This window comes from Shewanella sp. SM69 (assembly GCF_025653985.1).
Taxonomy (GTDB): Bacteria; Pseudomonadota; Gammaproteobacteria; order Enterobacterales; family Shewanellaceae; genus Shewanella; species Shewanella oncorhynchi.
The window spans coordinates 1-57,524 of sequence record NZ_JAKKRV010000008.1 but is presented as its reverse complement, the minus strand read 5'-3'; the positions used below and the strand labels follow the sequence as shown (position 1 = coordinate 57,524).

The window sequence follows — 57,524 nt, the reverse complement described above, 5'->3', positions numbered from 1 at the left end:
TTTGAGCGGTATTCACAGTCATCAATCATATAAAGAGGTTATAAATGATGAAGTGTTTTCAGGCAGTGCAATCTAAACCATCCCTGTTAGCCATAGTGGTATTGACGACCGCGCTAGTTGCATCGGGTTGTACAACAATCAATCCCTATTCAAACGAAGAACAAACCGCTAAAGCGACCAGTGGCGCATTGATTGGTGCCGTCGCGGGTGCCGCAATTGGGGTGGTATCTTCGAGCAAGAGCGACCGCGGTAAAGGTGCTTTAATTGGTGCTGCATCGGGCGCCGCAGTCGGTGGTGGTATTGGTTATTACATGGATGTGCAAGAGACCAAATTACGCCAACAATTAGCTTCAACGGGCGTGAGTGTGACCCGTAACGGCGATAACATCATTTTGAATATGCCTAATGAAGTGACCTTCGGCGTAGATCAAACCGAGTTAAGTGACGGGGCTAAACGTGTGCTGAATTCAGTGGCGGTTGTGGCCAAGGAATACAGCAAAACGCAGCTCAACATATTAGGTTATACCGACAGCAGTGGTTCAGATTCTTACAATTTACGTCTGTCACAGGTCCGGGCTAGCGAAGTGGGTAATTACTTGATGAATAAAGGCGTTGCCTCTGCCCGTGTAAAATCAAAAGGTATGGGTGAAGCGAGTCCTATTGCATCAAATGCCAATGCAAATGGCCGAGCACAAAACCGCCGCGTTGAGATCGTACTAATACCAACGGGTAAATAGTCTGGTCTAAGCACAAAGTTCTCGCTGAAAAAGTCGCCTGGGGCGACTTTTTTGTTTTCAGTGGTGGGCTAATTGAGTGATTAGCTTGCCGGGCTTCAATTAGACAATTTGTCCTTTATGAAGCGCACCTTGAGTGACCTGCACCACAAACATATCACTGCTAATTACCTTGGGATGAGTTCAGCTTGATCCCTTTATCGATTTCACGTTCTGTATGGGGATAAGTCACAAGAATGACTTTTAGTGCCTAAAGGAGAATATGACTATGATAAGCAAAAATGTGTTAGTAGCCTTGAGTTTAAGTCCTGTCATCATGGTGACTGCTGTACAAGGAGTGCCGATGAAAGCCGAATTGACCACAGGAGTCACGCCGATAGAACTGCGCGCCGCAGGCAGTTTAAAGGCTGCGATGAGTGATATTATTGCTGCTTATCAAGCACAGTCGCAAATGAGTGTTGTAGCGCAATATGCGCCCTCAGGTTTATTGTTAAAACGTATTCAAGAGGGCGAGAAAGTCGATATCTTTGCCTCGGCGAATATGAAACATCCACAGGCATTAGTGGATTCGGGTCAGGGCGAAGCGGTGCAAATGTTTGCCCGTAATCAACTCTGCGCTGTTGCTCAAGACACAGTTCAGGTGACGAGTTCGACGTTACTCGATACCTTGTTAGATCCTAAGATTAAAGTCGGCACCTCAACCCCGAAAGCCGACCCCGCGGGTGATTATGCCTGGGCCGTTTTTGCTAAGGCCGAAGCGGTAAAACCCAATGCGAAAGCCGCGTTAGAGACCAAGGCATTACAACTGACGGGCGGTCCAGAGAGCGTTAAACCGCCTAAAGATCGCAATCCCTATGGCTGGGTGATGGAAAACAAGCAAGCGGATATCTTTTTAACCTATTGCACTAATGCTGTGCTGGCTAAAAAAGAAGTGCCTAGTTTACAAATCATCGACTTACCGCAGGAACTCGCCGTGGGTGCCGACTATGGTTTACTGGTTTTACAAGGTGCTAATACTGCCGCTAAGCCATTAGCTGAGTTTATTCTATCGACAAAAGGCCAAGCGATTCTGAGCAGTTATGGTTTTCAACCTCCGGCAAAATAGCCTTTTTTAGCTTTCCAGCGGGATAAAAAACGGCACCTTTGGGGTGCCGTTCTGTGGTTAGCTCAAACTGTTAAAGCGCTAGTTCATCAGGTAGAGCGTCGCTAACCCGAGGAAGGCGAACAGGCCAACCACGTCAGTGACTGTGGTGAGCACCATACCGCCAGCGAGGGCAGGATCGATTTTAAGTCGTTTTAAAATCAATGGAATACTCGCCCCTGCAAGCCCAGCTACTGTCATATTGATCAGCATAGCGCTACCAATTAATCCCGCCAGTGCCATATCATCCTTCCATAGCCACACGGCGGCAAAGACTAAAATCGACCACATCAAACCATTGAGAAAACCAATCGATAGCTCTTTACCGATAAGCCAGCGGGCGTTGCTTTGGCCGATATGGCCTAAAGCAATACCGCGGATCACGAGCGCTAAGGTCTGATTACCGGCAACACCGCCCATGCTAGGGACAATCGTCATTAGGATGGCGATAGTGGCAAATTGCTCAATAGTGCCTTCAAACATATTGCTGACCGACGAGGCGAGCAGGGCGGCGAATAAGTTTATAGTGAGCCAGAGCGAGCGACGTAGGGTACTTTTTAGCACAGGACCAAAAGTATCTTCATCTCCGTCCATCCCCGCCATACCCATCATGGAATGTTCAGCATCTTCGCGGATAACATCGACTACGTCATCGATTGTGATACGCCCGAGCAGCTTACCATCACTGTCGACGACAGGTGCCGATACCCAGTCATTGCGTTCGAATTTCTGCGCGACTTCGCTGTCGGACATGCTCACAGGAATACTTTGAATATTGGGATCCATGATATTGCGAATTGTGGTGCTTGGCGCGCAAGTCAGCAGATCTGCCAGCCTAACACCGCCAAGGACTTTGTCCTGTTTGTCGACCACATATAAGGTATCTGTGGTGTCGGGTAGGTTGCCCCTTTGCCGAAGATAGCGCAGCACCACATCGATATTCACATCGGGTCTTAAGGTGACTGTATCCGTATTCATCAAGCTGCCGGCGGTCTCATCTGGATAAGATAGGGCTTGTTCTACCCTCAGGCGATTTTGCTCCGTCATCGACTGCAACACTTGTTTGTAAACGGCGTCGGGTAGACTACGCAGAATATAGGCGAGATCGTCGGTGTCCATGCTTGCTGTCGCTTTCGCGACTCGCTCAGGGCTCATGCTGCGGATCAGTGGGTCTTTGAGTTCTTCACTCAACTCATCGAGTATGTCGCCTATTTGTTCCTGATCGATGAGCTGCCACAATACTTGTCTGGCACTTGGCGGTGATGATTCTAAGATCAGCGCGATATCTGAGGCGGCCATTTTTTGCAGCATATTGCGCACGTGTACGAACATGCCGCTGCTAAGCGCTTGGTTTAACTGGTCAAGACTATGTCCGGTGTGATCGTTTTCTGCATTATCTACGGGCATTTGTCCTCCATTGTGCGGCAAATTGGTTTGAGATCTTAGTGTTGGGCTAGGATTTAGTGGTGACTAAGCGTCAGTCGATGACATAGATTAAGGCGGCTAAGGTAAGGCCCGCGCAATGACCGCTAGTGTAATCGCCTGTGGCTTGTATCGTCGAGCGACAAATGTTTTGCCATGTCTGAATGGCAAGTTTTTTAAACTAGACATGAAGTGAAACTAACGATGAAGTGCTTAGTGTGAAGTGAAACTAACAGGCTTCGTCAAACTTAGCGTCGATTAAGGCACAAATGGCATCGAGAGCCGGCTCTGCATCTGGGCCTTCGGCGATCAGCTTGATGGTTTTACCCATGCCAGTTTCAAGCATCAGTAAGCCAAGTACACTGGCGGCCGATGCTTGTTTATCGCCTTGGATTAAGGTGATGGTCGCATCAAACTCGGAAGCCAGTACCACCAACTTAGTGGCGGCACGGGCATGTAAACCGAGCTTATTACAGATGGTTATCTGACGTTCAAGTTTTGGCATTATTGAGCTCTCGATGACGGGCATAAACTTTATGTTTACCGTTACTAAAGCGTTTTGCCAATTGCTCTGCGACGTAAACCGATCTGTGCTGTCCACCTGTGCAGCCAATGGCCACAGTTAAATAACTGCGATTGTTACGCTCGAGGTGCGGCAGCCAAGTCTCCAGTAAATTTTCGATTTGCCAGATGAACTTATTAACCAGTGGTTGACGATTTAAGAACTCAGCTACGGGTTCATCTAAGCCAGTCAATGGCCGCAGCGCCAACTCCCAGTGGGGATTGGGCAGGAAGCGTACATCGAACATAAAGTCGGCTTCGGTGGGCATTCCGTGCTTAAAGCCAAAGGACTCGAAGTTGATCACGAGTTCTTTATCGACACTACCAAGGAGAATTTGTCTGACTTGGTCGCTTAAATCATAGATATTCAAATTCGACGTATCTATGTAGTGATCGACCAGTTTTGACATAGGCTCGAGCAGTTTTCCCTCCAGCTTTATTGCTTCTTGCAAAGAGACTCGGCTCTTCGACAAAGGATGCAAACGACGGGTTTCGCTGTAACGCTTGAGCAGAATTTTATCGCTGGAGTTAAGGAAGAAGCTCGTTAACTCAGTATCTGGAGGTAGGCTAGCGAGTTGTTTCACTAAGACCTTATCCTGCTCAGGCATGTTACGCACGTCGACACTGATGGCGACGAGATCGTTACTGCCTTTGAGTTGCTCAAGCAAACTGCCAATCAATGGCAAGGGAAGGTTATCGACACAATAATAGCCGAGATCTTCGAGTACCCTAAGGGCGACAGATTTGCCTGAGCCTGAGCGGCCCGACACTATGACCAGTTTCATCCAGTGATTACCTGATAGAGTTCCGTTTCATCATGCGTCTTGCGTAATTGCTTTAATATTTGCTTGTCGCTCAGCTTTTCGGCCATGCAAGACAAGGTACTTAAGTGCTGCTGACATTGGTCTGCAGGCACCAGTAGTGCAAATAAAATATCAACAGGTTGCTTATCGATAGCATCAAATGCTATCGGCTCTTCACACTTAATTAGTATGGCAATGGGCTGATCTATATCGGCTAGTCGACCATGTGGAATGGCGATGCCGTTACCTATACCTGTGCTCCCCATCTTTTCGCGCGCCACTAGGCTTTCGAATATCTCTTGAGATGAGAGGGTCGGGTACTGGGCAGCGACTAAGTCGCTGATGAGTTCCAGTACCTTTTTCTTGCTGCCCGGAGTGGCGCAGGTAGTGCACTCCGGCCGCAGTATGGTACAAAGTTCCATTATTAGTGTTTTGTTAACTTCTCTTTGTGTTTAATAACCTGACGGTCAAGCTTGTCAATCAGGGCGTCTATAGCGGCATACATGTCAGCATGCTCTGAAGTTGCAAAAACTTCACCACCTATGAGGTTTATTCTCGCTTCAGCAATCTGTTGCATTTTCTCAACATTGAGCACAACGTGCACATTATTGATCTGTTCGAAATGGCGTTCAAGTTTTGAAAACTTTTCTTCTACATATGCACGTAACGATTCGGTAATTTCGACATGGTGTCCACTTAGGTTTATTTGCATAGAAACGTCCTCCGATATCCACTGTAGGTTATAAACTTTTACGCTGATTAGAAGGTGGAATAAGCATAGCCTCTCGGTACTTCGCAATGGTTCTGCGGGCTACGTTGATCCCTTGTTCTGCCAGAAGTTGTGCCATCTTACTATCGCTTAATGGTTTTTTCTGGTTTTCCGCTGCCACCAGTTTTTTTATAAAGGCTCTGATTGCTGTGGATGAGCACTCACCACCATCGTCAGTACCGACGTGGCTAGAGAAGAAGTATTTTAGTTCAAAAAGTCCCTTAGGGGTATGCATGTATTTTTGAGTTGTGACCCGTGAGATGGTGGACTCATGCATTTCTACCGCTTCAGCAATATCGTTAAGCACCATAGGCTTCATGGCTTCTTCACCATACTCAAAGAAACCTTGCTGATATTGCACTATGCAATTAGCAACTTTAAGCAAAGTGTCGTTACGGCTTTCTAGACTCTTAATAAACCATTTAGCCTCTTGCAGATGGCCGCGAATAAATTGGCTATCGGCTTGGTTTTTTGTGCTGCGTGCCATAGAAGCATAATGTTGATTTACATTGATTTTGGGCATGCAGTCAGGATTAAGCTCAACGACCCAGCGGCCATTTTTCTTCGACACAGACACATCTGGGATAACGTATTCGTCATTATTGGGTGTGATCAACAAACCTGGGCGAGGATTGAGAGTTTGGATAAGTGCTATACCATCCCTTAATTCATCCTCTTTTAATTTAGTCTTACGCATCAATAACCTAAAGTCTCGGGCGGCGATCAGATCTAAATGATCTTTGATCAGCATACGGGCGTTTTCTAGGTTGGGAGTATCAGCGGCGAAATGCGACAGTTGGATCAACAGGCATTCACTTAAATCGCGGGCGGCAACGCCTATGGGATCAAAATGCTGAATACGCTTGAGTACGGCTTCGACTTCGTCAAGCTCAACTTCAGGATTGCCCATGGCTTCGAGAATTTCTTCAGTGCTTTGGGTGAGATAGCCCTGATCGTCGATGGCATCAATAATGGCGGTGGCAATGGCTAAATCGGTTTCAGAAAACGGCGTGAGGTTTTTTTGCCATTCTAAGTGTTCGTACAAACCTTCACTGGTCTCGCCTTGGAAGGGCATATCGTCTTCACGACTGCCGCCGGGGCCTGAGTTTGGGGAGGCGGTAAACACTTCATCCCATGTGGTGTCCATGGGGAGCTCATCGGGCATGGATTCTTTGGTTAGCGACTCTGCCGTGTCTATGGTGGAGCTGTCTTTTTCTGGTGGCAGAGTGCTAGATTCACTGAAATCCGTATCGGATAGCGTTTGGTTTACAGGGTTTTTAGTGGCGTCGAATTGCTCCTCTTCCAGCTCGAGAAGGGGATTAGAATCTAATGCTTGCTGGATCTCTTGCTGCAGTTCCAGTGACGACAGTTGCAACAGACGTATAGCCTGTTGTAGTTGTGGCGTCATGGTTAACTGTTGACCCAGTTTGAGCTGGAGTGACGCTTTCATGTTACCGCTGATCCCTACGTTATTATTGTTAGATGAGGTCGCTTATTATTATCTTGAGTGAAGCCCAATGGCGGTATAAATTGCCTCCATTGGCTTCGCTCGATTAACTATAGCCTGAATTGTTCACCTAAGTACACAGCCCTAACTTGCTGATTGTCTAAGATCTCTGCTGGAGTTCCTTCGGCAATCAGGTTTCCGTGACTCACAATATAAGCATGTTCACATACATCTAATGTCTCGCGGACATTATGGTCTGTGATCAGTACGCCAAGGCCGCGACTTTTGAGTTGTTCGATAATCTTCTTGATGTCGATAACCGAAATAGGATCGACGCCGGCAAACGGTTCATCGAGCAAAATGAACTTAGGATTAGCGGCTAAAGCCCGCGCAATTTCGACGCGACGACGTTCGCCACCCGACAATGACATGCCTTGGCTGTCACGGATGTGGGTGATATGAAACTCTTCGAGCAGATGTTCTAGTTCTTCTTCTCGTTCTTCGTTTTTAAGTTCTTTACGAGTTTGCAGTACGGCCATGATGTTGTCATGAACAGTTAGCTTACGAAAGATACTGGCTTCCTGCGGTAAGTAACCTATGCCTTTGCGGGCACGCAGATGCATAGGATCTGCGGTTAAATCATCATCGTCGATAAAGATATGCCCCTTATCGCTCTTCACTAGCCCGACAACCATGTAAAAGGTCGTGGTTTTACCGGCACCGTTTGGACCGAGTAGGCCAACGACTTGACCGGTTTTTACCGTCAGACTGACGTCTTTAACCACTTGGCGACTCTTGTAACTTTTTGCCAGATTTTGTGCTCTTAAGGTGATTTGGGTCATTTAGAGTCCTGCTTTTTTACAGGTTTATCCGCCGGAGCGTCTGATTTAGCATCATCTTGATAGTTTTCAGGCTGAATAATAGTGATCACGCGATCGTCACCACTGCCAGTACTCTCGGCCATCAATTTCTGTTGAATCATGTTATAGCGGATTAAATTGCCTGTAACTTGGCTACCTGCTTGATCTAATGACGCCATACCTTTCAGTGTTAAGGTGCGGCTTGCCATATCGTAACGAATTTCTTTCGCGCTTGCCGATGCTGGGCGACCATCGTCTAATATTTGGCTATACGTAGCAGGGTTGCCTGTGGCGACCAAAGTTTTGCTATTTTCACCTTCAGCGGAAAATGCACGCAGTTCATTTGCTTGGATTTTTATTGAGCCTTGGGTAACTTCAACTGGACCAAAGAAGATGATCTGGTTGTTTTTGATATCCGCAGTTTGGCTCACAGCTTTAATTTTGACTTCTTGCTTTAAGTCGCCCACTTTCGCGAAAGCACTCATGCTCATAATTAGCATTAGGCTGGCAAGTAATACGTTATTTTGCTTCATATGTTCCTACTACCTGACTGGTCAATTGCACTTCTTGCGCGTTGAGGTCGGCATAAAGGCCTTGGCCTTGAATATTAAAATCTTTCCCTGTGACGTAAATGGTACGGTCAGAGGTCATTATCATAGTGTTGAGATCGAGTTCCAGATAACTGGTGGACAAGGTCTGAATCGGTTCTTCTGGGCTAATGGCATCGATAATAACATTATTTTCTAATACAACCTTGCCAGTTTCCTTGTTTAGCTTGCCCTGATCAGCCCTGAGCTGCCATTGTGCTTTACCTTGGTCTGGATAAACAAGATAAACAGGTTGAGTAAAGAAAGTTTGATTCGTTGAATCATAATGTTCCATGTGTTTCGCCGTCACACGGCTATTCACTAGTCCTTGCTCATTGAACTCAACACTGCGCAGATCTTCAACGATGAAATCTGGGGTATTTTGATCTTTTACTCTGTTATCGGAATCACCGCTGTGTTTGTTCTGGACCTGCCAGTAAAGCGCTAGTGCGGTTCCAAAAAAAGCGATAATCGCGAGTGTCACACGACTCATATACTCATTCCATGGGCCGAAGTGAATTTATTTTGACTTAGGAGTAACAGATCTGTGAGTTCACGCAGTGCACCGTGGCCACCATTGAGCGTAGTCACAAAATGGGCGTGTTGGCGTACATAGGGGTGGCCGTCAGCAACACTGACCGCTAAACCGACGACATTCATCACGGGGAGATCGACAATATCATCACCGATATAAGCCACTTCTTCTGGGGTGACACCATAAAGTGCGAGCAATGCTTCATAGGGCTCGAACTTATTGTCTACGCCTTGGTAAATATGGGTAACACCAAGGGCTGTCATACGGTTTTCAACGATTTTGGATTGACGTCCTGTGATCACGGCGAGGTTGAAACCGCTGGTGAGTAGTGATCGCACGCCATAGCCGTCGCGGGTATGGAAAGCTTTGAGCTCTTCGCCGCTATTACTCAAGTAAATACGGCCGTCGGAAAACACCCCATCGACGTCACAGATTAACAGTTTAATCTTTTGCGCGCGTTGCCACACATCATCACTGATTGGGCCGTAAAATCCTTGCTGTGGCATTAAATGACTCCTGCTTTAACCATGTCTAGCATGTTAAGAGCGCCGATAGGATGGCGATCTTTATCGATAACAATTAATCCGTTGATATTTTTTGAGTCCATCACTTGCAGTGCTTGGGCGGCCAATACATTATCCGTGATCGTGACGCAGTTACGGGTCATCACATCGGCAATGGGCGTCGTGCGTAAATTCACTTCGGCATCAATAACGCGGCGTAAATCACCGTCGGTGAAGATACCAACCAGCTTGCGCTGATCATCGATAATCGCCGTCATGCCTAAGCCTTTCTTGGAGATTTCGTACAGAGCTTCTGTGATGCAAATATCGTGGTTAACGAGCGGTAAGTCATCACCGCTGTGCATGACATCGCAGACTTTTAACAATAACTTGCGTCCTAAAGCACCGCCAGGATGGGACATTGCAAAATCATCACGGGTAAAGCCTTTCGCTTGTAGTAGCGCAATGGCGATGGCATCGCCCATCACTAAGGTCGCGGTAGTGCTCGACGTTGGGGCAAGTCCAAGTGGGCAAGCCTCTTCTGGGACTTCAATACATAAATGCACTTTAGATAATCGCGCCATATTCGATTCGGGTTTACCCGTTACCGCAATAACAGGCACGCCCATACGTTGGATGACTGGCATTAAGGTGAGGATTTCACTCGACTCACCAGAATTTGAAATCGCTAAAATCACATCGTTATCGGCCAATACACCCAGATCGCCGTGGCTGGCTTCCCCCGGATGCACAAAAAATGCGGGCGTTCCTGTGCTGGCGAGGGTGGCAGAAATCTTATTGCCGATATGGCCCGATTTGCCCATTCCCATGACAATCACTTTGCCTGTGCAGTTGAGGATCAACTCGCAAGCCTCTGCAAATTCAGCCGAATCAACATATTGATAAAGATTGTCTAGGGCTGACTTTTCAATGTCGATAACTTTACAACCCCATTGGCGCAGTTGTGATTTGTCTACCATGTCTATCTCTCTTTTTGCATTGTCTTTGTCGCCCCATTGATGGGATTGGAATAGCACAATTTGGTACGCGATAAAGATGATATGTAATAGGCTTTCTGCCAAGTATTAGTTTGTTTTCAGACAATTTAGCTTATGTCTTGCTGTGGTTAATTACCGAAAACAGCAAAACAATTGCGGCAGGCTAGAGCGATTGATCCGACTCGTCAAGTTCAGCTGCGTTAGCTATTCACGCACAATAACGTGTTTAGCGGCAGAAGGTCTTGAGCAATATCATCGTCTTTGTCGTTTATTTCAATGGATTTATCCCATATCGCAGCGGGTATTACCCTATGGGATGCCTCTATTGCGCAATTGCGTATCGACTCTCCCCGATAAAAGTGGGCGAAGAGTGAGCTAAGTGCGAACGAATTAGCCAATACTGCCAATTCTGCAACTAGGTTGAAAACATTAAGTAACATTTTACCTGTGCAGAGTGAAAACTTAGGGCGCATTTTCGCTGTAAATGAGGCAAATTGAAAGTATCGCAGGGCGATAGTGTCGATTCGGTTGTAGGTTAAAGCGCAATTACGTACAATTTGCGGCTCTTCGATTGGTCAGTCTCGGAAGACTAGGATCACCTCATTTGCAAATGTCGGAATCAAGCATGACTCAAGAACAAACGCCGTTGGTTGAGATCCGTAATTTGGGGTTTAGCCGCGGTCAGCGTGTGATATATGAAGATATTAGCCTGTCCATTCCAAGGGGCAAGGTGACGGCGATCATGGGGCCGAGCGGCATAGGCAAAACGACCCTGTTGAAATTGATTGGCGGCCAATTAACGCCTGACCATGGACAAGTGTTATTCGACGGTCACGATATCCATGGCGTGAGTCGCAATGAATTATTTAGTCTGCGTAAGCGGATGAGCATGCTGTTTCAAAGTGGCGCGCTGTTTACCGACATTAATGTGTTCGATAACGTGGCGTTTGCGCTGCGTGAACATTCTGGACTGCCTGAAGACATTATTCGCACTATCGTGCTGATGAAGCTTGAAGCCGTAGGTTTACGTGGTGCCGCTCAGATGATGCCAAGCGAATTGTCCGGTGGTATGCAACGCCGCGCCGCATTAGCTAGAGCCATAGCGCTTGAACCTGAAATGGTGATGTACGATGAGCCTTTTGCAGGGCAAGACCCAATATCGATGGGCGTGTTAGTAAAGCTTATTCGTGAGTTATCCGATGCGCTGAATCTGACTTCCATTGTGGTGTCCCACGATGTGGATGAAGTGCTTGGCATTGCCGATTATGTATATGTGGTGGCTGACAAAAAAGTCATCGCCCACGGTACCCCTGAAGAATTAAAGTACGCTGATAATCCGCAGCTGAAACAGTTTATTCAAGGTGCTCCGGACGGCCCTGTGCCGTTCCATTATCCGGCAAATGATTACCAGCAAGAATTAATGGCAAAAGGAGTTGGCAAGTGAAGTTAATCGACAGTATTGCCGACTTAGGCCGCAGCGCGATTGAGCTAGTGCTCGGTTTTGGCCGTGCAGGCCTTATGCTGTGGGGCGCGATTTTTCGCTGGCCACGCGTGCGTAAAGGTTTTCCATTATTAGTGCGCCAGATTTATGTGGTCGGTGTGCAATCCATGGTGATTATTTTAGTCTCAGGACTCTTTATCGGCATGGTGCTCGCACTGCAAGGCTACAACATCTTAGTTGGTTTTGGCACCGAAGAAAGCTTAGGTCCTATGGTGGCGCTCAGTTTACTGCGTGAGTTAGGGCCAGTTGTTACCGCGTTATTGTTTGCGGGACGGGCGGGTTCAGCATTAACCGCTGAAATTGGTTTAATGAAAAGTACTGAGCAGCTTTCTAGTTTAGAAATGATGGCGATTGACCCATTAAGGCAGATTATTGCACCGCGCTTTTGGGCTGGAGTGATCAGTATGCCATTGCTGGCGTTGATGTTTACCGCTGTAGGTATTTATGGCGGGCACCTTGTTGGCGTGGAATGGAAAGGGATCGACAGTGGTGCGTTTTGGTCGATTCTGCAGGCGTCTGTCGAATGGCGTCAGGACATAGTTAACTGCTTGATCAAAAGTGGTGTGTTTGCCGTAGTGGTCACTTGGATTGCGTTATATCGCGGTTATCAAGTGATCCCAAATCCGGAAGGCATCAGCCGTGCAACGACCCAGACTGTCGTTCAGTCGAGCCTCGCTGTATTGGCATTGGATTTTTTACTGACAGCCCTGATGTTTGGCCGCTAACGGAACACTGCGGATTTCGACACAGGTTAGATGGATTAACAGAGTGGTAGCTGAACATGTTGACACGAAAAATTGAATTATTAGTGGGTGTGTTTCTTTTAACAGGATTGGCCGCTTTTTTGGTCTTAGTCTTTAACGTCGCCAATATTGAAGTGAAAAGCAGCGATAGCACTTATACCATACAAGCCAATTTTACCAACATTGGTGGTTTGAAGGTGCGTTCGCCAGTCAAGGTTGGCGGTGTTGTCGTTGGCCGAGTGAGCAGCATAGATTTAGACCCAGTTAAGTTAGTGGCTGTGGTCACATTAGTGATGGACAAGCGTTACGATAAATTCCCTGAAACCAGTAGTTTAGCCATTTTGACTTCGGGTTTGTTGGGCGAACAATTCTTAGGGTTAACACCGGGTTTTGTCGACGATGATGTCAGTATGCTGAAAGATGGCGATAAGATTGACGACACTCGCTCGGCATTAGTGTTGGAGGAGCTGATTGGTCAGTTCTTATATAGTATGGGTTCGAAGGATAAATAGGGGTTACCGCTATGTTTAAAAACTTATCTCGTTTTTTATTGCCGTTAGTGATGGTTTTAGGGGCAACGAGCGCAGTCGCCGCTGATGTGGTTGTCGATACGACAGATCCGTATGCCATGGTGAAAGCCGTTGCCAATAAAACCTTCGATCGTTTTCACAAAGATAAAGCATTAATCGACGCAAATTCAGACCATTTAAAGGTGATTGTTCGTGAAGAACTCATGCCTTATGTCGATTATAAATACGCTTCTTATAAGGTATTAGGCCAATATCTTAAGGATTCAACCGAAGAGCAACGCAATCGTTTCGTCAATGCTTTTGAAGGTTATTTAATCTCTACTTATGCTCAAGCCTTTACTGAATATACTAATCAAAAAGTGGAATTCTCACCTGGGATTGATTTCAGCAAAGAGAAAATGGTCGATGTAAACGTGCAGATCATCGAAGCTGGTCGCCCGCCGATTAAACTGTTGTTTAAGGCGCGCCGTTTAAAGGATGACTCATGGAAGGCATTTGATTTAGTTGCCGAAGGTGTGAGCTTACTGTCTTCTAAGCAGTCGGAAATCTCTAATCTAATTCGCCAACAGGGTATCGATCCCGTGATTAAGATGCTTGAAGATCGCACAAAAGAGAAAGTGGTCATGAAGGCTAAGTCTGGGAAGTCACAGTCGTGATTGAATTTGTGCAACAGGGGACAGTTTGTCATCTCAAAGGGCGCATAACCCAAGCCGATGTCATTACACTTTGGCCACAGCGGCAACAACTGCTGAATGAGTCAACCCAGATATTGTCTCTGTCTGGGCTCGAATACAGTGATAGCGCTGGCATGGCATTTTTGCTGGCGTTAGTGCGTGAACATCGCAGCCAACTTGTATTGAGTTCTGCTTCAGCACAACTTAAAAAACTAATTGATTTATATGATTTAGATGCCTTCTTTACCGAAGAAGCGCATTGAGAATAGGGTAATAGATTCCATGGAATGCAGCTTAATCGAACAGATTTTACGTGATGCGTTAGGGCTTGAAGAAGTTCACGCTAGCTCGGATGGTAGCCATTATAAAGTGATCGCCGTAGGTGAATGCTTCGATGGTATGAGCCGAGTCAAACAGCAACAAGCCATTTATGCACCGTTGACGGCACACATTGCCAGCGGTGAATTACATGCATTAACGATCAAAACTTTCACGCCGACTCAATGGAAACGCGAAAAAGTTTTCAACATGCCTAGCTAGTGAGGAAAAGTGGATAAACTAACAATTCAGGCAAGTCCCCCGCTTGCCGGTGATGTGATTATTTCGGGTGCTAAAAATGCAGCTTTGCCTATTCTGATGGCGGGTGTATTGGCTGAAACCGATTTTGTGGTTTCTAACGTACCCAATCTGCGTGATGTGAGTACGAGCTGTAAGTTATTACGCTGTCTCGGCGCTGAAGTGACTGAACTCGGTGACGGACAGATCCGCATTTCTACCACTAATCTGAATGAGTTTTGCGCTCCCTACGATCTAGTGAAAACCATGCGCGCTTCTATCTTGATCTTAGGGCCGTTATTGGCTCGTTATGGTACGGCTGACGTGTCATTGCCTGGTGGCTGTGCCATTGGCGCAAGACCGGTGAACTTGCACTTACATGGCCTCGAAATGATGGGCGCCAAGATTGAAGTGAAAGAAGGTTATATCAAGGCCCGTGTTGATGGTCGTCTTAAAGGCGCACATATCTTTATGGACATGGTGAGTGTTGGTGCCACCGAAAACTTACTGATGGCCGCAGCATTAGCCGATGGCGAAACCGTGATTGAAAACGCGGCACGCGAACCTGAAGTGATCGATCTCGCTAATTGCTTAATTGCCATGGGTGCAAAAATCACTGGTGTAGGCAGTGCGACACTGCGTATTCAAGGGGTTGAGCGTTTACAGGGCTGCAATTACCGAGTTATGCCAGATCGTATCGAAACCGGTTCCTTCCTCGTTGCTGCCGCGGTGACCCGTGGTCGTATTCGTTGTTTAAAAGCCGATCCTGCTTCACTGGAGTCGGTTATCGCAAAACTTGAAGATGCAGGCGCGACGATTACTACGGGCGAAGATTGGATTGAGCTTGATATGCAGGGTAAACGTCCGAAGGCGGTGAATATCAAGACTGCACCTTATCCTGGTTTCCCAACCGATATGCAGGCGCAGTTTTGTGTACTCAATGCCTTAGCGCAAGGCACGGCAACCATAACTGAGACTATCTTCGAAAATCGTTTTATGCATGTGCCCGAACTTATTCGTATGGGCGCTACTATGGAGCTTGAAGGTAATACCTGCATCATTCAAGGGATTGAATCTTTAAGTGGTGCTCAGGTAATGGCGACGGATTTACGTGCGTCAGCGAGTTTAGTGATTGCAGGCTTAGTGGCCGATGGTAAGACGATTGTCGATCGTATCTATCACTTAGATCGTGGCTATGAGCATATTGAGAATAAGTTTCAAGGTTTAGGCGCACAGGTTGTGCGTATTCAGTGATCTGTTACTGATTTAAGCTAATTTTGAATCATTAAAAAACCAGCTAAAAGCTGGTTTTTTTGTTTTCTGCATTTGAGCTCGTAATACTGAGTGACACTCTAGTTATCGATCACAACCTTCTCATCGATAATCACAGGTAACTCTTGTTGTTTACCTTGGCGTATCACAGTCATCATCACTTTCTTACCCGGTGTGGTTTCAGCGATGCGGTCCATTAGCATTTCAACGCCTGGCACATCTTCACCATCGTATTTAATAATCACATCCCTTGGCATTAGCAGTGCTCGGGCCGCAGGGCCATTAGGATCGACACCCGTAACGAGCACACCTTTTAGATCGGGTAGATTAAGGATTTGTGCCACGACAGGATTAATCGGCTCGCCAGAAATTCCTAAAGCGCCACGGATCACTCGACCATTTTTAATCAACTTACCCATAATGCTGTGGGCTAATTTAATCGGGATAGCGAAGTTAATCCCATGGCCGCCACCTTCTTCGCCCACTTGGAATGCTGCGGTATTAATACCGATAAGGCTGCCGTTAGTGTCAATGAGTGCGCCACCCGAGTTACCCGCATTAATCGCTGCATCGGTTTGTAGGAAGTCTAAGTAACCTGAACTTAAGCCGTTACGCCCCGTGGCACTGATGATACCTTGGGTAATGGTCTGGCCTAAATTGTAGGGATTACCAATAGCGAGTACGACATCACCGACTTGAGGCGGACTGTCGAGATTAACGGGGACAATCGGTAAGTTATCGCCTTCAATTTTGAGTACCGATAAATCAGTTTCAGGATCGAAACCAACCACTTCAGAGGTAAATTTGCGTCCATCTTGCAGGGCGACAACAATCTCATCGGCTTTCTTAATGACATGATAATTAGTGAGAATATAACCTTCTTTACTCATTATCACCCCAGAACCTAGACCTTGAAGTGAGCCTGAATTAAGTGGCCGATTCTGATCTATGCTGAGGCTATAAATATTCACAACGGCAGGAGCTGCACGGCGTACCGCCTTGGCAAAGGATAGCTCGACTGTGTTGTTGGCACGGGTTTGTAGCAGACTACTACCGAGGGATTGGTTATCGAAATAACGTGTCACCAATAAAAACATGGCCGCCATGATAAGGCCGAAAAGGGTGGCTTTACCGAGATATAACAGAGTGTCTTTTATAGTCATGGCAGGATGGATCTAGAAAAAGGTGAGTTAGATTAACATGTTTAATCGATGTAAGCATAGGGAACCTAAGCTCCCTATGCTTATCTATGGCAGAAAAAATGGCCTATTTTGTCGATTAACGTAGGACTAAATACAACATGCTCTTATCACGCATTATCTTCAGTGCAACGGCACCTTCTTGATCTTTAAGTTGTGCTTTCAGTGTCTTAAGATCTTTAATCGCAGTACGGTTAATACCGACAATCACATCTCCTTTTTGTAAGCCACTCATGGCCGCGGGTGAGCCTTGTGCGACATCGGTAATTTCAATGCCCTTAGATGAGTTTTCTAAGGACGCACCTTGCAGCATAGGATGCACGGCACCAGCCGCTGTTTCACTGGTTTGGCTCGCTTCACCTAAGGTCACTTTAACTGTTTTCTTATCACCGTCACGGATGAGTCCTAACTCAACGTTAGCACCTGCACCCATAGTGGCGACTTTAGCCCGCAGTTCTTGGAATGACTTAATACCACGGCCATCAACGCTGATGATAATATCACCTGCTTTTATACCGGCCTTCTCTGCGGCACTGCCCTTGGCTACTTCATTCACGAAGCCGCCGTGTTGAGTGTCTAAACCGAAACCTTGGGCGAGTTGGCTATCGAGATCACGTCCCGAAATACCTAATACACCGCGGCGTACTTCTCCGTGTTCGGCAATTTGTGCCACGAGGTTTTTTACCATATTAGCGGGGATGGCAAAGCCAATACCGACGTTACCGCCGCCCGGTGCTACGATTGCCGTGTTAATCCCAATTAACTCGCCGTTAAGATTGACGAGTGCGCCACCCGAGTTACCACTGTTAATCGCGGCATCGGTTTGAATAAAGTTTTCCAGCATTTCAATGCCTAAGCCGCTACGGCCTAAAGCACTAACAATGCCCGAGGTGACGGTTTGACCTAAACCGAAGGGGTTACCAATGGCAACGGCAAAGTCACCTACGCGTAAATCATCGGAATCAGAGGCTTTGATTGCGACGAGATTTTTCGCTTCAATTTGCAATAATGCGATATCTGACTCTGAGTCAGTACCAATCAGTTTTGCTTTTACTTCACGGCCATCGTGAAGACCAACTTGAATATCATCAGCACCGTCAATCACATGGTTGTTCGTGACGATATAGCCTTTTTCTGCGTCAATAATGACGCCTGAGCCTAAGCCTCTAAAAGGACGTTCTTGCACTTGCTCTTGTGGCGCATTAGGGCCGAAAAAGTAACGGAAAACATCAGGTACTCTTTGCTTAGAAACATGAGTCCCGGTTACCGCTACTGATACGACTGCGGGCGTCGTACGCTCAAGCATAGGCGCAAGACTTGGAATGGATTGTCCCTCAACCGTCTGTGGAATGGCGGCCTGTGAGACGACAGGCATTATAGTCAGGGTCGCGGCTAACATTGCGGCTGAAAGTACAGATAATTTTGTTTTCATCTATTCATAACTCCAAATAAGGGTTGAAAGATCTGGATGTAATGCATCAGCAATCGTGCGAGTGCCAGATCAAATCTGTATCGGTACCGGCTATTTGCCTAGGTAATCACTCTGACTCGCACCTTATTGAAAAAGTTCATTATATTAATAAATGTTAATTTTTTTAGCCTATTTTTTCGGCTGTTTCATACTTGTTTCTGAACAGAAATCTGTGGGCGAGATTAGGATTTTTCAAGCCCTAATATCAGCGGATTTTGCCGATTAGAATGACCTACAGCATAGATGCTTATTAGACGTTTGTATGCAGTTTAGCGTTAAGGTAAAAGTCGTATTCTGCATTAATATATCCTGCGTCATATTGGGCGTGCTAATATCGTCACAGTTTTAATAAAGGACATAAGAGAATTTAAACGTGCCTCAGTTAAGCCCTTGGCAGCATTATCAAAAAGATCTTACCCGCGACGGTTTTTCCCATGATCCGGCTCAAGAAATTGCCGTTAAGGCTTTACAACGCGTCTATGAAGACTTAACTACGGCAGAAGAGCCGAGTTCTATTGTTGGGAAATTGTTTAGCGCATTAGGCTTAAAATCGGCACTAGCATCACCTAAAGGTCTGTATCTTTGGGGCGGAGTTGGGCGCGGTAAAACCTACCTGATGGATACTTTTTTTGATGCCTTGCCTGGTGAACAAAAATTGCGGGCTCACTTCCATCGCTTTATGCATCAATTGCATTTAGATTTGGATGAGTTAAAAGGCGTTCGCGATCCTTTGTTGGTGATTGCGAAAAAGATGGCTGCGAAATATCGCGTTATCTGTTTCGATGAATTCTTTGTCTCTGATATTACCGATGCCATGTTATTAGGTACGCTGTTTCAAGCGTTATTTAAAGAAGGCGTTGTGCTGGTTGCAACCTCGAATATTATCCCCGACGACTTATATAAAAATGGCTTACAGCGCGCACGTTTCTTACCTGCGATAGCCCTAATTAATCAACATTGTGAAGTGCTCAATGTGGATTCTGGCATTGACTATCGATTGCGTACCCTTGAGCAAGCAGAGATTTATCATCATCCGTTAGATGCACAAGCTGATGCCAATCTGATACGTTATTTTAGTCAGTTAGCGCCTGAGTCTGAGGTGTTTACTGGTGACATCGAAATAGAAGGCCGCAGTATTAGTATTCGACAGCAGGCGCAGGGCGTATTGTTGGCCGATTTTAGAGCGCTCTGTGATGGTCCACGAAGCCAGCGTGATTACATGGAACTTGCGCGGATTTATCATACTGTCCTCGTGAGTGGCATAGAACAAATGGGCGCCTTTTTGACTGGCGATGACATCGCAAGACGTTTTTTAGCTATGGTCGACGAATTTTACGAGCGCAATGTGAAGCTGATTGTATCGGCTCAAGTGCCACTCGAAGATATTTATACCGATGGTTTGCTTAACTTCGAATTTAGGCGTTGCCGTTCACGCTTAATTGAGATGCAATCCCACGATTATTTAAAAACCGAACACCTGCCGTAACCCAGTAGCGTAAGAGTTTTGCATTAGCTGCGGCCTTAAATCACCAGAGGCTTGTTAATCCTTAGGATGACAAGTCCGATTGGTCGATATTTTATAATTTTTATCAAAATATCAGGTGATTTTTAACTCAGCTTTGTCTATACTCCGCCACCTGCCCACGTTACTCCGCCAATTGGGCGGAAGTTGTAAGCCGAAGTCGGTGCTCGAAGGGGTACTAAAAGGCAATTTTGTGTTGTTTGCAAATGCAGACAACATGTGAGACAGAAAATTAACTTTGGGTTTTTGTAATAATGAAGACTTTTACTGCTACACCAGAAACTGTAACTCGTGACTGGTTCGTCGTCGACGCAGACGGCAAAACTTTAGGTCGTATCGCTACTGAAATCGCTGTCCGTTTACGCGGTAAGCATAAGCCAGAATACACTCCACACGTTGATACCGGTGATTACATCATCGTTGTTAATGCTGAAAAAGTGACTGTTACTGGTAACAAAGCGAAAGGCAAAACGTACTACTCGCATTCAGGCTTCCCTGGTGGCATTAAGCAAATCAGCTTTGAAAAGCTGCAAGCGCAAAAGCCAGAAATGATCATCGAGAAAGCAGTTAAGGGTATGTTACCAAAAGGTCCTCTGGGCCGTGCCATGTTCCGTAAACTGAAAGTTTACGCTGGCGCAGAACATAACCACACTGCACAACAACCTCAAGTTCTTGATATCTAAACGGGATTAAGCAAATGGCTGCAACTCAGTACTACGGCACTGGCCGTCGCAAAACCTCTACAGCTCGCGTTTTCGCTAAAGCAGGTAGTGGCAACATCGTTGTAAATCAACGTCCTTTGGATCAGTATTTTGGTCGTGAAACTGCTCGTATGGTTGTTCGTCAACCTTTAGAGTTAGTTGAAATGACTGACAAGCTGGACATCTATGTAACTGTTAAAGGCGGTGGTATCACTGGCCAAGCAGGCGCAATCCGTCACGGTATTACCCGTGCTCTGATGCAATTAGATGAAGCACTGCGTCCATCTCTACGTTCTGCTGGTTTCGTTACCCGTGACGCTCGTAAAGTTGAGCGTAAGAAAGTGGGTCTACGTAAAGCACGTCGTAAGCCACAATTCTCTAAGCGTTAATTCGTTTTTGGAATATCAAAAAACCCAGCCTATGCTGGGTTTTTTATTGGCTAAAAATTGACGGTATAAGAAAACTCTTTGGTTGGAGTATGCTGATATACAATAAATTTATATTAAGCGAGTGAGTTTGAGGTAAGCATGACTTTTCAGATTTTTATGCTAGCAGTGGCACTTGTGTTGGTTTTGGAAGGCCTTGGGCCATTATTATTCCCAAATAAATGGCGTCGTTATTTAAATGAACTCTCCCATCAAAATCAGCAAGTTATCCAGCGACTTGGTGGGGCATTAGTCACGGCTGGAGTCGTTATTTGGGTTATTTTTGCGTAAAAAACAGCCTGCTTGCCCTTATTAACTAAGATCTGTTAAAATTCTTTTTTAACCGCAACCTTGCAGCAAATAATGGGCAAAAACGTAGTTGTTCTCGGCACCCAATGGGGTGACGAAGGAAAAGGTAAGATTGTCGACCTTCTAACAGAACAGGCAAAATATGTAGTTCGCTATCAAGGCGGCCACAATGCTGGTCATACCTTGGTTATCGACGGTGAAAAAACCGTTCTTCATCTGATCCCATCGGGTATCTTGCGCGATAATGTGAAATGCATTATTGGTAACGGTGTGGTGCTTGCACCTGACGCCCTGATGAAAGAGATCAACATGCTGAAAGATCGTGGAGTTCCTGTTGAGGAACGTCTGTTGATCTCTGAAGCGTGTCCGCTGATCCTTCCCTTCCATTGTGCCCTTGATATTGCCCGTGAAAAAGCGCGCGGTAATAAAGCTATTGGTACAACTGGCCGTGGTATTGGACCTGCGTATGAAGACAAGATCTCTCGTCGCGGTCTGCGAGTAGGCGACCTGTTCAATGCTGAACTGTTTGCTGAAAAGCTGAAAGAAGTTATGAAATACCATAACTTTATGCTGACAGAGTACTATCAAGTCGAAGCGGTTGATTACGAGCAAACGCTAGCAGATGCTTTGGCTATGGCCGATTATCTGAAGAGCATGTGTGTTGATGTGACTGAACTATTGGATACTGCGCGTAAAGCCGGTGAGCCAATTCTGTTCGAAGGCGCTCAAGGTACATTACTCGACATTGACCACGGAACATACCCATTTGTAACCTCTTCAAATACTACTGCTGGTGGTGTTGCGACGGGTTCTGGTTTTGGTCCGCGTCACTTAGACTATGTCTTAGGTATCATGAAGGCTTACACCACTCGCGTAGGTGCAGGTCCATTCCCAACTGAACTATTATGTGAAGTCGGTGATCATTTAGGTACTAAAGGTCATGAGTTCGGTGCGACAACGGGTCGTAAGCGTCGTCCAGGTTGGTTGGATGCTGTGGCAATGCGCCGCGCAGTTCAAATCAACAGTGTTAGCGGCTTCTGCTTGACTAAGTTAGATGTACTTGATGGTCTGAAAGAAGTGAAGATTTGTGTCGGTTATCAGAATCCTGATGGCACTATCTCTAAAGTCACTCCGCTGGCCGCTGAAGGTTATGAACTGGTTACGCCGGTTTATGAAACTATGCCGGGTTGGAGCGAGTCGACTTTTGGCGCGACATCAATTGAGCAACTGCCTCAAGCAGCGATCAATTATATCAAGCGTCTTGAAGAGTTATTAGAAACACCAATCGACATTATCTCTACGGGTCCTGATCGTAACGAAACCATGATTTTGGTTAATCCGTTCAATTAAGATCTGTTAAGGCCGTGTTTCACGGCCTTTTTCTCTGCTTCTTTATGCCTTTCTCTGTTTCATTCTGCGGTTAGAAATTCAGCTCAAGCTCAAGAAATAGGTTATACTGCCGATGCAAGTATTCATCCTACTGTCATTGAGAGTCGTTATGCTACGTACAGCACTCGTTGCGCTACTGCCTTTAGTATCTTCAATGTGCTTTGCTGAAACGCAGGCGGTAGATATTTATAGTCAAGATCAATTGCTTGATTTGATCCGTAGCAATCAATACTTAGCGAAAGTGAAACGTGATGATTGCCAGTTAGTCCAAGACATTGAGGCGCGAGCCCAAGTCTTAAAACAGCCTTTATATCAATTTCTTTGGGGCGAAATGCTCAATCATGGAACGTGTGTGAAGGCTAACCCTGTGAAAGGTATTGCTTTGTTACGTGACTCGGCCGAACAAGGTAGCTCAGAAGCGATGTTAAAGCTTGCCGAGTATTATCAGAGTGGGAAATTTGTCATCCGCAATAAAGACAGAGCAGTGCATTATTTACTGCCTGCGGCTGCAAGTGGCAGTTTATCCGCTCGTATGATGTTAGTTCGTTTATTCGGTGAAGGTTATGGTAGTCCTAGGGATTACGAGATGGCCTATCACTGGTTATATAACGATGTATTTGCGGACGAGGCGACTAAGAATAAAGCCTTGTCTTTACTGCAGGTGTTAGCAGCTAAAATGCCCCCCAGTGCAGTGGCGCGGGCCCAGCAAGAACAGTTGCGAACCCGTTAAGTGGTCTCTTAATCTAGAGACACATTATTTGGATATTGAATGATCAAAGACCCTCATTTTGAGCGTGAACAGGATAAGTACGAAAACCCTATCCCAAGCCGTGAGTATATTCTCGATTACTTACGTTCTCAAAAATCACCTATCACTCGTGACAGCATTGCCGCGGCGTTAAACATCCAAGAGGAAGAACAACTTGAGGCCTTGCGCCGTCGCCTACGTGCGATGGAACGCGATGGCGAACTCGTGTTCACCCGTGGGCAGAGCTATGGCTTGCCCGAGAAAATGGATCTTATCCCCGGCACTGTACTCGGACACAGAGAAGGCTTCGGCTTTTTCAAACCCGATGAAGGCGGTGATGACTTATTTATTTCGAACCGCGACATGCTGATGTATTTCCACGGTGATAAAGTGCTGGCACAAAAAGCGGGCACAGATCGTCGTGGCCGTCGCGAAGCGCGTTTGGTTCGTCTGATCCAGCCGCGAAGTGCCGCGATTGTTGGCCGTTATCATGTCGATAGCGGTATGGCATTTGTCATTGCCGATGATAAGCGTATTACCCAAGAAATTTTAGTCGCGAATGAAGATCGCAACGGCGCCCGTCAAGGTGATGTGGTTGTGGTTGAATTAACGCGTCGCCCAGGCCGTTTTGTTAAGGCTGCGGGTAAAGTGACTGAAGTGCTCGGTAAGCAAATGGCGCCGGGGATGGAAATCGAAATTGCCCTGCGTAATTATGATTTACCCCATACTTGGTCACCTGTGATTGAGAAGAAACTGCGCCGTATTCCCGATGAAGTAACCGACGCCGATAAAGTCGGTCGTGTGGATTTACGTCATCTGCCATTAGTGACTATCGACGGTGAAGACGCCCGCGATTTTGACGATGCCGTGTACGCGGAGAAAAAAGCCGGTGGCGGCTGGCGTTTATGGGTTGCGATTGCGGACGTTAGTTATTATGTCCGCACTGATTCTGCCTTAGATACCGAAGCACGTGCCCGTGGTAACTCTGTGTATTTCCCATCGCAAGTGATCCCTATGCTGCCGGAGAAAATCTCCAATGGCCTATGTTCGCTTAATCCTCACGTCGACCGTTTATGTATGGTCGCCGAGATGACCGTATCTGCTAAAGGTAAGTTGTCGGGTTATAAGTTTTATCCGGCTGTAATGTATTCCCATGCCCGTTTCACTTATACCCAAGTGGCAGCAATGTTAGAAGGCGGCCCAATTGCGCCTGAGCATGAAGTCTTGTTCCCGCATTTGCAGTGTTTACAGTCATTGTATTTAGCACTAGATGAGCAAAGAGCCGAGCGTGGTGCGATTGCGTTTGAAACCATGGAAACGCAGTTCATTTTCAATGAGCAGCGCAAGATTGATAAAATCGTGCCGCGTGGCCGTAATCAAGCCCATAAAATCATTGAAGAATGCATGATTTTAGCCAACGTTTCTGCGGCTAAGTTTGTGAAGAAACACAAAGGCGAAGTCTTGTATCGTGTGCATGAAGCGCCATCCGAGCAAAAATTGGCAAACTTTAAAGAGTTCCTTGCTGAGCGTGGTTTAAGCATGCCCGGCGGACTTGAGCCAACGCCGTCAGATTACCAGAATGTGATGTTGCAAATTGCCGACCGCCCTGATGCTGAACTTATCCAAGTGATGTTACTGCGCTCTATGCGTCAGGCAATTTACACTCCGGATAACGAAGGTCACTTCGGTTTAGCCTTAGAAGAATATGCGCATTTTACCTCGCCCATTCGCCGTTATCCGGATTTAGTGTTACATCGTGTGATCCGTTATTTACTGGCGAAGGAAAGGGGCGAAGCCACTGAGAAGTGGACGCAGGATGGTGGCTATCATTATCAGCTCGATGAGCTCGACCAATTGGGCGAAGAGTGTTCAACCACAGAACGTCGTGCCGATGAAGCGACTCGCGATGTTAGCGATTGGCTCAAGTGCGAGTTTATGCAAGATCACGTCGGTGATACCTTTGAAGCTGTGATTGCCTCAGTGACCAGTTTTGGTTTGTTTGTGCGCTTAAATGAACTGTTTATCGATGGCTTAGTGCATATCTCAAGCCTAGGTAGTGATTACTACCAATTCGACCCTATGCGTCAACGTCTTATCGGTGAGCACACAGGTCAAGTTTATCAAGTCGGCGATCCTGTGACGGTTAAGGTTGCTGCAGTCAACTTAGATGACAGACAGATTGATTTGGTTATGCTGGGTGATGACGGCAAAGGTGGTAAGCGTAAAGCATCTGCCAGCCGTGATAAGCCGATGACAGCCCGTGAGCGCGTTAATCGTGAAGGCGCTAAGCAAGGTAAAGCAGGCAAAACCGCGGCATCTAGCGCCAAGGCTGAAACAGGTAAAACCAAACCTAAGGCCAAAGCTGGCACTAAAGCTAAAAAAGCAGCAGTAAAAGATCCGGCTAAAAAGCCAAAAGCCGCTAAGCGGAGCACGAGAAAGAAATAAATGAAAAAACAAGATATTATTTTTGGGATCCACGCAGTTGAAGCCCTGTTAAAACACAGCCCTGAGCGCATTATTGAGTTGTGGCTGTTACAAGGTCGTGACGATGAGCGCTTAACTGTGCTGGCCGATCAGGCCAAAGCCTTTGGCACGACGATTCAAGTCGCTTCTCGTAAAGCCTTAGATGACAAAGCGGAAAGCAGCCAACATCAAGGCATAGTCGCGCGCGTTAAAGCGGCGAAAGTGTTGAATGAGCAAGATTTAGATGTGCTGCTTGCTAACACTGAGCAAGCATTCCTGTTGATCTTGGATGGTGTGACGGATCCCCATAACTTAGGCGCTTGCCTACGTAATGCCGATGCGGCTGGCGTACAAGGTATTATCGTGCCTAAAGACAATTCAGTTGGCTTAACTGCGACTGTGAGTAAAGTGGCATGTGGCGCTGCGGAAACAGTGCCTTTATTCCAAGTGACTAATCTTGCGCGCACTATGCGTCACCTGCAGGATAAAGGTGTGTGGATTGTGGGCACTGCGGGCGAGGCAGATTGCGAGCTTTATCAAGCCGATCTTAAAGGATCATTGGCGATTGCCATGGGTGCGGAAGATAAAGGTTTACGCCGATTAAGCCGTGAGTCTTGCGATTCACTGATCTCTATCCCTATGGCCGGTAGTGTGTCTAGCTTGAACGTATCGGTTGCAACGGGTATTTGCTTGTTTGAAGCAGTGCGTCAGCGTCGTAGCTAATATGCTCACGTTTGCCTGATCTCGCATATGCAGTATCAGGCTTTAAGTAACAACCTGCAGTAACAACAGGTCGTAATAAAAAGGCGGATTAACGATATAAAGTTAATCCGTTTTTTATTGGCCTTTTTACGTCAGCGCTTTGTTTAGGTTAACCTGATTGCTATCAGTTTCATCTATTTGAGCCGCTTCAGGCTCTGCTTGCTCAATATCGAAACTAAAGGCGAGTTGCTCCTCATCACTGTCATTATCATCGATAATATCGTCATCGACGCCATCGGCCCCTAAATCATGCTCCGATTCATCTAAGTTAGCGCTCGGCGTCATATGTTCTTGAATTGATTCAACATCAACCCTTGGGTCCAACGCTGCCGCCAGTGGTGAAGAGACTAAGTCGCCCGTCGCCATTATGTAGTCTTGGGTGACATTGGTTTCGACTTTTTGCTGTGAATGTACATAACGTAAACGCACAAAGAGTATTAAGGTACAGGCTGACATAAAGCCATATAACATGTTATTGCCAAACCATTGCATTAATGTCGATGCGATAAGCGGACCGATACTGGCGCCTAAGCCGAAGGTTAATAATATTGTTGCTGATAAACCTACCCGCTCATTTTGCTCTACTCGAGAGTTGGCAAGCGCTGTGGCGAGCGGATAGAAAGTGAAACCTAAAATACCAAATAGGAAAGTCATCACCAGTGAAATCACCGGATGATAGGGGGTTAAGGCGATAGCTAAGGCTAAGATACCGAGCAATATACAGTTGATACGGATAAGGCGACTGCGGGACATAATGTCGGACAATTTTCCCATTGGCCATTGTGCCAGTAATCCCGCTAAAATCGTTGCCGTCATATACGTGGCGACTTTTTCAGGTGGTAAACCTAAGTTACTGGCGTAGGCGGGAGCGAGACCATAAAACGAACCCACTATCATGCTACCAATCGCGATTGTCGTGAGTGCTTGTGGCGCTTTTTTCCAGTAATAGGCAATTTTGAGTGGGGCAGGAACTAAGGGCGCAGGGTGAAGACGACGCGTGAGTGAAATCGGTACGATACAGAGTGAAAAACAAATTGCGATAAGCAGTAGTGGCTCTAGTCCTAATTCGGGGAAAATACTGATCGCACCTTGGCCCAAGATTAAGCCGAAGTAAGATACGATCATATAACTCGCAAACACAGTGCCCCTTTGATTACTTTCAGCTTGTTCGTTAAGCCAACTTTCTAACACCATGTATTGGCACATCATCCCCATGCCGACCACAAGTCTGAGGAGCAGCCAAACCGCTAGCTCATCCACGAGTGCATGGCCTAATGCCGATGCCGCGACTATGCCTGCACTGGCGACAAAGGCGCGGATATGGCCCACTTGAGCGATAAGTCGATGACCAATCTTAGAGCCTGCCACTAGGCCAACATAGTAGGCCGACATCATGCCGCCAATCCATATTTGTGGCACATTCATTACTGAGAGCCTGAGCCCAAGATAGGTGGTAAGCAAGCCGCCGGCTAATACCATTAATAACGTGGTGCTATATAAAGAGGCGAAAGTGCGCAGCGGATTAGTCATATACAACTCCGAAAACACAAACTAGATTGATAATGAGGAGTGAGTATATCAGGGGTTAGTGTTTATGTTGTGTTGCAAATTGTTGGTAAATCTTGATTAATTGCGCATTTCTGCTCAAAAAATCACTGAATTATGTCGGAACAACTCAAGGGGATGCTTGTGAAGCATTCACATAGACGCCAGCCGAGTAGGCTATTAGCGTCATATTAGTCTATGTATTTCTTCGTATTTCTTCGTATTTTTTAAAAGGAGTTATCTAAAAGTGTAAAGCAAGTTGAAGGTGGTGATGGTATCCATGGGTTGGCTGCCTTCTGGTACCACTTCAGTGTATTTGATGTTCATACCGATCTTAAATGCCCAATCTTGGAACACCAGATTTTTATAGTTCATATCTAAGGTGAGGGTGTTGTTGTTCTCGCCCACTTCCGCGGTGAGATCGGCATTGAGACTGCTGTATTCCTGTAGTTTTTGAGAGAATTTGGCAGCGGTACGAAGAATGACATCTTTTTCGGCATCAGGGCTGGGGATAGTTACCGATTCTGCAGGTAAGTTATATCGATAACCTGGGCCGAACTCGAGACTGAGTTTTGTTTTATAACTACTGATAGCATTGAAACCGTAACCACTCGAAAGAGTCGATATTTGTGTGTAACTACCGAATTGATCCCAAGTAAAATCACCACGTCCGAAGACATAACCCTTAGTAAGTTTATAGTTCGATTGTAACTGTAGCTCATATTTTTCGGAGGTTGTTTGACTTTTTTCTGAGGCAAAATAGGCTTTTAGTGTGGCTTCTTGCTTGGTTTGCTTTGTATCGTAAATCAGTTGGGTTCGACCATTAAAACTGCTGGATTCGGTATTGCCTGTGTTCAGTTGCAAGCCAGCTTCGATTTCCGCGGTAAAATCGCTGGGCGGTTCCTGATAATCAGGTGGAACAAGCGCAAGCGCAGGAAATGAAAGGAAAAACAAACTGATTGGCGCAATAACTTTTAGCATTATGTTTTATTCTTGGTTAGCTGATTTCAGACGTCCGAATGTAGGCGAGCCGCCATCATACCTGTATTGATTGGCGAGGCAAAGTTATTGCTTGAGTTTCTGGCTTGCTTTCTGTACTATCTCGCGCTCAAATCAGTCACTATTTTTCGTTCCTTGCCTCCATTTGGTTTGACTGAGCCAATACCGAGGCTACATAACCGTAAGGAGCAATAAATGCGTCATTACGAAATCGTATTTATGGTTCACCCAGATCAAAGTGAACAAGTACCAGGTATGATTGAGCGTTACACAGGTGTTATCACCGAAGCTAACGGCACAATCCACCGTTTAGAAGATTGGGGCCGTCGTCAACTGGCTTACCCAATCCTTGACCTGCATAAAGCTCACTACGTTCTGATGAACGTTGAAGCTAAAGCAGAGACGATCGAAGAGCTAGAAACAGCTTTCCGTTTCAACGACGCAGTTCTGCGTAATATGGTAATGCGTACTAAAGTTGCCGTTACTGAAGCATCTCCAATGGCTAGAGCTAGAGATGAGCGCGATTCACGTCGTGGCCCAGCTGGCGAACGCTCATATGATGAAGCTCACGCTGAAGAAATCGCTGAGTAAGGTAATCTGTGACCACCAATAACTTGGTGTTGTCAGGAACGATAACTCGTTCAAGACGCTTTAAAAGCCCAGCAGGTATTGCACATAGTGTAATTATGTTGGAACACAAATCGCAGCGTTATGAAGCCGAAATGCTCCGCAACGTCTACGTACAAATTCAAGTGATATTGAGTGGCCCACGCTTTGAAAGCGTCGCAGAAGATCTGAAAGCAGGTGTGGAAGTACAAGTGCAAGGCTTTATGACGCTTCAACAGGGGCGTAATGGTCAGAACCGCTTAGTCATCCATGCCGAAAATGTCGAATTGAAAACTTAGGAGACTGTCAACATGGCACGTTATTTCCGTCGTCGCAAGTTCTGCCGTTTCACCGCTGAAGGTGTTGCAGAAATTGATTACAAAGATATCGTTACTTTAAAGAACTACATCACTGAAAGCGGCAAGATTGTTCCTAGCCGTATCACTGGTACTAGTGCTAAATATCAGCGCCAACTAGCTCGCGCTATCAAGCGTGCTCGTTATCTTTCTCTACTGCCATACACTGATTTACATCAGTAATTGCAGTATTCCTAATCGAATATAGAGGATTTGATAATGAACGTTATTCTGCTTGATAAAATCGCTAACCTAGGCAACTTGGGTGACCAAGTTACTGTTAAAGCTGGTTACGCTCGTAACTACCTTTTGCCACAAGGTAAAGCTGTTGTTGCTAACGAAAGCAACGTTAAAGTATTTGAAGCTCGTCGCGCTGAATTAGAAGCTAAATTAGCTGCTGAATTAGCTGCTGCTAACCTGCGTGCTGAGAAAATCACTGCATTGGAAGCGGTTGTAATCGCTTCTAAAGCCGGTGATGAAGGCAAACTGTTTGGTTCAGTTGGCAACCGTGACATCGCTGATGCAGTGACTGCTGCTGGTGTTGAGCTGGCTAAATCAGAAGTTCGTTTACCATTAGGCGCTCTGCGTACTACTGGCGACTTCGAAGTTGAAGTTCAGTTACACACTGAAGTTAAAGCTGTTGTTAAAGTTTCTATCGTTGCAGAAGCTTAATTACTCCTTGCTTTAATCTTAAGAGAAACACCGCTTCGCGGTGTTTTTTTATGGCTGAAATTCAGTATTTAGCTGTGGTCAATATGGTTTGATATTGGTTTGCGATGGATTAATACCAATCACATTAAATATCTAATCAGTTCAGAGCCTCACAGGCATCTCAATCCAAGGCGCATTGACGCAGAAATGGTTATTTCCTTTTAAGTCAATGTAACACGGGAGTGGGATGCCTGTGAGGCTCCCGAAGGGCGGCTGATGTTAACGGCATGGCAAAGCGCTTTATACTGCGTTTAAGGCTTTCGACAGAGCACCACTATGCCTTCAAGCCTTCGCCTTGTCTAAAGCGCGTTGAACTCCCGCTGAATGAACAGATATTTAATACGATTGGTATAATGCGGCAAGTGATATGTCTACTCATTCAGTCTCAAAGCGTATCCGCGTTTAAAATACTAACCCAAATAAAAGCCGCTTACTGTCATGACAGTGAGCGGCTTTTGACTAGATGGGTTAAATCCGTGTTTGGCTCAGAGTATTAATTTCTCACTAAATCCAATTCTTGGATTAAGTTATCGGCATGATCCACTTCATCCATCATCCACAGGATATAGCGAATATCCACGTGCACTGCACGGGTGATGGTTGGGTTGAAGAACCAATCTTTAGTGATAGCTTCATAGGTTGAGTCGAAGTTAAGGCCCACTAACTCACCTTTTCCGTTGAATACTGGTGAGCCGGAGTTACCACCTGTGGTATCCACACTCGATAAGAAGTTAACCGGTACTGAGTTAAATTCTTCTGGTTTATCTAAACAAGAGAAGAGTCTGCAAATCCAGCCGCGGGGATCTTGATAAACCGACTTCACCAGATGATCGCCAAAACGTTGTTCGCTAATCGCATCGAGGAGTTTTTTCGGCGCATTATAGGGCTCAACGCCTGTGTGTTTTGCGACTATGCCATCAAGACGAGTAAACGGCTGTTTATAGAGCGCATCACGTGATTGATAACCATCAACCATGCCATAGCTGATCCGTAGCGTACCGTTGGCGTCAGGATAGACTGGCCAGTTGTTTGCTTTGTAGTATTCGATTACGGCCGCCATATAATCAGGGCGAGCACTAGACAGCTTGCCGTCTAAGATTTTTTCTGACTTTTCCTGTGCCATATTCGTGTCGTAAAGTGCTACGGCTAAACGAATAAAGGGATCGGCACTGGTTTCGAAAGCGCTAGCATCGGCATTCATCCACGCGAGGCGCTTAGCTTGGTCTGTGAGCGTAGTGAGTGTGTACAAACCATCGAGTTTAGCTGCGAGATCGGCATCTTTAGTGTTCACACTTAGCATTTCATCGAGTGCTGCTACGCGATTTGATTGGCTAAGGTAAGCATTTAAATCCTGTAGCCACAAAGTCTTATCAACAGTGACATCAAAACTTGAATCGATACGTTTAAGACGTGAGCTTAGCATAGCAATATCACGTTCTTGGTAGCCTTGCTCACGCTCGGCATCGGGCTTTTGTTTTTCTTTAGCAAGACGGTAGAGGCTGTTTGCTGCGGTTAACAATGTGCTCGATTGGGCATTGGTAAAGTAGTAATTACTTTGGAATGCTTGTTGTTGCTCGGCGAGTAACACTTCTAACTCAGCAATGAGATTTTGATTTAGCTTAGGGTTTTGTTTAAGCCAAGCTAAAAAATTATCTTCACGGCTTTGCTTAATGCCAATGATATCCGTTGCTTTAAAACCCGCTAATAGGCCGTTGAGTTTCTTCATCCGGTTGGCCATTGAGGCCATATTACCTGCGTACTTAATAGCGATATCGGCATCTTTTTGTCCCATAGCCTCGATAGTATCAATCTGTAATTGATAACGCTTAGCTTGGGTTGGGTACAACCAATCACTGGCAAATTTAAGTTCACTGGTCAGGTTGTAACGGCTAGTCGTGCCTGGGTAACCCGCCACAAACACGCCATCACCGGCTTTTACGCCATCGGCATTGACCTTAAGGTAGCTCTTTGGTTGGTAAGGAATGTTATTGTCGCTATACGCGGCGGGTTTGCCATCTTTCCGACGTAAGCTCGTAGGAAGGCAAAATCACCCGAATGGCGTGGATATTCATAGTTATCAATATCGCCACCATAGCCCCCAACACTTTCAGGTGGTGCGTAGACTAAGCGCACATCGCGGATCATCAATTGCTTGATTAAGTAGTATTCTAAGCCGTTATGGAAACTGCGCACATTACAACGATAGTTAGCATCGGCTTCACAGCTTTTGATGAGCGCTTTACTGTGATTTTGAATGTCTTCGTAACGACTTAGCGGGTCTTGGCTGAGGTCTTTATTGATTTGCGCGGTGACATTGGTCACTGCTTCTGTGATGTATAAACGTTCGTTAGGACCGGCAGAGGGTTCCTTGTCCATCGATGTTGCTAAAAAGCCTTGTTCTAGGTAGTTATGCTCTTGCTTAGTGTTATATTGTATCGCCTTGTAGGCACAATGGTGGTTTGTCACAACTAGCCCTTGGGGGGAGACAAAACTGGCGGTACAATAGCCCAGCCCAACCACAGCGTTCATTGGATAACTTGTCAGATCGGCCAGTTTTTCTGCCGGAATATCGATTCCGCGTTCACTGAGTTTGTCTGCAATTGAAGGCATTTGATAAGGTTGCCATTGTCCTTCGTCGGCAGTTGCTATGCCGGATGTCAGTACTAAGGCCGCAACCAATGCAATACGCATGTTCTTTCCTTATTGATTGTTAGAGTGTCCGTTGGAATAAAATAACAGGCGAGTGTAAACATCCTGTTTGCTTGACGCGGGTTTTATATCATATTTTGTTAAGTTGTTGGAAATCGGGAGCGTTAATGTCACAACAAGGTGCTTTTAAGCCTAAAAGTAAGCCAAGAGATTTGCAGCTTGATGGACTCAAGCTGCCACCGCATTCAATTGAGGCTGAACAATCGGTATTAGGCGGCTTGATGTTAGATGCCGAAGCGTGGGACAGGGTCGCAGAGGCTGTAGTAAAAGAGGATTTTTACTCTCGCTCACATAAGATGATCTTTTCTGCCATGCACAGATTGGTCGATTTAGGGCAACCGATCGATTTGATCACGGTTTCTGAACAGCTCGAAGTTGAGAACCAATTAGAAGATGCCGGTGGTTTTGCCTACTTAGGTGAGATTGCGAAAAATACCCCAAGTGCGGGTAATATTTTATCTTACGCTGAAATCGTCCGTGAGCGGGCCGTGGTCCGTGATATGATCCGCGTCGCACATGAGATTGCCGATGCGGGCTATAACCCAGAAGGTCGGGACTCGGGTGAATTACTCGACCTTGCTGAGAGTAAAGTCTTTAAGATCGCCGAGATGCGAACCAATGCTAATGAAGGTCCCGAAGGTATCAAAACCATTCTGGAAAAAACCGTCGATAAGATTGAACAGCTTTACAATAACCCCCATAACGGTGTGACTGGAGTATCGAGTGGCTTTAACGATTTGGATAAGATGACCGCTGGCTTCCAGTCCGGTGACTTGATTATCGTTGCGGCGCGTCCTTCTATGGGTAAAACCACCTTTGCGATGAACTTGTGCGAACAGGCCGCAATGAATGAAGATAAACCCGTACTTATTTTCAGTCTCGAGATGCCGTCAGAACAGATTATGATGCGTATGTTGGCCTCCTTGGGCCGCGTCGATCAAACTAAGATCCGTACTGGTCAACTCGATGACGAGGATTGGGCGCGGGTTTCATCGACCATGGGTATCATGCTCGAGCAAGGCAAAATGTATATTGATGATGGTTCGGGATTAACCCCGACAGAAGTTCGCAGCCGCGCGCGTCGTATCGCCCGTGAGTACGGTGGTTTATCTATGATCATGATAGATTACCTGCAGTTAATGCAGGTGCCCGCCTTAAAAGATAACCGTACCTTAGAAATTTCTGAAATTTCACGCTCGCTGAAAGCATTAGCCAAAGAGTTGGAAATCCCGATTATTGCCCTGTCGCAGCTTAACCGCTCGCTCGAACAAAGGGCCGATAAACGTCCTGTTAACTCGGATTTACGTGAATCAGGCGCTATCGAGCAAGATGCGGATCTCATCATGTTTATTTATCGCGATGAAGTGTATAACAACGATTCTCAAGATAAAGGCACGGCAGAAATCATCATTGGTAAGCAACGTAACGGCCCCATTGGTCGGGTGCGGCTCACTTTCCAAGGGCAATTTTCGCGTTTCGATAATTATGCTGGGCCGCAGTTTGAAGAAGATTAATTGACGTTTAAAAACAGTCAGTTTGCGTTTGCAGAAGATGAGCTGTATTGATGTATTTTTTATATCCGTGACTTTTTATTTCCTGAGTAAACAAGGTAAATTTTGAACCCTTTTCCCCGTGCAGAAATTAGCAGTAGTGCACTGCAAACCAATCTCGCTGCGTTGCGTCAACAGGCACCAGCGAGTCGTGTGATGGCCGTCGTTAAAGCGAACGGTTATGGTCATGGATTATTGAATGTCGCTAATTGTTTAGTCAGTGCCGATGGCTTTGGCCTAGCACGATTGGATGAGGCCTTAGAATTACGAGCGGGCGGCGTGACAGCGCGTTTGTTATTACTAGAAGGTTTTTTCCGCGCCACCGATCTCCCGTTACTCGTCGGGCATGATATTGACACTGTAGTGCACCACAGCTCTCAGCTTGAGATGTTAGAGCAAACTGTGTTGTCAAAACCTGTCACTGTCTGGCTTAAAGTGGATTCAGGCATGCATCGTTTAGGTTTTACGTCCGAACAATTTTCAACGGTTTACGCAAGGTTAATGGCCTGTCCCAATGTGGCAAAACCGATCCATTTGATGACACATTTTGCCTGTGCAGATGAGCCAGATAACACTTATACCTCAGTACAGATGGCGGCTTTTAATACGTTAACGGCAGGCTTGCCCGGATTTAGAACCTTAGCAAACTCTGCTGGTGCCTTGTATTGGCCTCAGAGCCAAGGCGATTGGATCCGTCCTGGTATTGCACTCTATGGCGTATCTCCTGTTACTGGTGATTGCGGTGCGAATCACGGGCTAGTTCCTGCGATGGAATTAGTATCACAGTTGATTGCGGTACGGGATCATAAAGCCAATCAGCCAGTCGGCTATGGTTGTTTCTGGACCGCGAAGCAAGATACCCGTTTAGGTGTCGTGGCGATTGGTTATGGTGATGGTTATCCTCGCAATGCACCGGAAGGCACACCCGTGTGGGTCAATGGTCGCCGCGTACCCATAGTCGGCCGTGTTTCTATGGACATGTTGACTGTTGACTTAGGTCAAGGTGCGCAAGATAAAGTTGGGGATAGTGCATTGCTGTGGGGTAAGGCATTACCCGTGGAGGAAGTCGCTGAACATATCGGCACTATCGCTTACGAATTAGTCACTAAGCTTACGCCAAGGGTTGCTGTTTGCTTAGCTTAACCCTGACAGATAGAATTATTCTGGGACACTTTTTAGCAAGAAAATGGTGATTAAACACCGTTTTCTTTTATGTAAAGTGTCAGGATGAATAATTGCCACTACACGAATGGTTACTGCAAATAACACTATGAATTATAGTTATTTGTTAGCGGGAGAAGTGTCGAACCTGTAGGGCTGAGATAAACAAAATAGTGGTTTGCAGTTCACCGTTGGCGACGCAATATATTTTAGACCTGAGGATGAAGCTGTGCTGAACTGGTGTTAGGCGGCAAAATAGACGATAAAAATACCTCAATTCAGTTTACGGTAAACCAGCCGTTCTGATCTTTGTTATCTGGCTTTAAATAAGCGAATGAAACATAAGATCCAGAGCGACAGGATAGTTAATGTATTTTGAGCTGACTGGCTTGGTGCATTTAAGCTATTAGTTTTCAAAACATATTTCAATATAAGCAGTACCATGCGGGCTTGTAAATGGCATGATAATCTTAGTGCCATTAGCTTTATGGGAAATAGTATGGCCTTTTCCTGATACGACCATAGGAGTGGCCATTTCAAATTCATAGCCTTTTTGACCCAAAAGATTTTTTGCGCCACCAGTCACCATATTCGTAATTTCGCCTACTAAGTCAGTCACTTCCTCGTTAATTTTACCCGGGTTTTCGCCCAGCATATTCTGCATTATCTGCAAAACAAGCTTTTGTTCGAAGGTAATCGACAGTGATCCTTTTGTTTGGGGTCCAACAAGACCTATTAGGCCGGATACATCACCCTTTGCTAAGTTATCTACTTTGATTTGGGGTTTGCCCGGCGTCAAATCCATGCTCGCCATCGTAGATATGACATTGAGCAAAGATTGGAGGAAAGGATTAATAAAATTAACGTTCATGCCTAAGTTTGTCCTCTTTTGAGCCTAAACCATGGAGTAATGGCATTGCTTAAGGCTATTAGAAAAGTTGCTTATCGACAGCAATCTTGATCACACTCTATCAGCTTAGATGAGACAGCTATAAATGTGAGGCTAATTTAAAGATATTCTTATCATTTATCTGAGTTATAGGCAGTTAAAGCTCCATATAACCGTGTCCTTTATTGTTTAGACCGTTTTGTATGATGGTTCATAAGTTTGCTTGGAAGACGCTTATCGTCAAATAGCGTTGTTTTACGTCTCATACATACAAAAAATGGCAATATATCGGCTGCATTAGCCCCATTCATAGTGGCTCATGAGTGCCGATGCTGCAAAGTTTTTTAGCCTTTTTATGGAGTAACTCGACTTTTATTTGCACTTGAACTTGTGAGAAGGCGTTGCTACTCAACTCTCTATCCCATCGCGTCTTACGTAATCCCATTTTATATGGCTATTTTCGGCATTGTGGAGTGCTATCAAAAAGGCGTCTTGGCCTTGAGTGTCTTAGCTGACTTTGTAAAAGTACGATGTTCGCTGTAGACTGTCTCACTTTTTTGCTTCACCCTAACGACGCATTTGTAGTGTGTTGTTCAGTACGTGTTTTCAGGTCAATTACTGGGAACACCATCTTGAGCGCTCAATCTTATAATTTGGGATACCTCACAGGATGCTTAGCAATTAGACAAATGCACAAATGTGTGAAAACCGCTTAATAGAATGTGAGAGTGATGATTCAATCTAAAATGAGTAAAACCCCAGTTATATCAACTATTCCAATCGAGAGAACATTTTCCATTGCGCCCATGTTGGATTGGACAGACCGGCATTATCGTTTTTTTGCACGTTTGATGTCGGTTAATGCTTTGTTGTATACGGAAATGGTGACAACAGGAGCGATATTGCATGGTCGTGGTGATTACTTGGCATATAACCAAGAAGAACATCCTTTGGCGTTGCAGTTAGGTGGCTCTAATCCCTTAGATTTGGCTCGTTGCGCTAAACTCGCTGCTGAGCGTGGCTACGATGAAGTTAACCTCAATGTGGGTTGTCCTTCCGATCGAGTGCAGAATGGTCGCTTTGGCGCGTGTCTGATGGCGGAACCTGAGTTAGTGGCTGAGTGTGTTGACGCCATGAAGCAAGTCGTTGATATTCCTGTGACTGTGAAAACGCGTATCGGAATTGATGAGCAAGATAGTTATGCGTTTTTAACCCAGTTTATTGATGTGGTTAGTGCAAAAGGGTGTACGGATTTTACTATCCATGCGCGTAAGGCGTGGCTTCAAGGGTTAAGCCCAAAAGAGAATCGCGAGATCCCGCCGCTCGATTATGAGCGTGTGTATCAACTTAAGCGTGATTATCCTGCACTTAATATTGGTATTAATGGCGGCGTAACAACTATCGAGCAAGCACAAGTTCATTTAGTGCAGCTCGATGGAGTAATGATGGGGCGCGAGGCTTATCAGAATCCTTATATTCTGGCGCAGGTGGATCAAATATTGTGTGGCAGTCAAAAAGCAGTGATCAGCCGCGAGGCTGTGATTGAGGCTATGTTGCCTTATATCGAAGCACATTTGCAGTCGGGTGGGCGACTTAATCATATTACTCGCCATATGATAGGTTTATTTCAAGGTTTACCAGGTGCCCGTGCGTGGCGTCGTTATTTGAGCGAAAATGCCCATAAAAACGGCGCTGGGATAGAAGTGGTAAAGCAGGCTTTTCAGAATATTCAGGCTGAAGTTGTAGAGTAATTCCACTCGACTTAAAAGATGGTGAAATTTACTAACTTTAGTAGTATTTTTCACCACTTGTTATTTTCCAATCCATCCCTATATCTCATCTTGTTCACATAAAATGCTTTAAAATGATTAAAATCATAATCTTAAAAATATTTTTATAAGTTGGCACGCAGTTTGTAATACTCCTTTTGTCAAGTTAATTAATCGAAAGGGATGCCATCATGTTTACGTTAACCATTAAAAAATCAGTACAAATGAGTGTATTATTAGGCGCGTTAGTCGGTAGCGTTGCAGCACACGCAGAAGCCGCACCAATATCAGATGTTGTGGGAACTATTGAGCAAACATTAACTGCGCAGACACAAGAATTGTTCGTCAGTGTAAAGCGTGAATTTGTGATGTCATTGCAAACACAACTGGCTGAAAGTATTTATGACTTCAACAGTCAACTTAGCTTAAACGCTGAAAATAAAGGTGAATCGGCAGGTGCCGATGAATATAGCGCTAAGTAAAGGATCTGCTTATGTGGTTTGTAGCACCTTTGATGACATTGCTACTGTTACCTGTAATTAGTCTTGCGTTGTTTTCAGGCATTATTTGCTGGTTTCAGTGGCATAGTGTTAGTGATAAATAAGTTAGCGATGAACTGAGTCGAGGTTTTAGATGAAACGATTAAAAGTGCGTATGGAGAGTCCAGAGCGGTTAGTGTGTGGTGTTGCTGCAGGCATGGCGTGGAAATTTGATTGGTCTTGTTTTTGGACTCGTGCGGTGTGGGCTGGTGCAGTTGTATTTATGCCGGGTGTGAGTTTGCTAATTTACTTTGTTTTAGCATTGTTAGTTGACCAATGGAAAAAACCAGCCTAAGCATGCAGTGATGGCTTGTGTTGATGAGCTAATAAGTGGCTTGTTTTGATTTAAAATGATGCAGTTAAACCTATCAACAAGAGGGCACTTTGACCCTCATGCGAAAATGTATGTGCATACTGCCTTGCAGACTATTTTTTCAAAAAAGCTTGAAATCTGCTTTTGGCTTCATCACTTTTTAGCCTAGCGCTAAATTGTTCAAGTTCTTGGTGCATTTGGTGTTGTACACGATTTTTATGCGGACGCATTAATTGACGTGTGATTTGTAGTGCTTGTGGCGGTTGATTTGCCAATTTTTTTGCCTGAGATAGTGCATAACTGAGTAAATCTTCATGGGCCACAATTTCGTTGATCATATTGAGTCTATGGGCCGTCTCGGCATTAAAACTTTCACCAAGTAGCAGTAACTCAGCCGCTTTTTGATAACCAATGAGTTCTGGTAAGAGTAGGCTAGCCCCCGCTTCCGGCACGAGAGCCAAGTTGACGAAGGGAAGTTGAAATTTCGCCGTGTTGTCAGCGTATACCAGATCGCAATGTAGCAGTACGGTTGTACCTATACCTACGGCGGCACCAGAAACAGCAGCCACCAAAGGTTTTTTGAGTTCGAGCAGACAAAATAAGAAACGTACTGCGGGATGATTTGGCCCTAAGTCACTATTTTTCAAAAAGTCAGCAACATCATTGCCGGAGGTGAAACAATTATCTTGGCCATGGAGCATAAAGGCACGAATGTCGTTGTCTGCTTCACCTTCGATCAGGTATTCTGTCAGTTGTTTATACATATTAAGATCAAGTGCATTGCGTTTATCAGGGCGATTAAAGCTAATAATACGCACGCCCTGATCATCCTGAACCTGTATATGACTCATGGGTTGTTTCCTTTACGACGACATTGGGTAAACATGGAGTTTAAGACATTGAAACCAATATTCAAACAGCTGTTTAATTGTCTAGTTTTATCTTGTGCATCATTTTCAGCGTTGGCGAACGTAGTCATGACTGAAGGTCACATACGCGCCATGCCTGAGACAGTACCAAATACTGCCGCTTACTTTACGCTTGAAAACCACACAGATAAAGCGATTCGTCTTATCGGTGTCAGTACGACTGTGGCAAAGGATGCCCAATTACACACGATTATCGAAGACCAAGGCATGGTGAAGATGCGCCATGTTGAAGGTTTTGACATCCCCTCCCATGGCACATTAACGTTAACGCCGTCAGGGGATCACGTCATGTTGCTTGGCTTAAAAGCGCCATTGGTGTTAGAGCAACAAGTTGAACTGCAATTAGAGTTTGACGGTGGCGAGAAAATGGCAATTACCCTGCCTGTTAGTAAAGCAGCAGAAAACGCCGCAGAGCAAGAGCATCATCACCATCATTAAGGAGTCGCTTGATGCAAATTACATGGAAAAAAGTTACCGGGGTCGGTTTATTTTTAGTATTAATCGGTTATGGCGTGAGTGTATGGTGGAGTATCGAACCGGATCCAATTAGCCCTCAACAATTAACAGCATCCAATAAGAATATTGTTGGGTACGCTACTACTACATCGCTAATCCTCACAGTCGAAAATTTACTCGATAAGCAAGGTGGTTGGCTATCAAACGATGTGATGCCACCTTCCATCTTCATGGATAACATGCCCGCATTTGAATATGGTGCTTTGGAGCAAGCCCGTGATTTAGCCTTGATTATGCGTAAAGAGTTTAGCCGCTCACAGTCACAATCTGCGGCGGACAAAGATTTAGGCGAAGCCCAATCTAAGCTCAATATTGACCACACAAGCTGGTTAGTACCGAGTGCCGAAAGCGAATATCGCGATGCAATCAAATTGCTGAAGCTTTATCGTGCCCGCATGATGGACCCAAATAATCAAGATGCACAGTTTTATGCCCGTGCTGACAACCTTAATGAATGGTTGAAAGAAGTGCAGAAACGTCTGGGCAGTATGTCGCAGCGTTTATCTGCCAGCGTTGGCCAAGAGCGCTTAAATACAGACCTAGCCGGTGATAATTCGGCGCGTCAATCAACTCCAAATTTGACCAGCCATCAGGTAAAAACCAGTTGGTGGAAAATTGATGATGTCTTCTATGAGAGCCGTGGTGCTTCATGGGCGTTGTTGAACTTTATGCGCGCAGTTGAAGTTGACTTTGCTGACGTATTGAAGAAGAAAAATGCTGAAGTAAGCCTAAGACAGATCATTCGTGAACTGGAAGCGACTCAGCAAACTGTCTGGAGCCCTGTTGTGCTTAATGGCAGCGGTTTTGGCTTAGTCGCTAATCATTCATTGGTTATGGCTAACTATGTGTCGCGTGCGAATGCCGCGGTGATTGATTTAACGAACTTGCTATCTCAAGGTTAATTATGAAAAAAACTCTCCTCGCCAGTGCGGTATTAGGATTCTGTATGGCCTCATCTGCCCAAGCGGCCACTGTGGTCGGTTTCACAATTGGTGGTGACTACTGGCGCGCCGATACTAGTGGTACTTTTGCTGATAAAGGTCAACCACAACAAACATTTGATTACAGTTCATCTGCTCAAGGCAGTTATTGGATTGCAGTTGAGCACCCATTGCCATTTGTCCCTAACATTAAAATCCGTGAAAATAGCCTAGATCAGAAAGGCAGCATGTCTGGTGCTGATTTCAACTTCAATGGGCATGATTTTAAAGGTAATGTTACTGCTTATACTGATTTGAGCAACACAGATTTCGTGCTGTACTACGAAATATTGGACAACGACATAGTGTCGTTGGATCTCGGTGCAGCATACAAGTTAATGAATGGTTCATTGCGTGTTCAAGACCCTGGCCATCCTGAAGAGAAAGATGTCGATAGCGGTATTGTGATGGGTTACGCCAGTACGCATGTAGGTATGCCTGGCTTAGGCTTGTACGGTTTTGCTGATTTGATGCAGGGCGTCAATGAGTCAAGCGTGCACGACTATGCAATTGGTTTAGGTTGGCAATTTGATGGTTTGGCCGTCGATACCCGTGTACGTGTAGGCTACCGTGAATTTTTATTCGATGTGAGTAATTTCTCGGGTGTGAGTGCTGATACTAAATTTAAAGGTTATTTTGCGGGTGTTGAAATCAACTTCTAATTTTGTTGATTTTAACTTCTAAGCATAAAAAAACCGCCAAATGGCGGTTTTTTATATTTAATGACTGAGAGTGTTGTTACTGTGCAATCAAGCCATTATTGATGGCGATAACATCATCTTCATTCAATGTACCCGCAGCTTGCTTTAGTGCAACAACTGAGTTGATGTAGCTATAGCGCGCATCGGATAATTTACGTTTTGAGTCGTACAAGTCACGGGTACGGTTCAAAACATCAACGATAGTACGAGTACCCACTTCGAAACCCGCTTGAGTGGCTTTTAGGGCACTTTCTGATGAAATAACAGATTGCTCATAAGCTTTGATTGAGCTGATAGAAGCACCTACGTTGTTGTAGTTATTACGAACGTTTTTCACTACACCACGGTAAATTTGCTCAAGCTTTTCACTTGCTTCAACATACTGGAATTGTGCTTCATTAACTTGTGAGCTGACTTTAAAACCTTCGAAAATCGGAATGCTTAAGTTGACACCAACGCTGACATTATCAAAATCAGGTTCGTTGAGATTACCCATTTTTTGCTCAAGACCTTTGTTGTAACCGGCATTTAAGCTTAAAGACGGCATGTGGCCTGCTTGATAAAGCTTAATAGTCTCTTGGGCAATATCTTTACCAATACGTTGAGTCATTAAATCAACACTATTGGTTTCAGCAATTTTTAACCATTCGCTAGATGACGTTGGCGCTGGCGTAACGGCTGAGAAACGGTTGGTATCTAGCACATTAATCGTCTTGTGATCGATGCCGGTGATTTCACGTAAGGCTTCATAACTATTGGCGAGCGTGTTTTCGGCTAAAATTTCAGTGGCTGAGGCTAAGTCATATTGCGCTTGAGCTTCATGCACATCGGTAATCGCGGTTAAACCCACTGCGAAACGTTGTTTAGTTTGTTCAAGTTGACGCTCGATTGCGCGTTTTTCTGCACCTTGGAACTCGTAGTTGTCTTTCGCCGTTAATACATCGAAATAGGCTTTAGTGATACGAGTAATCAAGTTTTGTAATGCGGAAGCATAAGCGGAATCAGCTTGAGAAGCGGCTTTCTCAGCAAGACTTAAACCAACCCAAGCACTGTGATCATAGATGACTTGATTTAATTTCAGGCTACCTACTAGACCACTTGCATCATCCTTCGGATCATTCCAAGCTTTGTCATAACCGACGTTTGCACTAATGGTTGGCAACAGCGGAGCGCGGTTTTGCTCGATTTTCTCAAACAAACCATTACGCTGGGCTTGGGCTTGCAATACGAGCGGGTCGCTGGTCAGTGCTTGCTGATAAATTTGCAACAAATCATCTGCTTGCACCGCTGAAGCGGAAGCCGCAAGTGTTAATGCTGCGCATAAATTATGGATCTTAAATTTCATTTGCTGTCCTTATTAGACAAAATCCCCCCACGGAGGAATATTTTAACTTCGTTTAGACTAAGTAATGCCTTTACCAAGGCGGTTTGCGCTTCCCGACGCTTCCCGATACAGCTAAAACTTAATGACCTAGAGTCTAAGAACTCTGACACTTTCAAGTCAAATTCGAAGTGTAACAGATTTTATTTTAAAAATGTGCTCAAATTGCCTTGATTGTAGGCGCAAATTTAACTTTTAAGGATAGAGTATGAAACCCCCTGTTTTTTCGCAAACGGATATTGAGATCTTAGGAAAAAAATCCCTTTATCAAGGGTTTTTCTCAATGGACGAATACACTTTCAAGCATAAATTATTCGCTGGTGGCTGGAGTAAGCCTGTCACTCGCGAAGTGTTTGAACGGGGTCATGCAGTGGTCGTTCTGCCCTATGATGCCAAGCAAGATAAAGTCGTACTCATCGAACAGGTACGCTTTCCTGCATTAGCAACCGCTAAATCTCCTTGGCTTCTTGAGTTAGTCGCGGGTATGATTGCGCCCGCAGAAATGCCTCTGGATGTTGCACACCGCGAATTAATGGAAGAAACAGGCTTAATGGCTAAGCAAATACACAGTGTGAATAGCTATTTAGCGAGCCCAGGTGGTAGTACAGAACGTTTCTATTTCTATTGGGCTGATGTCGATTCAAACAACGCCCGTGGATTGCATGGATTAGCTGAAGAGCACGAAGATATTCGATTGCATGTCATGAGCCGCGAGCAAGCTTATGAGCGAGTGGTTGCGGGTGAGATCGATAATGCGTCGACCGTTATTGGATTACAATGGTTACAATTGAACTATCAGCAACTGGTTTAAGTTGGGATGAATTTGGCTACTTCGAGTCTAAAACGGCGCTATAAACCCAACGTCAGTGATTTTTTAGCACTGTGCGGGCGTAATTATGGTTACATGTTGAAATGGTTACCGTTAGAGATAGCTATCGGTGAGTCATGGCGACTCGAAGGTGAGTTTGGTATATTAGTAGTGCGAATTTTAGAAAATACCAAATATACTCAGCTAGTTGAGATATCTCGTCCCATCGAAATCAAGGAGTTTATCAATACTCCCAAGGTGTTAGTGAGAATTTATCACGATGCTAAATTAGCAGAAGTGTTAACTGGCCAACAGATTTACCAATTACGCCCAGTGTATGATTATCCCAATGTACGCATGTATCAAAGTGATGAAAAGTACCAGGTGAATGCATTCCTGGAAGAGTTATTAAAGATTGGTTACCAACACAGTGTCGTGTGCCAGTCTTAGAATTGGGTATTCAATGTGCTGAAAGAGGCTGTCTCTTACTCCATAGCTGAAGGGGAAAGCGTGCGTATCGTGCAAGTCACAGATCCGCATCTTTTTGCCGATCCTGAAGCTCAGCTATTAGGAGTTAATACTAGCAAAAGTTTTGCTGCCGTATTAAATACGATTAGAGCTGTGGACTATCCTGCTCACTTGATGCTCGCCACAGGCGATTTGAGTCAAGACTATTCGGCTGAGTCCTATCAGCAATTTGTGAAAGCAGTCACTCCCGTTGGCTTACCTTGCCATTATCTTCCTGGAAATCATGACGATCCACGGATCATGTATCTGCACATGCAGGGTGAACAGATTTTTGGGCAGCAGCGTATTCTGGCGGGAAACTGGCAAATCCTCATGTTGGATTCAACCGTGCGGGGAAAGCCTGGCGGCAATATGGCCGAGACTCAGTTCGAATTAATTGATGAAGCCATTGCCGCACATCCTGAATGCCATACTTTACTGGTGATGCATCACAATCCCATCGTTGTGAATTGTACTTGGCTGGATCAGCACTGCATGGACAATGGCGCCGAGTTTATCGCGCGAGTGGCAAAGTATCCGCAGGTCAAAGGATTGCTCTGGGGACATGTGCACCAATGTATTGATACCCATCATAATGGGCCCCATGGCACGTTGCAGTTGATGGCGACACCTTCCACTTGTATTCAATTTAAGCCGTTATCGCCTTATTTTGCCTTGGATGACGTTCAACCGGGTTATCGTTTGCTGGAGTTGAAAGCCGATGGTAGCATCAATACTAAAGTGTATCGCGTACCGGGTAACCATTTTTCCCCCGACAACAACTCTAGCGGTTATTAACGCGAATAGCCGCAGCCTGAGGAAATATGCTGCTTTATATTCACGGTTTTAATAGCTCTCCATTTTCAGATAAAGCTGTGATGACGGCTAAGTACATGGCGCTGCATCACCCTAGTGTGACCTTCCATCAGCCCCAATTGCCTAATACACCTAAGGCTGCGATGGTGCTCTTAACCGCTTATGTTGAGGCGGCGATTGATGCCAAAGAGCCATTAGCTTATATAGGCTCATCTTTAGGTGGGTATTTCGCCAGCTATTTAGCCGAAACCTATGGTGGCAAAGCGGTGTTAGTTAATCCTGCGGTAAAACCCTTTGAGTTGTTCGATGAGTTTATGGGGCCGCAATTCAATCCTTACACTGAACAGCATTATCTTGTCTTACCTGAGCATAAGTCTGAAGTCGCTGAATTTAATACGGCTGTGATCCGCAATCCGGATCGTTTTTTGGTATTATTGCAGACAGGTGATGATGTGCTGGATTATCGCGAAGCGGTCAATAAGTATCATCACTGTCAATTGCGAGTTGAAGCGGGTGGTGATCACAGCTTTGTTGGTTATGAGTCGCATCTGCAAACTGTAAGCCAATTTTTACACTTACCTTGACAAACTGACATGCCGAGCCGCAACATGGCCGGATATAACAACCTATAGCGTGCCCTATGACAAATCAATACACCTCTGACGCCATTGAAGTTCTCAACGGACTCGATCCTGTTAAACGCCGTCCAGGTATGTATACCGACACCTCCAGACCGAACCATTTGGGCCAAGAGGTCATAGATAACAGTGTCGATGAGGCATTGGCAGGTCACGCGACAAAAATTGAAGTTGTTCTACATACAGATAACTCCCTTGAAGTCACTGATGATGGCCGTGGTATGCCAGTGGATATCCACCCAGAAGAAGGTATTCCTGGGGTTGAGTTAATTCTGACCAAATTGCATGCCGGCGGTAAATTTTCGAATAAAAACTACCAGTTCTCCGGTGGTTTACACGGTGTTGGTATCTCGGTGGTTAACGCTTTGTCGCGCCGTGTCGAAGTCACGGTTCGCCGTGATGGCCAAGTGTATGACATCGCTTTTGAAAATGGCTTTAAAGTTGAAGATTTACGCCCAACAGGGACCTGTGGCCGTCGTAATACGGGGACTCGAGTGCATTTTTGGCCCGATGCGAGCTATTTTGATTCGGCTAACTTCTCAAATTCAAAACTGATTTATCTGCTTCGTGCTAAAGCGGTACTGTGTCCAGGTTTACGGATTAAATTCACCAATAAACAGACAAACGAAGTCCATGAATGGTTCTATGAAAGCGGCCTAACTGATTATTTAAAGGCGGCTATCGGTGACAATTTAAGATTGCCAGAAGAGCCGTTTGTGGGTTGCTTTAAAGGCCAACTAGAAGCCGCAGATTGGGCCATTACTTGGTTGCCTGAAGGCGGCGAATCTATTGGCGAGAGTTATGTTAACTTAATTCCGACTCCGCTCGGTGGTACCCATGTGAATGGTTTCCGCCAAGGTTTATTGGAATCTATGCGGGAATTCTGTGAGTTCAGAAATTTAATTCCCCGTGGTATTAAACTTTCACCCGAAGATATCTGGGATCGCGCCGCGTTTATATTGTCGGTGAAGATGCAAGAACCGCAATTCGCTGGTCAAACAAAAGAAAAGCTTTCTAGTCGCCAATGTGCTGCTTTTGTGTCTGGCGTTGTGCGTGACGCATTCTCACTCTGGTTGAACTCAAATACCGAGTTAGCTGAATCCTTAGCCGAAATGTGCATTAATAATGCCCAGAGTCGTTTAAAGGCCGCCAAAAAAGTGGCCCGCAAAAAGGTGACTTCGGGACCTGCACTGCCGGGTAAGCTGACAGACTGTAGTGGCCAAGATCCGATGCGCGGAGAGTTATTCCTCGTGGAAGGGGATTCTGCGGGTGGCAGTGCTAAACAGGCCCGCGATCGTGAGTTTCAAGCCATCATGCCGCTGCGTGGAAAAATCTTGAATACCTGGGAAGTCGATGCTTCGCAGGTATTAGCTTCACAGGAAGTTCATGATATTTCGGTCGCGATTGGTTGCGATCCCGATAGCAGCGATATCTCTGAATTACGTTATGGCAAGATTTGTATCCTTGCGGATGCCGACTCAGACGGACTGCACATTGCTACCTTGTTATGCGCGCTATTTTTGAAGCATTACCGTATCTTAGTTGAGCAGGGTCATGTGTATATTGCTATGCCGCCGTTGTTCCGTATTGATATCGGCAAAGAGGTGTATTACGCCTTAGATGAGGCAGAAAGAGCGGGTATTTTAGACCGTATTGCCGCTGAGAATAAAAAGGGTAAGGTACAAGTCACCCGCTTTAAGGGCTTGGGTGAGATGAATCCTTTACAACTTCGTGAAACAACGATGGATCCAAACACCCGTCGTTTAGTACAGTTGACGATAGATGACATCGAAGAAACGGATGCTTTGATGGATATGTTGCTCGCTAAGAAGCGTTCGCCGGACCGTAAAAATTGGCTTGAAGATAAGGGTGACATGGCTTTACTTTAATGTTGTGCACTATTGCCGATAACAATAAAACATAGGCATAAAGAAAATTACAATGTTGTATATTAAAACTAATAATTATAATTGCTTAAAGGTGTTTTCTGCCGGTTTTACGCTCTTAGCGAGTGTGACGTTATTGCTCTGCAATAGCGCCTTTGCGGGTTCCCAATCGATCATGATTACCGTCGCTAAGGGGTTTGGTTTATCGCTTTATGCCTCGGATATTGGCGATGCTAAGCAGATGGCGATGGGGGCTAATGGCACTTTATTTGTCGGTTCCAATAAGAGCGGCACTATCCATGCTCTCGTTGATAGTAATCAAGATGGTCGTGTCGATAAGCGCTATGTGATAGCCAAAGGGCTTGAATCACCCGATGCGATTGCATTCCACAATGGTGACTTGTTTGTCGCCACTGAAAATCAAATAGTGCGCTTTGTTGATATTGAGCAAAGATTGCGCCGCCCGAGTCGACCCAAAGAGATTTACAGTGACTTGCCTTACTCAGAGAAGAAAAGTTCTCGGGCAATTAATTTTGGCCCAGATGGCCGTTTATATGTGTCTATTGGTGCGCCCTGTAACGTCTGTGAAGCGCCAGTGCCTTACAGTAGTATCATAGCGATCAATGTTGATACAGGCGCGAGTGAGCAGATTGCGGCTGGTGTGCGAGATGCAAGTGGATTTGATTGGTCGCCAATAGACAAAAAATTATGGTTTGCCGATCAAGGCCGTGATTGGATGGGGGACAACTTGCCACCCGATGAGATTAACCGCATCGATGTCATAGGGAGTCATTATGGCTTCCCTTATTTACATGCCAGTAGTGTTGTCGAACCCGCCTATGAAAAACCGAAAAATTTAAAAATCACTCTGCCAATGTATGAGTTGCCAGCCCATGTTGCACCCACGGGACTTGCATTTTATCGCGGCAGTCAATTTCCCGATATTTACCATAATCAGTTGTTTGTCGCCGAAAATGGCTCGTGGAATCGTTCGAGTAAAGTTGGCTATCAAGTGGTGATGTTGAAGATTGAAGATCAAAAAGTGGTGAGTCGTGAAACGGTTGTTAGTTTCCTTGACGGTGAATTTCCCGTTGCTCGACCCTTTGCGCTGTTATCGGCATCCGATGGTGCTATGTACATCTCCGATGATTTAAAAGGTAACGTGTATCGCTTGTTTTATAAGGGCGATAGTACTGAAGAAACACAGGAACTAGAAGAAAATGAGTGACGCTATCAAGTTAAGTCTCGATGGGGTAGAGCAAATGCCATTGCGGCGCTTTACCGAAGAGGCTTATCTGAACTATTCCATGTACGTCATTATGGACCGAGCCCTGCCACACATTGGTGATGGACTTAAACCGGTACAGCGTCGAATTATCTATGCGATGAGTGAGTTAGGTTTATCGGCTCAATCTAAGCATAAAAAGTCGGCCCGTACGGTTGGTGACGTATTAGGTAAATACCATCCTCACGGCGATAGTGCCTGTTATGAGGCTATGGTATTGATGGCGCAGCCATTTTCATATCGCTACCCGTTAGTCGATGGCCAAGGTAACTGGGGTGCCCCCGATGATCCTAAGTCATTTGCGGCTATGCGTTATACCGAAGCACGTCTCTCTAAATTCTCTGAAGTGTTACTCAGTGAACTGGGACAAGGTACGGTCGAGTGGGGGGCTAACTTCGATGGCACTTTGAAGGAACCTAAAGTACTGCCTGCACGTTTACCGCATATTTTACTCAATGGTATTACTGGTATTGCCGTAGGTATGGCGACGGATATTCCGCCGCATAACGTGAGAGAATTAGTCTCCGCCTGCGTAGCATTGCTCGATGATCCTAAGCTTGAACTCGAGCAATTGATGGCCTTTGTACCTGGCCCTGATTATCCAACTGAAGCCGAAATTATTACCCCGTCTGCCGATATTGCAAAAATTTATGAGTCGGGGCGTGGGTCATTAAGAGCACGTGCGGTTTACACAGTTGATGGCGGTGAAATCATCATAACGGCGCTGCCACATCAAGCCAGTAGCGGTAAAATTTTAGAGCAAATCGCCGGTCAAATGCAGGCGAAGAAATTGCCTATGGTGGCCGATTTACGCGATGAGTCGGATCATGAAAACCCAGTGCGTCTTGTGGTAGTACCGCGCTCCAATCGCGTTGATTGCGATCAACTGATGGCGCATTTGTTTGCGACCACGGATTTAGAAAAGAGCTTTAGAGTTAACTTAAACGTGCTGGGTCTCGATGGACGTCCGCGAGTTAAAGGGTTGAAAACCTTATTAACTGAGTGGTTAGAGTTCCGCGTTGATACGGTTAAACGTCGTTTAGAATATCGTTTAGACAAGGTGGTCTCGCGGTTACATATACTCGAAGCCCTAATGATCGCTTTCCTCAACATTGATGAAGTGATCGAGATTATTCGTTTTCACGATGATCCTAAAGCCGAGTTGATGGCCCGTTTTTCACTCAGTGATAAACAAGCCGAATCGATCCTCGAGTTAAAGTTACGGCATTTAGCTAAGTTAGAAGAATTTAAGATCACGGCCGAACAAAATGAGCTTGAAGCCGAACGCGAAAAACTGGAGCAGTTATTGGGCTCAGAGCGTCGCTTGAAGACGTTGATCAAGAAAGAATTAATTCAAGATGCCGAAACCTATGGCGATAATCGTCGCTCGCCAATCGTATTGCGTAATGAGTCCAAAGCATTAACTGAACAAGAGTTAACGCCGACAGAAGCCGTGACTGTTGTCTTATCTGAAAAAGGTTGGGTGCGTTGTGCTAAGGGCCACGATATCGATCCTTTGTCGCTCTCCTATAAGTCTGGCGACCAATATCTATGTAGCGCGATGGGACGTAGCAATCAGGCCGCAGTGTTTATTGATTCGTCTGGGCGGGCTTTTGCGACGGATAGCCATACTCTGCCATCGGCCCGTAGCCAAGGTGAGCCTATTACGACTCGCTTCAATATGGCACCTGGCGAAACCATGCAGCATGTGTTGATGGGTGAAGAAGACCAATGTTATTTGTTAGCAACTGATGCGGGTTACGGTTTTATTTGTTCATACAACGATATGGTGTCGCGCAATAAAGCGGGTAAAGCCTTGCTGAGTCTACCAACAAACGCTAAATCATTAACGCCTAAGTTGATCGACCGCACTAAAGAAATGTCACTGCTAGCGATCACAAACGAAGGGCGGATGTTACTGTTTTCGCTAGAAGCGTTACCGCAATTATCCAAGGGTAAAGGTAATAAAATTATTGGCATACCAACCGAAAGAGCCAAGAATCGCGATGAACTTATGACACATTTACAATTAGTGCCGAGTGATACGCCGGTTACCTTGTGGGCAGGTAAGCGCAAACTCACACTGAAGCCAAGCGATCTTGAGCATTATAGAGGTGAACGTGGTCGTCGTGGTGCAAAATTGCCTAGAGGATTACAACGTGTCGATAGCGTTGAATTAGGTGACGGTGGTGATGCTTTAGCAAGCATCTAATGCTTTGTAATGGTTTCAATGCTGTAAAGAATTAAATGGGTTAACTAAAACCACCTCAGTTTGGCTTAGGTGGTTTTTTATTTTTGGCGCTTTTGGATTAGATTTGAGGCATAAAAAAACCTACTGTATTACTACAGTAGGTTTCTATTATCTCTTAGGTAAGAGATTAGAAGTCGTAACGTACGCCTACAGAGAATACGTTGTCATCTTGTAGATCTGTTTTAGCATTAGCAACAGTAAAATCACCACGGTACATAGCGTATTGACCATAGATCATAGTTGATTTCGCTAAGCGATAATCAGCACCAATGTTGAAGTTTTGGAAATTGATGTCATCAGCACCTTTTACGCCGCCCAGTTTAGTGTAAGCGCCACCTAAACCAGCTTCATCAATGCCGTATTCAGCCTTCAGGTTTACACCGTTCAGATCATAAGAAACGTTAACAAAGTAAGTGTTACCTTCGATGTCATTGTTCACAACATCTTCAGAGTTTTGGAATAAACCACCAACTTTGAATTGACCGAATTTTGCTTGGCCAACTAAACGGTATGCATCAACACCAGCAATGCCTTTGTTATAGGCTACTGCAGCATAGTAATTCTGTTCTTTAAACTTGCTGTCACCTAGAGTTGCGCTTAATGCATATAGGCTTTCAGAAGTCTTAGCTGTAGTGTCGTTATCATCAAATTGATAGTTAGCGTTTAATGTCACTAAGCCTGCAATTTTTGGTGAATAGTACCAAGCACCATCGGCAGTACGAGTTTGGGCACTGACTAAACGGTCGATATCGGCGTTAGTGTTACCGAAAATATCCACAGCACCTTCGGCTTGTTTGAATACTGAGTCATTACGACCCACTAACACAGTACCAGCGTTAGTTTTTAAACCTAAGAAAGTGTTACGTGCTTTGAAAACATCACCTGCACCAGAAGTGTTTTCAACTTGGAATTCCATTTGGTAGATAACGTCAAAGCCATCAGCGATTTTTTCTGAACCTTTAACACCTAATAGAGAGAAGTTGTTTTCTAAATAAGTACCTGCGTTATTCTCATCGGCATAGTTTGCTTCTAAGCCGTTAGTACCTGATTGTAGAGTGGCACCTGTGTCAGTATGGGTTAGAGCAAGCTCTAAACGACCATAGAAGCTTGGGCCTTCGGCTAGCGCACCGAATGAAGCCAATGCTAAAACTGATGCAACTGATGCAGAGATGAATGTCTTTTTCATGTTTTGTGCTCCCTCGAACCTAAGTTCTTATCCATTTTTCATGGTTTTTGTGTGGTTTAACGCATTTGCTACCTGAGTCGGTAACAAAGTTGCCGCCGATTTTTACAGTTTTACGACTCGCAGGCTGTGGCGCAGATCATGTTTTTGGCTCTCCTTGCCTATATTCGGGCCATTTCTGGGATCTTTCCTTATATCTTGACTGCAAATTTACCTGAAAGGGGTAAAACTCTATTTTTCACTTACTACTTAAGTGGTAGGTAAGGCGGATTGCCTTAGATAGTGCGTCGGCGAGGGTAACTGTAGCATATACTAATGCTGTAGCAAGTCTGTCATATTGGTTATAGATTTGTGTTTGGGGGCGATATCTAAGCAGAAAAAGCGGCCGAAGCCGCTTTTTTATCAATAAATAACCTTGGGGTTAGTTGATTAATCTATTTAAAAATCAACGCGTAAACCAACAGTAAAGATGTTGTCATTCAGGTCTTGCTTTACATCGGCCAACATAAGATCGCCATCGAAGCGTGTGTAGTGACCATAGACCATAGTCTTAGTGCTCAGGCGGTAATCAGCTCCCACACTGAACTGTTGCAGGTCAACATCACGGACCTGTTCTAGGCCACTGTTGTTTTGGTCACCAACATAACGGCTCACGTATTTACCTAAACCTGAGTCATCTTTGCCGTACATCATCTTTAGTTTTAAGTCGCCAATTAAGTAGGCTGCGTTCACAAAATAGGTATCGCCTGAGAGATTGGCAAACTTATTATCTACATGCTCACTGTGTTGATATAAGGCACCTAAGATTACGTCACCGAATTTAGCTTGGGCCACACCACGGTAGGCTTCAACGTTATCAATACCCTCACTATAGGCGGCAGCGACATAGTAGTTTTGTGCTTTAAAGGCTTTATCCCCTAAGGTGGCGCTCAGAGCATACATTTGATCTTTGCTATACACGTCGTTGCCATTCTTATCCACTTGGTCATAGTTATCACTCATCAGATAAGTGGCATTAAGCGTCACGAGATCGGCAATTTTAGGTGAATAGTAAGAAATGCCATCGGCGGAGCGTGTTTGGCCTGCAACCAGTAAGTCGATATCAGCATTGGTATTACCGAAAAGATCGAAGCTACCTTCAGCTGCTTTAAATACGGTATCGTTACGACCCACTAAAGCCGTACCTGCGGCACTTCTGATACCTAGGAATGTATTACGGGCATTGAAGGTTTTATTTGAGTTGTCAAAGTTTTCGACACCAAATTCCATTTGATAAATGATGTCAAAGTAAGGGCTTACAGCTTCAGAACCTTTTACGCCTAACCAAGAGAAGTTGTTTTCAAGAACAGTGCCCTCCTTTTGGTTTTGAGTTGCATAACCTGTGTCTGAATTGGTAATGGCAAGATCAGCATGGCCATAGAATTCAGGGCCATCGGCGAGTGCTGTGAATGAATAGAGTGTGAGGCTAGAAATAATAGCCGTCGTCAGTAGATTCTTTTTCATCTTCATTTTCCTGTGCTTATCGCTGTTATATGCATTGATAACTTCAGTATCTATGCATGCTGTTGAGCTTTTATGTGGCAAAGTCTGCACAGACTTGAAATGATAAAGTGTGATCTTGATCATGTTTCATATAAAGGGTGGCTTATTCAACATATTGTTTTACAAGTGAAATACATGTTTTTATTAAGTCGATTACCAAATGACTCGGTTGTAAATGATGGGCCTTTGCTTTTATTACACTCATTTAGTATTCGTATCCCTTTGCATCTAGTGTTTGGTGGCTGAGGATCTGATTTCGGTTTATGTCGATATCGTTTAGAATCCACGGCACATTTCTGGTGTTGCTATTAAGCTGCCCCTGTTGGCATCCATTCGATGCTAGGGCAAGCGCTCCTGCTGTTATTGGGTAATATAAGGTAAGTATTTATGACTGAGGCCTATCTAAATCGATTTGGCGGAATTGGCCGTTTGTATGGACAAAAGGCTCTGGCTAAATTTGCCACATCCCACGTGGTGGTGATTGGTATTGGTGGCGTCGGTACTTGGGCGGCAGAGGCCTTAGCGCGAAGCGGCATCGGACAGATAAGCTTGATGGATTTAGACGATATCTGTGTCACTAACACTAACCGTCAAATTCACGCGCTCAGTTCCACTATCGGCAGATCTAAAGTCGCTGTGATGGCGCAGCGGATCCGTGAAATTAATCCTGATTGCCAAGTGAATGAAATTGAAGATTTTATTACATTGGATAATCTAGGCGAGTATTTGCTTGGAGCTAAAGAGGGCGGCAATATTGATTATGTTATTGATTGTATTGATGCCGTTAAGCAGAAGGCTGCGTTAATTGCTTGGTGTAAACGTCAAAAAATCAAGATAGTGACAGTGGGCGGTGCGGGCGGACAGACAGATCCGACGCAAATTCAGTTAACTGATCTCGCTAAAACCTACCAAGATCCTTTGCTAGCCAAAGTGCGTAATATTTTGCGCCGCGAGTATAACTTCTCTAAAAACGTGCAACGCCGGTTTGCTATCGATGCTGTTTTTTCCAGTGAGCAGTTAGTGTATCCCCAAGCCGATGGCTCAGTGTGCGGTACTAAAGCGGCGGCTGATGGCAGCATGAGGATGGATTGTGCTTCTGGCTTTGGGGCTGTGACTATGGTCACTGGGACATTTGGTTTTGTGGCGGCAAGTCGCGTGTTAGCGCGATTGGCACAGCAGGCTCAAGAGGCGGTTTAAACTCTTAACCTAGATTCAGTCAAGATATCACCGCTTTCAAGGGCGGTGATACCCCTTCAATATTATGTAATTTCATTAGGTTATACCTAGATATAAAAATCTTGTTGATTATTGACTGGTTCACATTGAGTGTATGGAAATTTAATATCAAATTGTGGGCCGCCTAGTTTTGAGTCTGCGCGATAACTCATAGTGCCTTTCAACAGTGTTGCGGCATTAAAGGCCGCTGATAATCCTAAGCCAGTACCACCTTTATTACGATTTGTAGTAAAGAAGGGTTCGAACATGTGCTCAGCAACATCGGCTGGAATGGCTAAGCCATTATTTTGAATGCTGATTTGAATTGATTCTTCATCCAAAGTCGCATTAATGTGGATAAGATTGTCTTCATGTCCTTGGAATGCATGGGTAAAGGCGTTCGAGAGAATATTACTAACAATTTGATTTAACAAACTGATATTGGTTTTGATATTGAGTGTAGGCTCCACGTTGATCTCCGTTGAGGCGTTAACATTGGGATGCATAATTAATGTCGACTCTAGGATTTCATGTAGCTGCTGGTTTAGATTACAGCATTGGTGTTCTTCGTGACTGCGATCGATGGCGATCGTTTTAAATTTTTGAATTAAACTACTGGCTTTAGTGATATTACGGACAATGAGTTCACAGCTTTCTTGGTACTCATTAAGTATTTCATTTATCTCATCTAGTGTGGCTTGATCGCTGTGGATCAGGTCGATTAGTTCTTCAATATGGCTGAGCTGCGCACTCGCCGCCGTCAAACAAATGCCAATTGGGGTGTTTATCTCATGTGCAACCCCTGACACGAGTCCACCCAAGGCCGCCATTTTTTCTTGCTCAACTAAAACCTGTTGTGCTCGTTTTAGCCGACATTCCGCAGCTAATTTAGGAATAAACTACCTCATAGAATCTACCGAGTAATTTGAGTAGTTGTGTTTGGTGATCTTGAAGTCCAGTGATGAACCTTTGGCCGTTAATCTCTAGCGTATCTATGCCTTCGAATTGCAAGAAGACCCAACGTGCCGTCGGTCTGGAGGTCGTCTTGTTCTTTACCATACTTGGGAAGAACGCTTCGGTTTGTGCGAGTTGTTCTCTGATTTTGTGTTCTAAAC

Annotated in this window: 57 protein-coding genes and 3 pseudogenes; 37 read left to right on the top strand and 23 right to left on the bottom strand. The window is 45.2% G+C overall.

From position 1 onward, the window contains the following. The first annotated feature begins 47 nt into the window (after window positions 1–47). A complete protein-coding gene (locus L5M37_RS12460; protein ID WP_173497922.1) occupies window positions 48–737 on the top strand; it encodes an OmpA family protein in 690 nt (229 codons plus the stop codon). A gap of 265 nt (window positions 738–1,002) precedes the next feature. Further along, window positions 1,003–1,839 carry a molybdate ABC transporter substrate-binding protein gene (locus L5M37_RS12455; protein ID WP_263200620.1) on the top strand — a complete coding sequence of 279 codons (837 nt, stop codon included), beginning with the start codon at window positions 1,003–1,005 and terminating at the stop codon, window positions 1,837–1,839. Between the two features lie 78 nt (window positions 1,840–1,917). Here L5M37_RS12455 and mgtE read toward each other — a convergent pair whose 3' ends face one another. The 11 genes from mgtE to L5M37_RS12400 form a co-directional block, all read right to left on the bottom strand. Next, complete coding sequence (gene mgtE, locus L5M37_RS12450) at window positions 1,918–3,282, bottom strand: magnesium transporter (protein ID WP_263200618.1); 1,365 nt, start codon at window positions 3,280–3,282, stop codon at window positions 1,918–1,920. A 244-nt stretch (window positions 3,283–3,526) separates the two neighbouring features. After that, window positions 3,527–3,802, bottom strand: coding sequence for an HPr family phosphocarrier protein (locus L5M37_RS12445; protein ID WP_006083073.1), 276 nt, complete (start codon window positions 3,800–3,802; stop codon window positions 3,527–3,529). Beyond that, complete coding sequence (gene rapZ, locus L5M37_RS12440) at window positions 3,789–4,643, bottom strand: RNase adapter RapZ (protein ID WP_113939979.1); 855 nt, start codon at window positions 4,641–4,643, stop codon at window positions 3,789–3,791. Before rapZ ends, L5M37_RS12445 begins: the two co-directional genes overlap by 14 nt. Next, window positions 4,640–5,083, bottom strand: a complete 444-nt coding sequence (gene ptsN / locus L5M37_RS12435) for a PTS IIA-like nitrogen regulatory protein PtsN (RefSeq protein WP_006083071.1) — start codon at window positions 5,081–5,083, stop codon at window positions 4,640–4,642. The genes rapZ and ptsN overlap by 4 nt, the downstream gene beginning before the upstream one ends. 2 nt (window positions 5,084–5,085) lie before the next feature. After that, window positions 5,086–5,373 carry a ribosome hibernation promoting factor gene (gene hpf / locus L5M37_RS12430; protein WP_006083070.1) on the bottom strand — a complete coding sequence of 96 codons (288 nt, stop codon included), beginning with the start codon at window positions 5,371–5,373 and terminating at the stop codon, window positions 5,086–5,088. Between the two features lie 28 nt (window positions 5,374–5,401). Beyond that, window positions 5,402–6,880 carry an RNA polymerase factor sigma-54 gene (locus L5M37_RS12425; RefSeq protein ID WP_263200616.1) on the bottom strand — a complete coding sequence of 493 codons (1,479 nt, stop codon included), beginning with the start codon at window positions 6,878–6,880 and terminating at the stop codon, window positions 5,402–5,404. Between the two features lie 107 nt (window positions 6,881–6,987). After that, window positions 6,988–7,719 carry an LPS export ABC transporter ATP-binding protein gene (gene lptB / locus L5M37_RS12420; RefSeq protein WP_105251392.1) on the bottom strand — a complete coding sequence of 244 codons (732 nt, stop codon included), beginning with the start codon at window positions 7,717–7,719 and terminating at the stop codon, window positions 6,988–6,990. Then, on the bottom strand, window positions 7,716–8,270 hold the full coding sequence (gene lptA / locus L5M37_RS12415) for a lipopolysaccharide transport periplasmic protein LptA (RefSeq protein WP_105251393.1): 555 nt from the start codon (window positions 8,268–8,270) through the stop codon (window positions 7,716–7,718). The genes lptB and lptA overlap by 4 nt, the downstream gene beginning before the upstream one ends. Further along, window positions 8,257–8,817, bottom strand: a complete 561-nt coding sequence (gene lptC / locus L5M37_RS12410; protein WP_105251394.1) for an LPS export ABC transporter periplasmic protein LptC — start codon at window positions 8,815–8,817, stop codon at window positions 8,257–8,259. Before lptC ends, lptA begins: the two co-directional genes overlap by 14 nt. After that, window positions 8,814–9,365, bottom strand: coding sequence for a 3-deoxy-manno-octulosonate-8-phosphatase KdsC (kdsC, locus tag L5M37_RS12405; protein WP_028759542.1), 552 nt, complete (start codon window positions 9,363–9,365; stop codon window positions 8,814–8,816). The genes lptC and kdsC overlap by 4 nt, the downstream gene beginning before the upstream one ends. Further along, complete coding sequence (locus tag L5M37_RS12400) at window positions 9,365–10,342, bottom strand: KpsF/GutQ family sugar-phosphate isomerase (RefSeq protein WP_168825500.1); 978 nt, start codon at window positions 10,340–10,342, stop codon at window positions 9,365–9,367. The genes kdsC and L5M37_RS12400 overlap by 1 nt, the downstream gene beginning before the upstream one ends. A gap of 643 nt (window positions 10,343–10,985) precedes the next feature. Here L5M37_RS12400 and mlaF point away from each other — a divergent pair. From mlaF to murA, 7 genes are read left to right on the top strand one after another with little or no spacing between them, the layout of a single operon-like run. Then, window positions 10,986–11,804 carry a phospholipid ABC transporter ATP-binding protein MlaF gene (gene mlaF / locus L5M37_RS12395; RefSeq protein WP_063882287.1) on the top strand — a complete coding sequence of 273 codons (819 nt, stop codon included), beginning with the start codon at window positions 10,986–10,988 and terminating at the stop codon, window positions 11,802–11,804. After that, window positions 11,801–12,586, top strand: a complete 786-nt coding sequence (gene mlaE / locus L5M37_RS12390; protein WP_105251396.1) for a lipid asymmetry maintenance ABC transporter permease subunit MlaE — start codon at window positions 11,801–11,803, stop codon at window positions 12,584–12,586. Before mlaF ends, mlaE begins: the two co-directional genes overlap by 4 nt. Before the next feature lie 56 nt (window positions 12,587–12,642). Next, entirely contained in the window at window positions 12,643–13,116 is a 474-nt protein-coding gene (gene mlaD / locus L5M37_RS12385; protein WP_028759401.1) for an outer membrane lipid asymmetry maintenance protein MlaD, read from the top strand. Window positions 13,117–13,127: 11 nt separating this feature from the next. After that, window positions 13,128–13,790 (top strand): phospholipid-binding protein MlaC, encoded by a 663-nt coding sequence (locus L5M37_RS12380; RefSeq protein WP_105251397.1) that lies wholly within the window; start codon window positions 13,128–13,130, stop codon window positions 13,788–13,790. Further along, window positions 13,787–14,071: a lipid asymmetry maintenance protein MlaB gene (locus L5M37_RS12375; RefSeq protein WP_263181744.1), complete on the top strand. Its 285-nt coding sequence runs from the start codon at window positions 13,787–13,789 to the stop codon at window positions 14,069–14,071. The genes L5M37_RS12380 and L5M37_RS12375 overlap by 4 nt, the downstream gene beginning before the upstream one ends. A 19-nt stretch (window positions 14,072–14,090) precedes the next feature. Further along, the gene (locus L5M37_RS12370) at window positions 14,091–14,348 is read left to right on the top strand and encodes a BolA family protein (protein WP_006086065.1); all 258 of its coding nucleotides are present in this window, start codon (window positions 14,091–14,093) and stop codon (window positions 14,346–14,348) included. 9 nt (window positions 14,349–14,357) lie between these two features. Next, complete coding sequence (murA, locus tag L5M37_RS12365) at window positions 14,358–15,617, top strand: UDP-N-acetylglucosamine 1-carboxyvinyltransferase (RefSeq protein WP_105251399.1); 1,260 nt, start codon at window positions 14,358–14,360, stop codon at window positions 15,615–15,617. A 98-nt stretch (window positions 15,618–15,715) separates the two neighbouring features. Here the strand turns inward: murA and degS are convergent, their stop codons facing one another. Both degS and degQ read right to left on the bottom strand, forming a co-directional pair. After that, entirely contained in the window at window positions 15,716–16,798 is a 1,083-nt protein-coding gene (degS, locus tag L5M37_RS12360; RefSeq protein WP_105251400.1) for an outer membrane-stress sensor serine endopeptidase DegS, read from the bottom strand. A gap of 115 nt (window positions 16,799–16,913) precedes the next feature. Continuing rightward, entirely contained in the window at window positions 16,914–18,266 is a 1,353-nt protein-coding gene (gene degQ / locus L5M37_RS12355; RefSeq protein ID WP_263200614.1) for a Do family serine endopeptidase DegQ, read from the bottom strand. 412 nt (window positions 18,267–18,678) lie between these two features. Between degQ and zapE the strand changes: the two genes are divergently transcribed. The 8 genes from zapE (at window position 18,679) to rlmB (ending at window position 26,585) form a co-directional block, all read left to right on the top strand. Next, window positions 18,679–19,791: a cell division protein ZapE gene (gene zapE, locus L5M37_RS12350; protein WP_263200613.1), complete on the top strand. Its 1,113-nt coding sequence runs from the start codon at window positions 18,679–18,681 to the stop codon at window positions 19,789–19,791. Window positions 19,792–20,081: 290 nt separating this feature from the next. Continuing rightward, on the top strand, window positions 20,082–20,510 hold the full coding sequence (gene rplM, locus L5M37_RS12345) for a 50S ribosomal protein L13 (protein ID WP_105251403.1): 429 nt from the start codon (window positions 20,082–20,084) through the stop codon (window positions 20,508–20,510). Between the two features lie 14 nt (window positions 20,511–20,524). Beyond that, window positions 20,525–20,917 (top strand): 30S ribosomal protein S9, encoded by a 393-nt coding sequence (gene rpsI / locus L5M37_RS12340; protein WP_006083052.1) that lies wholly within the window; start codon window positions 20,525–20,527, stop codon window positions 20,915–20,917. 138 nt (window positions 20,918–21,055) lie between these two features. Beyond that, a complete protein-coding gene (locus tag L5M37_RS12335) occupies window positions 21,056–21,244 on the top strand; it encodes a DUF2065 domain-containing protein (protein WP_105251404.1) in 189 nt (62 codons plus the stop codon). A 72-nt stretch (window positions 21,245–21,316) separates the two neighbouring features. After that, entirely contained in the window at window positions 21,317–22,612 is a 1,296-nt protein-coding gene (locus L5M37_RS12330) for an adenylosuccinate synthase (protein WP_028759421.1), read from the top strand. Window positions 22,613–22,724: 112 nt separating this feature from the next. Beyond that, window positions 22,725–23,381: a flagellar protein MotX gene (motX, locus tag L5M37_RS12325; protein WP_113939975.1), complete on the top strand. Its 657-nt coding sequence runs from the start codon at window positions 22,725–22,727 to the stop codon at window positions 23,379–23,381. Window positions 23,382–23,420: 39 nt separating this feature from the next. Next, window positions 23,421–25,844 carry a ribonuclease R gene (gene rnr / locus L5M37_RS12320; RefSeq protein WP_263200612.1) on the top strand — a complete coding sequence of 808 codons (2,424 nt, stop codon included), beginning with the start codon at window positions 23,421–23,423 and terminating at the stop codon, window positions 25,842–25,844. Next, window positions 25,845–26,585, top strand: a complete 741-nt coding sequence (gene rlmB, locus L5M37_RS12315; RefSeq protein ID WP_028759536.1) for a 23S rRNA (guanosine(2251)-2'-O)-methyltransferase RlmB — start codon at window positions 25,845–25,847, stop codon at window positions 26,583–26,585. Window positions 26,586–26,711: 126 nt separating this feature from the next. Here rlmB and L5M37_RS12310 read toward each other — a convergent pair whose 3' ends face one another. After that, a complete protein-coding gene (locus tag L5M37_RS12310) occupies window positions 26,712–28,154 on the bottom strand; it encodes an MFS transporter (RefSeq protein WP_131524122.1) in 1,443 nt (480 codons plus the stop codon). Window positions 28,155–28,406: 252 nt separating this feature from the next. Further along, window positions 28,407–29,150, bottom strand: coding sequence for a YdiY family protein (locus tag L5M37_RS12305; protein WP_168825486.1), 744 nt, complete (start codon window positions 29,148–29,150; stop codon window positions 28,407–28,409). Between the two features lie 213 nt (window positions 29,151–29,363). On the opposite strand from L5M37_RS12305, the gene rpsF reads away from it, so the two are divergent. From rpsF to rplI, 4 genes are read left to right on the top strand one after another with little or no spacing between them, the layout of a single operon-like run. Beyond that, window positions 29,364–29,759, top strand: coding sequence for a 30S ribosomal protein S6 (rpsF, locus tag L5M37_RS12300; RefSeq protein WP_105251410.1), 396 nt, complete (start codon window positions 29,364–29,366; stop codon window positions 29,757–29,759). Between the two features lie 8 nt (window positions 29,760–29,767). Next, a complete protein-coding gene (gene priB, locus L5M37_RS12295) occupies window positions 29,768–30,073 on the top strand; it encodes a primosomal replication protein N (RefSeq protein WP_105251411.1) in 306 nt (101 codons plus the stop codon). Window positions 30,074–30,085: 12 nt separating this feature from the next. Continuing rightward, the gene (gene rpsR, locus L5M37_RS12290) at window positions 30,086–30,313 is read left to right on the top strand and encodes a 30S ribosomal protein S18 (protein WP_006083042.1); all 228 of its coding nucleotides are present in this window, start codon (window positions 30,086–30,088) and stop codon (window positions 30,311–30,313) included. Between the two features lie 36 nt (window positions 30,314–30,349). After that, entirely contained in the window at window positions 30,350–30,802 is a 453-nt protein-coding gene (gene rplI / locus L5M37_RS12285; RefSeq protein WP_113939970.1) for a 50S ribosomal protein L9, read from the top strand. 532 nt (window positions 30,803–31,334) lie between these two features. Here rplI and L5M37_RS12280 read toward each other — a convergent pair. Further along, a pseudogene (locus tag L5M37_RS12280) lies at window positions 31,335–33,532 on the bottom strand (S46 family peptidase). 125 nt (window positions 33,533–33,657) lie between these two features. On the opposite strand from L5M37_RS12280, the gene dnaB reads away from it, so the two are divergent. Then, window positions 33,658–35,064 carry a replicative DNA helicase gene (gene dnaB / locus L5M37_RS12275; protein WP_105251415.1) on the top strand — a complete coding sequence of 469 codons (1,407 nt, stop codon included), beginning with the start codon at window positions 33,658–33,660 and terminating at the stop codon, window positions 35,062–35,064. A gap of 102 nt (window positions 35,065–35,166) precedes the next feature. Further along, entirely contained in the window at window positions 35,167–36,243 is a 1,077-nt protein-coding gene (gene alr / locus L5M37_RS12270; protein ID WP_263200610.1) for an alanine racemase, read from the top strand. Window positions 36,244–36,667: 424 nt separating this feature from the next. Here alr and L5M37_RS12265 read toward each other — a convergent pair whose 3' ends face one another. Further along, a complete protein-coding gene (locus L5M37_RS12265; protein ID WP_105251417.1) occupies window positions 36,668–37,132 on the bottom strand; it encodes a chemotaxis protein CheX in 465 nt (154 codons plus the stop codon). Between the two features lie 749 nt (window positions 37,133–37,881). Here L5M37_RS12265 and dusA point away from each other — a divergent pair. From dusA to L5M37_RS12250, 3 genes are all read left to right on the top strand, one after another. Further along, window positions 37,882–38,901, top strand: coding sequence for a tRNA dihydrouridine(20/20a) synthase DusA (gene dusA, locus L5M37_RS12260; RefSeq protein WP_263200609.1), 1,020 nt, complete (start codon window positions 37,882–37,884; stop codon window positions 38,899–38,901). A 209-nt stretch (window positions 38,902–39,110) separates the two neighbouring features. Further along, window positions 39,111–39,401 (top strand): hypothetical protein, encoded by a 291-nt coding sequence (locus L5M37_RS12255; RefSeq protein ID WP_173246873.1) that lies wholly within the window; start codon window positions 39,111–39,113, stop codon window positions 39,399–39,401. A gap of 151 nt (window positions 39,402–39,552) precedes the next feature. Then, window positions 39,553–39,753 (top strand): PspC domain-containing protein, encoded by a 201-nt coding sequence (locus tag L5M37_RS12250; RefSeq protein WP_113941528.1) that lies wholly within the window; start codon window positions 39,553–39,555, stop codon window positions 39,751–39,753. A gap of 131 nt (window positions 39,754–39,884) precedes the next feature. On the opposite strand, the gene L5M37_RS12245 is transcribed toward L5M37_RS12250, so the two are convergent. Further along, on the bottom strand, window positions 39,885–40,622 hold the full coding sequence (locus L5M37_RS12245; protein ID WP_028761866.1) for an enoyl-CoA hydratase: 738 nt from the start codon (window positions 40,620–40,622) through the stop codon (window positions 39,885–39,887). A 33-nt stretch (window positions 40,623–40,655) separates the two neighbouring features. On the opposite strand from L5M37_RS12245, the gene L5M37_RS12240 reads away from it, so the two are divergent. The 3 genes from L5M37_RS12240 to L5M37_RS12230 are packed head-to-tail and all read left to right on the top strand — an operon-like array spanning window position 40,656 to window position 42,858. Next, window positions 40,656–41,138, top strand: a complete 483-nt coding sequence (locus L5M37_RS12240; protein ID WP_028761867.1) for a copper chaperone PCu(A)C — start codon at window positions 40,656–40,658, stop codon at window positions 41,136–41,138. Between the two features lie 11 nt (window positions 41,139–41,149). Further along, window positions 41,150–42,118 carry a DUF2333 family protein gene (locus L5M37_RS12235; protein WP_105251468.1) on the top strand — a complete coding sequence of 323 codons (969 nt, stop codon included), beginning with the start codon at window positions 41,150–41,152 and terminating at the stop codon, window positions 42,116–42,118. A 2-nt stretch (window positions 42,119–42,120) separates the two neighbouring features. Next, the gene (locus tag L5M37_RS12230; RefSeq protein WP_028761742.1) at window positions 42,121–42,858 is read left to right on the top strand and encodes a TIGR04219 family outer membrane beta-barrel protein; all 738 of its coding nucleotides are present in this window, start codon (window positions 42,121–42,123) and stop codon (window positions 42,856–42,858) included. Window positions 42,859–42,934: 76 nt separating this feature from the next. Here L5M37_RS12230 and tolC read toward each other — a convergent pair whose 3' ends face one another. Next, entirely contained in the window at window positions 42,935–44,242 is a 1,308-nt protein-coding gene (tolC, locus tag L5M37_RS12225) for an outer membrane channel protein TolC (RefSeq protein WP_105251469.1), read from the bottom strand. A gap of 244 nt (window positions 44,243–44,486) precedes the next feature. Here tolC and nudF point away from each other — a divergent pair, with 244 nt between their 5' ends. From nudF to parC, 7 genes are read left to right on the top strand one after another with little or no spacing between them, the layout of a single operon-like run. Continuing rightward, complete coding sequence (gene nudF, locus L5M37_RS12220; protein WP_263200607.1) at window positions 44,487–45,089, top strand: ADP-ribose diphosphatase; 603 nt, start codon at window positions 44,487–44,489, stop codon at window positions 45,087–45,089. A 6-nt stretch (window positions 45,090–45,095) separates the two neighbouring features. Beyond that, entirely contained in the window at window positions 45,096–45,536 is a 441-nt protein-coding gene (locus tag L5M37_RS12215; RefSeq protein ID WP_105251470.1) for a DUF1249 domain-containing protein, read from the top strand. Window positions 45,537–45,551: 15 nt separating this feature from the next. Next, window positions 45,552–46,391 carry a 3',5'-cyclic-AMP phosphodiesterase gene (gene cpdA, locus L5M37_RS12210; protein WP_263200605.1) on the top strand — a complete coding sequence of 280 codons (840 nt, stop codon included), beginning with the start codon at window positions 45,552–45,554 and terminating at the stop codon, window positions 46,389–46,391. A 26-nt stretch (window positions 46,392–46,417) separates the two neighbouring features. After that, window positions 46,418–46,993 carry a YqiA/YcfP family alpha/beta fold hydrolase gene (locus L5M37_RS12205; RefSeq protein WP_263200603.1) on the top strand — a complete coding sequence of 192 codons (576 nt, stop codon included), beginning with the start codon at window positions 46,418–46,420 and terminating at the stop codon, window positions 46,991–46,993. 56 nt (window positions 46,994–47,049) lie between these two features. Continuing rightward, window positions 47,050–48,936, top strand: a complete 1,887-nt coding sequence (gene parE / locus L5M37_RS12200; protein ID WP_105251473.1) for a DNA topoisomerase IV subunit B — start codon at window positions 47,050–47,052, stop codon at window positions 48,934–48,936. A 52-nt stretch (window positions 48,937–48,988) separates the two neighbouring features. Next, on the top strand, window positions 48,989–50,161 hold the full coding sequence (locus L5M37_RS12195; RefSeq protein WP_105251474.1) for a PQQ-dependent sugar dehydrogenase: 1,173 nt from the start codon (window positions 48,989–48,991) through the stop codon (window positions 50,159–50,161). Beyond that, window positions 50,154–52,430 carry a DNA topoisomerase IV subunit A gene (gene parC, locus L5M37_RS12190; protein WP_198573784.1) on the top strand — a complete coding sequence of 759 codons (2,277 nt, stop codon included), beginning with the start codon at window positions 50,154–50,156 and terminating at the stop codon, window positions 52,428–52,430. The genes L5M37_RS12195 and parC overlap by 8 nt, the downstream gene beginning before the upstream one ends. A 166-nt stretch (window positions 52,431–52,596) precedes the next feature. Here the strand turns inward: parC and L5M37_RS12185 are convergent, their stop codons facing one another. Both L5M37_RS12185 and L5M37_RS12180 read right to left on the bottom strand, forming a co-directional pair. Further along, a complete protein-coding gene (locus L5M37_RS12185; RefSeq protein ID WP_105251476.1) occupies window positions 52,597–53,655 on the bottom strand; it encodes a porin in 1,059 nt (352 codons plus the stop codon). A 435-nt stretch (window positions 53,656–54,090) separates the two neighbouring features. Then, the gene (locus tag L5M37_RS12180; protein ID WP_263200601.1) at window positions 54,091–55,155 is read right to left on the bottom strand and encodes a porin; all 1,065 of its coding nucleotides are present in this window, start codon (window positions 55,153–55,155) and stop codon (window positions 54,091–54,093) included. A gap of 426 nt (window positions 55,156–55,581) precedes the next feature. Between L5M37_RS12180 and tcdA the strand changes: the two genes are divergently transcribed. After that, on the top strand, window positions 55,582–56,391 hold the full coding sequence (gene tcdA, locus L5M37_RS12175; protein ID WP_263200599.1) for a tRNA cyclic N6-threonylcarbamoyladenosine(37) synthase TcdA: 810 nt from the start codon (window positions 55,582–55,584) through the stop codon (window positions 56,389–56,391). Window positions 56,392–56,477: 86 nt separating this feature from the next. On the opposite strand, the pseudogene L5M37_RS12170 reads toward tcdA, so the two are convergent. Next, a pseudogene (locus L5M37_RS12170) lies at window positions 56,478–57,278 on the bottom strand (sensor histidine kinase); the annotation flags it as partial. Between the two features lie 19 nt (window positions 57,279–57,297). Next, window positions 57,298–57,524, bottom strand: a pseudogene (locus tag L5M37_RS12165) (IS1634 family transposase); the annotation flags it as partial.

Excerpts from the sequence above, each read along its gene's own strand:
- L5M37_RS12460 (WP_173497922.1), top strand. The coding sequence starts at position 48 with ATGAAGTGTTTTCAGGCAGTGCAATCTAAACCATCCCTGTTAGCCATA.
- L5M37_RS12455 (WP_263200620.1), top strand. The coding sequence starts at position 1,003 with ATGATAAGCAAAAATGTGTTAGTAGCCTTGAGTTTAAGTCCTGTCATC.
- mgtE (WP_263200618.1), bottom strand. The coding sequence starts at position 3,282 with ATGCCCGTAGATAATGCAGAAAACGATCACACCGGACATAGTCTTGAC.
- L5M37_RS12445 (WP_006083073.1), bottom strand. The coding sequence starts at position 3,802 with ATGCCAAAACTTGAACGTCAGATAACCATCTGTAATAAGCTCGGTTTA.
- rapZ (WP_113939979.1), bottom strand. The coding sequence starts at position 4,643 with ATGAAACTGGTCATAGTGTCGGGCCGCTCAGGCTCAGGCAAATCTGTC.
- ptsN (WP_006083071.1), bottom strand. The coding sequence starts at position 5,083 with ATGGAACTTTGTACCATACTGCGGCCGGAGTGCACTACCTGCGCCACT.
- hpf (WP_006083070.1), bottom strand. The coding sequence starts at position 5,373 with ATGCAAATAAACCTAAGTGGACACCATGTCGAAATTACCGAATCGTTA.
- L5M37_RS12425 (WP_263200616.1), bottom strand. The coding sequence starts at position 6,880 with ATGAAAGCGTCACTCCAGCTCAAACTGGGTCAACAGTTAACCATGACG.
- lptB (WP_105251392.1), bottom strand. The coding sequence starts at position 7,719 with ATGACCCAAATCACCTTAAGAGCACAAAATCTGGCAAAAAGTTACAAG.
- lptA (WP_105251393.1), bottom strand. The coding sequence starts at position 8,270 with ATGAAGCAAAATAACGTATTACTTGCCAGCCTAATGCTAATTATGAGC.
- lptC (WP_105251394.1), bottom strand. The coding sequence starts at position 8,817 with ATGAGTCGTGTGACACTCGCGATTATCGCTTTTTTTGGAACCGCACTA.
- kdsC (WP_028759542.1), bottom strand. The coding sequence starts at position 9,365 with ATGCCACAGCAAGGATTTTACGGCCCAATCAGTGATGATGTGTGGCAA.
- L5M37_RS12400 (WP_168825500.1), bottom strand. The coding sequence starts at position 10,342 with ATGGTAGACAAATCACAACTGCGCCAATGGGGTTGTAAAGTTATCGAC.
- mlaF (WP_063882287.1), top strand. The coding sequence starts at position 10,986 with ATGACTCAAGAACAAACGCCGTTGGTTGAGATCCGTAATTTGGGGTTT.
- mlaD (WP_028759401.1), top strand. The coding sequence starts at position 12,643 with ATGTTGACACGAAAAATTGAATTATTAGTGGGTGTGTTTCTTTTAACA.
- L5M37_RS12380 (WP_105251397.1), top strand. The coding sequence starts at position 13,128 with ATGTTTAAAAACTTATCTCGTTTTTTATTGCCGTTAGTGATGGTTTTA.
- L5M37_RS12370 (WP_006086065.1), top strand. The coding sequence starts at position 14,091 with ATGGAATGCAGCTTAATCGAACAGATTTTACGTGATGCGTTAGGGCTT.
- degS (WP_105251400.1), bottom strand. The coding sequence starts at position 16,798 with ATGACTATAAAAGACACTCTGTTATATCTCGGTAAAGCCACCCTTTTC.
- degQ (WP_263200614.1), bottom strand. The coding sequence starts at position 18,266 with ATGAAAACAAAATTATCTGTACTTTCAGCCGCAATGTTAGCCGCGACC.
- rplM (WP_105251403.1), top strand. The coding sequence starts at position 20,082 with ATGAAGACTTTTACTGCTACACCAGAAACTGTAACTCGTGACTGGTTC.
- rpsI (WP_006083052.1), top strand. The coding sequence starts at position 20,525 with ATGGCTGCAACTCAGTACTACGGCACTGGCCGTCGCAAAACCTCTACA.
- L5M37_RS12335 (WP_105251404.1), top strand. The coding sequence starts at position 21,056 with ATGACTTTTCAGATTTTTATGCTAGCAGTGGCACTTGTGTTGGTTTTG.
- L5M37_RS12330 (WP_028759421.1), top strand. The coding sequence starts at position 21,317 with ATGGGCAAAAACGTAGTTGTTCTCGGCACCCAATGGGGTGACGAAGGA.
- motX (WP_113939975.1), top strand. The coding sequence starts at position 22,725 with ATGCAAGTATTCATCCTACTGTCATTGAGAGTCGTTATGCTACGTACA.
- rnr (WP_263200612.1), top strand. The coding sequence starts at position 23,421 with ATGATCAAAGACCCTCATTTTGAGCGTGAACAGGATAAGTACGAAAAC.
- rlmB (WP_028759536.1), top strand. The coding sequence starts at position 25,845 with ATGAAAAAACAAGATATTATTTTTGGGATCCACGCAGTTGAAGCCCTG.
- L5M37_RS12310 (WP_131524122.1), bottom strand. The coding sequence starts at position 28,154 with ATGACTAATCCGCTGCGCACTTTCGCCTCTTTATATAGCACCACGTTA.
- L5M37_RS12305 (WP_168825486.1), bottom strand. The coding sequence starts at position 29,150 with ATGCTAAAAGTTATTGCGCCAATCAGTTTGTTTTTCCTTTCATTTCCT.
- rpsF (WP_105251410.1), top strand. The coding sequence starts at position 29,364 with ATGCGTCATTACGAAATCGTATTTATGGTTCACCCAGATCAAAGTGAA.
- rpsR (WP_006083042.1), top strand. The coding sequence starts at position 30,086 with ATGGCACGTTATTTCCGTCGTCGCAAGTTCTGCCGTTTCACCGCTGAA.
- rplI (WP_113939970.1), top strand. The coding sequence starts at position 30,350 with ATGAACGTTATTCTGCTTGATAAAATCGCTAACCTAGGCAACTTGGGT.
- dnaB (WP_105251415.1), top strand. The coding sequence starts at position 33,658 with ATGTCACAACAAGGTGCTTTTAAGCCTAAAAGTAAGCCAAGAGATTTG.
- L5M37_RS12265 (WP_105251417.1), bottom strand. The coding sequence starts at position 37,132 with ATGAACGTTAATTTTATTAATCCTTTCCTCCAATCTTTGCTCAATGTC.
- dusA (WP_263200609.1), top strand. The coding sequence starts at position 37,882 with ATGATTCAATCTAAAATGAGTAAAACCCCAGTTATATCAACTATTCCA.
- L5M37_RS12255 (WP_173246873.1), top strand. The coding sequence starts at position 39,111 with ATGTTTACGTTAACCATTAAAAAATCAGTACAAATGAGTGTATTATTA.
- L5M37_RS12250 (WP_113941528.1), top strand. The coding sequence starts at position 39,553 with ATGAAACGATTAAAAGTGCGTATGGAGAGTCCAGAGCGGTTAGTGTGT.
- L5M37_RS12245 (WP_028761866.1), bottom strand. The coding sequence starts at position 40,622 with ATGAGTCATATACAGGTTCAGGATGATCAGGGCGTGCGTATTATTAGC.
- L5M37_RS12240 (WP_028761867.1), top strand. The coding sequence starts at position 40,656 with ATGGAGTTTAAGACATTGAAACCAATATTCAAACAGCTGTTTAATTGT.
- L5M37_RS12235 (WP_105251468.1), top strand. The coding sequence starts at position 41,150 with ATGCAAATTACATGGAAAAAAGTTACCGGGGTCGGTTTATTTTTAGTA.
- L5M37_RS12230 (WP_028761742.1), top strand. The coding sequence starts at position 42,121 with ATGAAAAAAACTCTCCTCGCCAGTGCGGTATTAGGATTCTGTATGGCC.
- tolC (WP_105251469.1), bottom strand. The coding sequence starts at position 44,242 with ATGAAATTTAAGATCCATAATTTATGCGCAGCATTAACACTTGCGGCT.
- nudF (WP_263200607.1), top strand. The coding sequence starts at position 44,487 with ATGAAACCCCCTGTTTTTTCGCAAACGGATATTGAGATCTTAGGAAAA.
- L5M37_RS12215 (WP_105251470.1), top strand. The coding sequence starts at position 45,096 with ATGAATTTGGCTACTTCGAGTCTAAAACGGCGCTATAAACCCAACGTC.
- L5M37_RS12205 (WP_263200603.1), top strand. The coding sequence starts at position 46,418 with ATGCTGCTTTATATTCACGGTTTTAATAGCTCTCCATTTTCAGATAAA.
- parE (WP_105251473.1), top strand. The coding sequence starts at position 47,050 with ATGACAAATCAATACACCTCTGACGCCATTGAAGTTCTCAACGGACTC.
- L5M37_RS12195 (WP_105251474.1), top strand. The coding sequence starts at position 48,989 with ATGTTGTATATTAAAACTAATAATTATAATTGCTTAAAGGTGTTTTCT.
- parC (WP_198573784.1), top strand. The coding sequence starts at position 50,154 with ATGAGTGACGCTATCAAGTTAAGTCTCGATGGGGTAGAGCAAATGCCA.
- L5M37_RS12185 (WP_105251476.1), bottom strand. The coding sequence starts at position 53,655 with ATGAAAAAGACATTCATCTCTGCATCAGTTGCATCAGTTTTAGCATTG.
- L5M37_RS12180 (WP_263200601.1), bottom strand. The coding sequence starts at position 55,155 with ATGAAAAAGAATCTACTGACGACGGCTATTATTTCTAGCCTCACACTC.
- tcdA (WP_263200599.1), top strand. The coding sequence starts at position 55,582 with ATGACTGAGGCCTATCTAAATCGATTTGGCGGAATTGGCCGTTTGTAT.